Below are 57,671 nucleotides of genomic sequence, written 5' to 3'. Positions count from 1 at the left end.
CCATCAGTATCCCTATGCGGGCCAGGCGGGCGTCAAGATGTTCCGGTTGGGCCGCCAAGGTGGCGTCGTATTCCGTCAACGCCCCATTTAGGTCTCCTTGAGAATGCTTGATCGAGCCTATAACGAAGCGTACGCCGGGATCGTCGGGCTTCATCTGCAGTGCCTTGTCCGTGGCGGTCCGCGCGCCGTCGATATCGCCGCGACGTAATAAGGTATTGGCGCGCCCAATCAGCGAGTCGATTTGTCCCGGATTGATTTGGCTGGCCATATCGTATTCGTTAAGGGCGGCGCTGAGTTCTCCCAATTGCACATAAGCGTGGCCTCGAAACAAGTGAAGGGTGGGTTGCAGATCCCGGCTGAATCGGCTGGGATCGATTTCCTTAATCAATTGATCGTATTTGAGCTGATACAAGTACAACTGCGCCAGTGGCTTAATGAGCAGGGCTTGATCGGCGCCCAATTGCTTGGCCTGAGTCAGTTGCACCTCGGCTTCCGACAGCGACTGTTGTTTGAGGTAGATTTCGCCCAATAAAATATGCGCGGCGACATAGTTGGGGTTTTCTTGCAGCGCATTTTTTAGATCAATGATCGCTTCCGGTAAATTTTGATTCTGCTGTGCCTGAATCGCTTGCTCGTAAAATTGACCGGCTCGAATTTCGTCGGAAATAGCGGCTTGAAACGGCGACAAGGTCGAAGCAAGCAACAACGCGGCGGGAATCCGGCGTAACGGTGGGCGAATTTCGGGCGGATGCTTGTGCATGGCGTTATGACGGTGATTGGTTAGCTCCGATAGCATAGCCTGAAAGAGGTCCCGCCACCAGCCGTATCGCGCGATTGAATCGATACCCGTTCTGTCCAGCTTGCTAGACTGCGGAAGATCGGCGCCAAAATCTTGGCGTTATGATCTAAATATTTGAAAATATAATGAAATTATTCATGGTCCGGTTTTTGCTGATTGCCTGGCGTAACCACTAGGCGTCAAGATTATGGAGACTTTCAGCTATCACCAACAACGGCAAGCCGAACGTTTGACCGATGCGTTTCGGGCCTTCAATGCCTTGTCCGAAAATCTAGCCCAGTCCTATCACGGGTTGGAAGAGCAAGTGACCGCTCTGAATCGCGAACTGGCGGCGGCGCGCGACGAACGCGTGAACACCTTGATCGAAAAGGAAAGACTGGCCAGCCGTTTGCAACAAATTCTGGCGGCGCTGCCTGCCGCGGTGATCGTGCTGAACCGAGAAGGGGTGGTGATCGATTGCAACGGCTACGCAGTCGATTTCCTCGGCGAGCCCTTATTGGGCGAGAGTTGGTGGCAAGTCGTTGGTCGCAGTCTGCAGCCGGTGTTCGATTCCCCGCACGAGAGGCAACTGCGTGACGGCCGTACCGTCAACATCACCTACAGCGCCTTGGGTAACGGCGCGGAGCAGCTGATTTTATTGTCCGACGTTACCGAATTGCGTTCCCTGCAGAATTTATTGGCCCGTCAAAAGCAATTGAGCGCGATGGGTGAGATGGTGGCCGGATTGGCCCATCAGGTGCGCACGCCACTGTCGACCGCCATTCTTTACGCCTCGCAAATCAATACGCCGGGCTTGAGTGGCGAAAAGCGCCTGCAATTCTCCGCCAAGATACTCGAACGTCTGCATTACCTGGAACGGCAGGTTAACGATATGCTGATTTTCGCCAAGCAAGGCCGCATGGCCATGCAGGACTTCGAGTTGCAAACCTTGTGGCTATTGTTGGCGGATAGTGCCGATGCGCTGACTTGCGATTTTACGCTCGACGACCGATCCGGTATCGCACGTTTGACCGGGAACCAGGATGCATTGCTCGGCGCGTTGCTGAATTTGCTGACCAACGCCGTAGAGGCCGGAGCCCGGCGTGTCATTTTGACCGCGACGGCCGGCGAGGTGGGCGATTTGTTCATCGAAGTGGTCGACGATGGGCCGGGCGTGCCCGAACCGCGACGGGAGCGCTTGTTCGAACCGTTTTTCACAACTAAGGCTAACGGTACCGGTCTCGGACTGGCGGTTGTCGATAGCGTGGCCAAGGCGCATGGCGGCCGGGCGACTTATCGGCCCTTGCCCGAACGCGGCAGCCGTTTTACGTTAATTTTGCCATCAACCCGTTACGAACCCAGTTTATCGGCCGGTGTCGCCGGCCGCGGAGAATGCTATGAAACCGTGTGACGTATTGATCGTCGAAGACGACCCGGCTTTGGCCGAAGCCTTGTGCGACACGTTGGAACTGGCCGGCTATCAGGTCAAGTCAGCGAAAAACGGCGCCGACGCGTTGGGCTTGTTGTCCCGGCAAACGGCGCGGCTAATCGTCAGCGACGTGCAGATGCCGGTAATGGACGGCTATCAATTATTGCAAAACCTCCAGCAAAAGCCCGAGGCGCCGCCGGTATTGCTGATGACGGCTTACGGCACGATTCCGAAAGCGGTCGAAGCGATGCAGGCCGGCGCCGCCGATTATCTGATCAAACCCTTCGAAGCCGGGGTTCTGCTCGACAAGGTGGCGGGATTTATTCAAGGTCCGCAACCCCAGCAATGCGAAAGAGTCGTCGCCGACGCATCGATGAAAAAGCTGTACGCGTTAGCGGCCAAGGTCGCGAAGACCGATGTGACCATGTTGCTGGAAGGCGAGAGCGGCACCGGCAAGGAAGTGTTGGCGCGGTACATACACCGAAACTCTCATTTTCATCAAGGTCCGTTCGAAGCGATCAACTGCGCGGCAATCCCTGAAAACATGCTGGAGGCGATGTTGTTCGGATACGAAAAAGGCGCGTTTACCGGCGCGGTGCAGTCGATGCCCGGCAAATTCGAGCTCGCTCACGGCGGCACGTTATTGCTCGATGAAATTTCCGAGATGGATTTGGCCTTGCAGGCTAAATTGCTCAGAGTCTTACAGGAAAAAGAAGTTGAACGGCTGGGCAGTCACCGCAAGATTGCATTGAACGTCAGAATTTTGGCGACTACCAACCGGAAATTGAAGTCCTATGTTAACGAAGGCCGGTTTCGCGAGGATCTGTATTTCCGATTGAGCGTGTTTCCGTTACGCATTCCGCCCTTGCGCGAGCGGCCGGGTGACGTGCTGCCGCTGGCCTACGAATTGTTGGCGAAACACAGCCCGCATGGCCGGCCGGCCTGCACGATAGAGCCGGAAGCCGCCGTTCGCTTGCAACAATACCGCTGGCCGGGCAATGTGCGCGAACTGGAGAACGTGATACAGCGTGCGCTGATTCTGCAAAACAACGGTCGAATCGGTTGCGGCGAGTTGATATTCGAAGAGGGCTGCGAAATCTTGCCGGAATTGCCGGCCGAACTGCAAAGCCTTGCCTCGCCGAGCGATGGGGCTGCCGAGGTGGCGGGGGCTCTTTGCAGTGCCAGTCTCGATGAAGGCGTGCGTTCGGCCGAGGAAAAGATCATCCTGCAGATGCTGCATGAGGCCAGCGGCAGCCGCAAGGCTACGGCCGAGCGGTTGGGAATCAGCCCGCGCACCTTGCGTTATAAAATTGCCCGGATGAAGGAGGCCGGGGTGTTGGTTCCTTGTTAAAAATTGGCTTGAAATCTGCTTGTCCGATATAAAATCACCAGCGAGTCATTTTTATGTCAGATATGAATATCAACCAAGTCCTGGCTCAAATGCGGACCATGTCCATCGAAGCCGGCGGCAAACCGCCGGTTGGCGACAATTCCGGCGATTTCGCCGCGATGTTGAAGCAATCGATCGACTCGGTGAACCGCACTCAGCAAACCGCCAACGACATGGCGCAATCCTTCGAAATGGGCAAGCCGGACGTTAGTCTGGCCGAGGTGATGATCGCCTCGCAAAAAGCCAGCGTATCGTTCCAGGCCATGCTGCAAGTCCGCAACAAACTGGTCGATGCCTACAAGGACGTTATGGGCATGTCCATGTAAGCTGCTATGCTGTGAGCCATGAGCGAAATAGACCGAAACCTACCGATGGAAAGCGCGTTGCCGATGGTGACGACGGACAAGGGCAGAATGCAGACGGCGTTGAGAAGCCTGAGCAAACTGCCGCTGTCCAACCAATTGGGCTTGATGTTGGGCCTGGCCTTAAGCGTCGCTATTGGGGTTGCCGTCGTGCTCTGGTCGCAGGAGCAACATTACGACTTATTGTTTCCGGCAGTCGCCGAAAAAGATGCCACCGAAATCCTCGATGCGTTGACCAAGCTAGGCGTCGAGTATAAGGTCGAGACCGGTACCGGAACGATCATGGTGCCGGCCGAAAAAGTCCGCGAAGTCAAGCTCAAGCTGGCCGCGCAAGGTCTGCCGCGCAGCACCAGCCTCGGTTACGAGTTGCTCGACAAGGACAACGGTTTCGGCGCCAGCAAAAACGTCGAACAGATGCGCTTTCAGCGGGCCTTGGAAGGCGAGATTGCGTTGACCGTGCAAACCATCCAAAACGTCAAATCCGCCAAAGTGTTGTTGGCGATTCCGGTACAGTCGGTCTTCGTCCGCGAACGTAAAAAACCCAGCGCTTCGGTCGTGGTCGAGCTGTATCAGGGCCGCAGCTTGGAAAAGGAACAAATCGAAGCCATCGTCCACTTGGTATCGTCCAGCGTGCCTTTGATGGAGCCGGGCCAAGTCACCGTCGTCGATCAAAAAGGCCGTTTGCTGAACAGCAAGGAAACCTCGGAGGACATGTCTCTGTCTAGTAAACAGTTCGATTACAAGCGCAATCTCGAGGAGCATCTGCGCGGGCGGATCGAGAATATTCTGACGCCGCTGGTTGGCGGCGACGGCATGCGGGCGCAGATTTCCGCCGACGTCGATTTTACGGTGACCGAAAAAACCCAGGAAATGTTCAACCCCGATTTGCCGGCGCTACGCAGCGAGCAAACCCAGGAAGACAAAAACTCGCAATCCAAGGTGCAAGGCGTTCCGGGCGCGTTATCCAACCAGCCGCCGCCGACAGGCGTGGCGCCGGAAGTCGCCAGCGGCCAGGAGAAAACCGAAACCAGCGGAGAAACCGGTTCCACCAGCAAAAGCGCGACCCGCAACTACGAACTCGATAAAACCATTACCCACACGCGGCTCGCGACCGGCGCGTTGCGGCGACTGTCGGTGGCGGTCGTCGTCGATAACAAAAAGATCGCTCAGGCGGACGGACAATTCGGCCAACTGCCGTATTCCCAGGAAGAACTCAACCAATTACGCGATTTGGTCAAGCAGGCGGTGGGCTTCGACAACAGTCGCGGCGATCAGGTCACTGTGACCAACGTGGCTTTCAAAATGCCGGAAGCGCTGGAAGAAGTGCCCAGCGAACCGTTCTGGCAACAAGCTTGGTTTGGCGGTAGCATGCGGCAATTGGCGGCCGTGCTGGTGGTGCTGATGTTGATTTTGGGTGTGCTGAGGCCGGCGGTGCGGACCTTGATCGCCAAGGAAGCGCAGATCGAAGCGTTGGAAGAGGCCAAGGCCATTGCCGAGGCGTCCGGGGGTATCGTGCGCTTCGACGAAGAAGGCCGGCCGGTGCCGGTCGCCGTCAAGGTCGATGAAGAAACCGGCGAGGTGCGGACGATCACGACCGGCGCCGAGGATTTGTTGCTGCTGGAAGCCCCGCAAAGCTACGAAAAAAGGCTGGAATACGTGCAAAAACTGATAGACGAAGATCCCAAACTGGTCGCCCAAGTCATCAAAACCTGGTTGAAGGACAATGGCTGAGGATCCCAATGACCTATCCCATGCCCAGCGCGCCTCGCTGCTGCTGCTGGCCGTCGGTCAGGACCGGGCGGCGACGGTACTGCGCCACATGGGACCCAAGGAAGTGCAATTGATCGGCTCGACGATGGCGCAACTGGGACCCATCAGCTCGGGGATGGTGGATCAGGTCTTGGAAGAGTTCATTATTCAGATCAAGAACGAAACCGGCCTGGGTTTGGATTCCGACGAATACATCCGGGCGATGCTGACCAACGCATTGGGTGCCGACAAGGCCGGCAGTATCATCGACCGGATTTTGTTGGGCGCCAACAGCAAGGGTATCGAGCAGCTCAAATGGATGGATACCCGCTCGATCGCCGACTTGATCCGTCTCGAACATCCGCAAATCATCTCGATCATTTTGTCCTTGTTGGACGCCGATCAGGCGGCCGATGTGCTGACGATGCTGCCGGAAAACATGCGTTCCGACATTCTGATGCGCATCGCCACGCTGGAAGGCGTGCAGCCTGCGGCATTGCGCGAGCTGGACGACATCATGGAAAAACAATTGACCGGCAGCGAAGGCGTCAAGTCGTCGCAAATCGGCGGTATCGACGCTGCCGCCAATATTCTCAACTTCATCGAAAGCACTGTCAGCGATCCGATGATGCAAGACATCAACGAAGCCAATTCCGATCTGGCTCAACGCATTCAGGACAAAATGTTCGTATTCGGCGATTTGGTCAACGTCGACGACCGCGGCATTCAAACCCTGCTACGCGAAGTTTCCACCGACCAATTGCTGTTGGCTTTGCGCGGCGTGGACGGCGCCTTACGCGACAAGATTTTCGCCAACATGTCCCGCCGCGCGGCGGAAATGCTGCGCGACGACCTCGAAGCCGCGCCGCCGGCTCGCCTCAGCGAAGTCGAAGCCGCGCAAAAAGACATCCTGGCGATCGCCAAACGCTTGTCCGACGCCGGGGAAATTTCGTTAGGCGGCGGCGGCGGCGATGAATTCGTCTAAGGGCAATAAATTCTCCGACGCCGAGCTGCAAGCGCTGAATCGCTGGACCGATTTGCAGGATTTCAGCGCGCCGCGCTCCGAACCCGTCGATGTCAAGGAAGCCACGGAAACCTTGACGGTCGATCAAATCGAAGCGATCCAAAAACAGGCTTACGCGGAAGCCTACGCGCAAGGTCGGCAACAGGGCATGGAAGAAGGGCGCGAGATTGGCTTGGAAGAGGGACGGCGGCAGGGTTACGAAGAAAGCCTGCACTTGCTGCAAAAGCAGGCCGCCGAACTGAATGTGCTGCTCGAAGCCTTGAGCGAGCCGTTTCGAACGCTCGACGCCGCCGTCGAAGAAGAATTGGTCAAACTGGCCTGCGCGATAGCCGGCCAATTAGTCCGCCGCGAACTGAAAACCGAACCCGGCGAAGTCGTCGCGGTGGTGCGCGAAGCCGTCAAGGCCTTACCGCTGGCCTCGCAAAAAATTACCGTCAATCTGCATCCCGAAGACGCGGCGTTGGTCAGAACCGCGCTGAGTCTGGACGAAAGCATGCCGCCTTGGTGTTTGCGGGAAGACCCCTTGCTTAGCCGCGGCGGTTGTACCGTCGAAACCGAAGTGTCCAGCGTCGATGCCAGCGTCGAAACCCGCTTGGCCGCCGTGATCGCCACGGTCTTGGGCGGCGAACGCCGCCAAGACACTCAGCGATGATTCCCACGCCGGACCGTGGACGGTTGTGGTTGGCACGTTTGCAACCATATCGGCAACGTTTGCTCGAGCCGCCGCCGTTAATCGTCGAAGGCCGCTTGACCCGAATGGTGGGGCTGACTTTGGAAGCCGAGGGTTGCCGAGCCTCGATCGGCTCGCTGTGCCGGGTCGTCACCAAGTCCGGCAAAGTCATTTCCGCCGAAGTCGTCGGCTTTTCCGGAGCCCGCTTGTTTTTGATGCCAACCGGCGATACCCATGGCCTGGAGCCGGGTTGCCGGGTGATTCCGCTCGGGCAGGACAGCCTGGTCGGCGTCGGTTTCGGCTTACTTGGCCGGGTGCTGGACGGCGCTGGTCAGGCGCTGGACAACAAGGGACCTTTGATCACCGATGCCAAGGCCTCGCTATCCGGCGTGCCGATCAATCCGCTGACCCGCAAACCGATCCGCGAAGCCTTGGATGTCGGCGTCAGAGCCATCAACTCAATTCTCAGCGTCGGCCGCGGTCAGCGGATGGGCTTGTTTGCCGGCACCGGTGTCGGTAAGAGCATCCTGCTGGGCATGATGACTAAATTCACCAATGCCGACATCGTCGTCGTTGGCCTGATCGGCGAGCGCGGCCGGGAGGTGAACGAATTTGTGTTGAAGATCCTGGGCGAGGAAGGCTTGAGCCGCGCGGTGGTGGTGGCGTCGCCGGCCGACGATTCGCCGCTGATGCGCGTGCACGGCGCGCTATTGGCGACGGCGATCGCCGAATATTTTCGCGACCAGGGCTTGAACGTGCTGCTGTTGATGGATTCCTTGACCCGCTATGCCCAGGCTTACCGCGAAATCGCGCTGGCCATCGACGAGCCGCCGGCCACCAAGGGTTATCCGCCGTCGGTATTTGCTAAATTACCGCAATTGGTGGAGCGGGCCGGCAACGGCGACGAAGGCGGCGGCTCGATCACCGCGTTTTATACCGTGCTGGCCGAGGGCGACGACACCAACGACCCGATCGCCGACGCGGCTCGCGGCGTGTTGGACGGGCATATCGTTTTGTCGCGGGCGCTGGCGGACTCGGGCCATTATCCCGCCATCGACGTCGAAGCGTCGGTTAGCCGGGTGATGCCGGATATTGTGGATAACGAGCACATGCGCATGGCTCGCGATTTGCGGCGTTTGTATTCCACTTACCAGCAAAACCGCGACTTGATCAGCGTCGGTGCTTACCGGCCCGGCGCCGATCCGCGCATCGATCAGGCGATCGAGCGAAATCCGGCCATCATGGCGTTTCTGCGGCAGGACATGGACGAATCGGTCGATTTGAGTCGTAGCATCGACGAGCTGGCGCAATTGCTGGGCGGCCGATGAAAAAATCTCAGCGCCTGAATGTCATAGTCGATTTATACGTTCGCCAGGAACGCGAAGCGTTGGAGGCGATGGGCACCAGCCAGCAACGGCTCGCCGATCAGCAAAATCAGCTCGATCAACTGGTTCAATATCGGTTGGAGTATTTGCAGCGTTTCGAGGCACGTCAGCGGGCCGGGATTAACGTTGGTCAGTTGCTGGAGTTTCGAGCGTTCGCCGACAAGCTGGACGGGGCGATCGAAGGTCAGCGCCGCCAGGTGCTGCAATGCGAAAGGGATTTGCAAAAAGCCCGTGGACTTTGGGAACAATGCCATCAGCGCACTAAAAGTTTGAAGCGCGTCAAGGAATTGGCGGCCGTCGACGAAGCGAAAACCGAACAAAAACGCGAGCAAGCCGAGCAAGACGACCGGGCAGCTCGCTCGCGCCGCGACGATGGCACGGGACGTGCTTAGATCGATGATATAGTCCGAGGAGTGGCGCCATGAATATTCAAGGTTTCAATTTGGTTTCGTTGTTGGCCGGCACCGAAAATGCCGCCGGTTTGAACGGTTTGAACGGTTTGAACGGTTTGAACGGTTTATTTTCCGGCGAAGGCGGTGCGGCCGGGTTTTCCGATACGCTGATGCGGCAGTTGACGGCCTTGCAGCAGGCCATGGCATCCGATGGCGCAAGCACCGCTGGCGATTTGTCGTTGCCGAGCCAAGTTTCGGGCAGCGAAGGCCAGGTGATCGACGGGCAAACCCTGCAAAACTTTGCCGCGTTATTCGGCAAACGCTTGCCGGCTACCACGGTCGGTCAAGCCGGCGGAGCGGATTCGGCCAAATCCGAAATCGATCTGGACGACACCTTGCAGGCTTTGGCCGAGGTGCTGCAATCGTTGCAAAGCCTTGAGGCCGCTGCGCCGGAAGGCGCTCAAGCAACGCCGGTCGCCGAGATCGACACGTCTACCGAGCAAAGCCACGATTTCGAGATCCGTAACTTGACCGAGCAGTTACAAGCCGCGCTGGACGCCGCTGGCCTTACCAAGGTGCCGGCGGCTAAGGTGGCGGAGCTTGGTTCTCAAACCTCGGCGGAGGTTTCTATCCAGACCGCCGCGACGGTTTCCGCCCAGTCTGATGAGCAAGTGGCCAGCGCCTTGCAAACCGCTTCGGCGATAGGTCAGGAACGCCAGCCCGCCAAATTGCAAACCGCGGCCGGCCGGGATGCGTTGCTGGCAAACTTGACCGGTGACGACGCCAAGAATTTGACGGCCTCGGCGGCGACCAGCATCGGTTCCAGCGCGGGCACTGAAACCGCGACCGGTAACGCCGGCGGGCAGACCGGCAACAACGAGCAAGCGCCCCAGCAACCGTCGTCGGACAGCGGTCTGTCCGCCGTTAAAGTGTCCGCCGAAAGTGGCGATAGCGCTGACAGTCGCTGGTCGCGGGTCGCGGCGGATGTGGGCCAATTGAATAGAGTCGCGGCCAATGCAGGCCCGCAGCCTGAAGCCGCTGTGATCGGACGGCCGGTCAACCACCCGGAATGGAATGCCGAGCTCGGTCAGAAATTGTTGTGGATGCACAATCAGGCGGTACCGTCGGCGGAAATTCGCTTGAATCCCGAATATTTAGGACCGATTTCGATCAAAATCGATGTCAATCAAGATCAGGCCAACGTCACGTTTACCACCCAGCACGCGGTGGTCAAGGAGGCGATCGAGGCGGCGATTCCCAAGCTCAGGGAGATGCTGGGCGGTCAAAACTTGAATCTGGCCGATGTCAACGTGTCGCAGCAACAGTCCGAGCAACGCTCGGGCCGCGAGGGTTTTCAAATGGCCGGCGACCAACAGCGCGGGCGGCAGGGTCAAGCTTCCGGGCAGGAGGTGTCGGTTGCCGACCCGGTCATCGACGAAATCGAGACCGGGCGAGCGATCGCCAGCAATGGCTTGCTGAGCTTGTTTGCCTAAGCCAATACGGTAAACCGCTGGCAGAGGATGCGCCAGCCGAGCCGCGAGCAGGGATACCCCTTTACTAATTAACCAACGCTGGACCGCGAACTGGTCGTTCCTCGCGGATCTATTCCGATCGCCGCGCCGCCTGATTGCCTATCGAGTGGCCGAGAAAGAAACCGGCGCGCTGCTGGGGCCGGCCAAGCTCTGCTTGATTTTGCGGGCCAGCGCGGCAATCGCGTGTTCGGTGACGCTGGAGTGGTTGCCTTTCAGTTCGATGTCGTAGCGGGCCAAAATTTGCCGGTTGCGAGTATCGACCAGATATGCCCAAAGATAGGACACCAAAAAGCTGGGTTTGCTGTGTTGGGCGACGACGATCCAGTCCGCGCCTTGGGCTTTGCCCAGATCGGCGGCCAGATCCGGATGGTGGAATAAATAGCCGAAGCCGGCGTTCGCCGAGGTCAAGGCCGCGTCCGCGACGCGCTCGCCGAGGTAGGCGCCGTCGTGGGACAGCGCGGCGATCAACAGCGGCGCCATCGACGCGGTACGCTGTTTTTCTTGCGGCGTATTCGGCAGCGACGTAATGTCGTTTAGCTCGAAAGCGGGGATCGCGATGCGCGGCGCGGCTGGGGCTGGGCCGGCGATCAACCCGACTAGAACCAATACTGGTTTCAGCAATGTTTTAGTCATGATTATCTCCTAGTGATCAATTACTTCGGTTGACCCTCGGGCATGAAAATCGGCGATTCGGCAGCAGCTCTAGCCGCGATTGGCGGCATGCCGACATCGGCGGCAGCGCTACCGGCCTCGATTTCCACCCACCGGACGATTTGGCTACCGCCGCCAGCGAGGAGGCGATCGTCTTTCGCGAAGGTGGTGCCAGATTACGCCGCCCGGCCCAGCGGATCAGCCGAGATTTGCCCGGCCGATTCGGGCAATTTGCCCGCCGGGCGGTACTTGCTAGGCAGCTCGGGACGGGCTGCTTACAATGAGGCCATCCGTTTTTCCAGGCATGCTCGATGAATTTGAAGTGGCATTTGTTATCCCGCATCGCCGTCGCGGCGGTACTCTGCTTGTCCGCGATGTCGTATTACGCGTTGCAACGCAGTGCCAAGCAAGTCAATGCGTTAGTCGTCGCGAGCGCCGATTCGCTGGCTCGCCAACTGGATTACCAATTATTGATGGAGCGTTCAGGCTATCCGTCGGCAGCCGGGTTTCCGGATTTCGAGTTGTGGAAGCAAACCAGCCGCGTGCCGGGCTTGTGCGTCGGCTTTGAAGCACCGGACGGCCGCGTGATGCGCCATGTCTGCACCGGTGCCGCGTTGGCGGCGGCGCCTTGGCCGGTCTGGTTCGACGTGCTGTACCGGCACGGTTTCGGCGCGGAGCCGGTCGGCCGTCGCGATGTTGGTTTAAACAGCGCCTCGAAAGGCACGGTGGTTGTAGAAGCAGGCGCGGAGTTGACCGTGGCGCGTGCTTGGGCGACCTTGACCGATCTGGCCGAATTGTCGGCGCTGACGGTGCTGACGATTTCCGGACTGGTCTATCTGGCGGTTGGCCGGGCGTTGCGGCCGGCCGGTGACGTGGCGGCCGGTTTGGCGAGACTGGCGCGCGGCGAGCTGGACTATCGCTTGCCGGAATACGCCTTGCTGGAATGGCGTTTGATTGGCGCGGCGATCAACCGCTTGGCGGACAGTCAGCAACGTTTGCTGAGCGAGCGCCAGCGCTTGGCGGCGCGCTTGCTGCAAGTGCAGGAGGATGAGCGCCGTCATCTGGCCCGCGAACTGCACGACGATTTCGGCCAAGCCCTGGCCGCGATTAACGCGGTCAATGCGGCGATCGCCCAAACCGCTAAGCGCGACTGTCCGGAGCTGTTGGCCGAAACCGAACGCATTGCTCGCTACACACGGGGGTTACATGAAGGGTTGCGCGGCTTGACGACCCGGCTGCGGCCGGCGGAATTGGACGAGCTGGGTTTGGCGGCCGCGCTGGATGGTTTGGTGCAATCCTGGCAACGGCCGGCCGCCAACCACACCCGCTACGCGCTAAAAATAGACGGCGACTGCCGGCTTTTGTCGGCGGACGCCGCCACTGCGATTTACCGCTTGGTGCAGGAGGGGATCAACAATATCGCCAAGCATTCGGGCGCCGGTCTGGCCGAGATTTGCTTGACGATCGCCGAGCGCGCCGAATTGACGATTAGCGACGACGGATGTGCCGAAGGCCTACCGTTTGCGGACGGCCCAGGCATTGGCTTGGTAGGCATGCGCGAGCGGGTGACCGCGCTGGGCGGTCGGTTCGAGTTGGTCGTGCGCCAACCGCGCGGACTGCGGGTGCGGGTCAGTCTGCCCTTGCCGGAACAGGCGGTCGAATGAACGGCGCGGCGATTCGCATCCTGCTGGTCGATGATCACGCCATCGTTCGCGAGGGGTATCGCGCCTTGCTGGCCAAGCAGCCCGATATGTTGTTGGTGGCCGAAGCCGGCGATGCGGCGACGGCTTACGGCTTATTCCGGGATGTCGATCCCGACGTGGTCGTCACCGATTGGAGCTTGCCCGGCCAAAGCGGCTTGGAATTGATCGGCCGGATTCGCCAGCGCGATGCCCGCGCCAAAATCCTGGTATTCAGCATGCATCAGAATCCGGCGTTCGCTTGGCAGGCCTGTCGGGCCGGCGCGTTGGGCTATATCGGTAAAAACGAGGACCCGGAAACGCTGTTGCAAGCCATCCGCGATGTGCGGCGGGGCCGTCACGTATTGAGCGGCACCGTGGTCCAAGCGTTGGCGATGGAAAAACTCGGCGGCGAGGGCTGGGCCTTGGAAGCCTTGACACCGCGCGAATTCGAAATTTTGCGTTTATTGGTCGCGGCGCGAACGCCGGCACAGATCGCGAAACTGCTCAATATCAGCGTCAAGACCGTTTGCAATAGCCATTACCTGATCAAGCGTAAATTGGGCGTCGGCAGCGACATCGAGCTGACCCGGCTGGCGATCAAGCTCAATGTCGTCGATTTGCTGGAGTTGACCGATCCCAACGAACCGGAACGCGACACCTAGCGGATTTGGCCCGGTGCGATCAGTCTAGCGCTTGACCGGCTTCGTCGAAGCTCAGTACCGTGATCTCACCGTCCACGTCGGTGATTTCCGCTTGGCTCAACGTGCCGTTACCGTGATAGCTATATTGATGGCGCAGTTCTACGTCGCCGTAAACCAGTTTTTCCAGCAGCAATAGCCGTTCGTCGCCGTCGAAAAAGCCGCGAAAGTAGGTGTTGCGGTTTTCCAGATGGCTTGCGTCGGGCAGTTCGTTAACCAGTTTCAGCGGCAGCTTGACGCCGCTGTAGCTGATGAAATAGCGACAGGCGCAGTTTTCCAATTCCACGGTGGGTTTCCTCGTTATTTTTTGAAAGCCTAATTTCCGCAAGTTTTGTGCCGAAATTAATCCGGCGCATAGACGAGTCCACGCGCTAAGCCGGGTTGGCGGGTAAAACCGCGCTTACGCCAAGGGCTTGATCGTTGAGTTGTCGCTATTCCAACGGCTCTCGCCGGATTAAGCCCGTAAAGTCTGTGGTAAATCGTTCGCGCCGGCCATTGATTGTCGGTTTTGCGACAATCGGCGCCGGCCCAGCCGCGTTGCGTTCGCCGCTAACCAGCGATTTCGGCCGGCGGAGCAGGGTGGCTTCGTTTTTGCTTGATGCTGGTTTTCACTCGTTCAGCATTTATGAAGTTGTTATTGGACTGGTCGTCCTACCGCAATGCCGGCATGGGCGATGCCTACGCCGACATCCCCAAGCACGGTGCCGATTTTGCCAAGGCGATCGCGGTTTGCATCGGCAGCAAGCAATGCCAGCAGCAGGCCGACAAGGGCGTGATGTGCCCGAGCTTTCGGGTTAGCGGCAATCCGGATTTGTCGCCGGGCGGACGGGTCAAGTTGCTGAAAGCCGCGCTGAACGCCGACGACGCGGAAGCGCTGTTCGATCCTGCCTTGGTCGCCGCGATGGATCTGTGCGTGGCCTGCAAGGGTTGCAGGCGCGAATGCGAAAACGAAGTGGACATGGCGGCGATCAAGGCCGAATTCCTGGCTCAGCAAGCGGCCCGGCGCGGCCTGCCGTTGCGCCGCCAATTGTGGGGGCATCTGCCCAAATTACTGAAGTGGTCGGTGCTGCGTCGGTTGATCGCGTGGCGCAACCGTTCGCCGCTGCTGGCCAAACTGGCGCAATCGGTGTTGGGCATTAGCGCAAAGGCGGAATTGCCGCTGCCGGCTGAGCGCCCATTTCAAGTGCCGCGACAATCCAGTTTGGTTCTGCACCCGGAGTTGAGCGACCGGCAAGTTGTGCTGCTGGTCGATACTTTCAATTACTACTTCAACCCGGCCTCGGCCGAGGCGGCAAAAAATTTGCTAACGGCGGCCGGCTACCACGTCCATGTCGCGGCGGCGTCCCCCACCGACAAAGACCAGCGGCCGCTATGTTGCGGGCGCACCTATTTTTCCAACGGCATGCTCGACCAAGCTCGCGCCGAGGCTCGCCGGATGCTGGCCGCGTTGACCGAGCATATCGACGCCGGCCGCGCCATCGTCGGTCTGGAGCCGTCCTGTATTCTGAGTTTACGCGACGAGTACCTGAAACTGGGTTTGGGCGAATCGGCCCGTAACTTGGCCGAAAAAGTCGTGCTGCTGGAAGAGTTTATCGTCCGCGAACAAAGCGCCAAGCGCTGGAATCTGGTTTTTCAAGCGATCCCGAGTCAATCGCGGGTGCTGCTGCACGGTCATTGCCACCAGAAAGCGGTCGGCTCGATCAAGTCGGTCCGCAAAATTTTGAAGCAAATTCCCGGCTTGTCGTTCGAACTGATCGAGTCGTCCTGTTGCGGCATGGCCGGTAACTTCGGCGTCGAAGCCGAACATTACGACGATGCCCAGGCGATGGCCGAACTGGCCTTGTTCCCGGCGCTACGCGCAGAGCCCGATGCGCTATTGGTCGGCAGCGGATTTTCCTGCCGCGAACAAATTGTTGGCGGCGGCTTCGCCAAGCCGCTGCATTTGGCCGAATTGCTGTGTTTGGCGTTACCCCAACCGGACGGAGAGGCTAGCACCGGTTGAGTGGAGCAGAAGCCGGCTAATGTTTGTGAAAGAGCTTGCGTTCGGGAGATTGAAAAAGGTGGGTGTAAGCGCGGCTTTAACCGCGATCGAAGTCCGTCCGACACAGAGATGTCTCGCTCACCGGTGTTCAGAGTAACCAGCGTTGATTTTGCCTCGACCGCGAGTCCACGCTCGCTAACCCATTTTGTTTTTCGCCGCTTTGATAAGGAATCGTTCGATGAAACTGTCCATAGATAAACCGCATCTTCAGCAACTGTTGACCGCTCACCCGCGCCTGACCGGCTTGAACGAGCAACTGCGTTTCGGCAATAAAGCCCAGGTGTTTTACGATCAACTCAGCGGCGTCGAGATGGAAACGTTGGCCGGCATTTACGCCCAACAAGGCGAGAGTTATCAGCAACAGGCCGCGCTGCTGACGGCGTTGCGGCAAGCCTTAACCGACGATCACCGCCGCTACGGACCGGACGATCTGGAAAAACTGCTGCCGGACATCGCGAGCTACTTGTTGGACGGCGCGATTCACGGCTGGTTGTTTCACGTCGAGCATGGCGGCCGAACCCTGGCTTATTTAGTTACCCGCGTCGATTACACGCCGCCGGGCGAGGAAGAAGCCGGGCGCATCCTGATTGAATTAAAAGCCAACAGCAAGGGCAAGATCGCGATCGAAACTCTGGTAATCCGCGGCAAGGATCTGGACCACAAAACCATTCCCGAAATCTTTGCCGGCAAGGGTTATTTGAAGGAGACCGCCGAGTTGACGGCCAGTTACGATGACGCGGCTGCCCGCTATTTCGATTGGCGCGGCCGCTACGGCGAGCAATTCTCCGGTTGGGGTACCGGCATCTACGCCGAAGACCCGACCGCCAGCCACCGCAGCAACGACTGGACCCGCAAAAATACCGTGGTGCTGTCGTCCGGCGGCGGCGCGTGCCGGCTGGTCAACGACGAAAATATCCTCAGCGACCGGGTGCTGACGCTGGAAGCCTCCGGCGACATCTTCGGCACCTATTTGCGCAAGGCTGGCAAAAGCATGCGCTACGACAGCAAGACCGAGAGCCAGATGGAGCAAGCCAAGGCCGAGGTCGGCAAGGGCTTGTTCACCGAACTGCCGGTACACGGCTACATCCTGCTGTTTCATCTGGAGTTGCACCACCACGTCTGGGTCCATGTCGACGATATGCAGCCCTACGTCTACCAGCCGGAACTGAAACAAAAGCTGATCCTGCCACCCGAGCAAACCGATTTGATCGACATCTTGACCGCCGAAATGGACATGCTGATGGACGACATCGTCGAAGGCAAATCCGGCGGCACCACCGTGCTGTGCGCCGGGCCGGCCGGGGTCGGCAAGACCCTGACCGCCGAGGTGTATTCGGAAATCATCAAGCGGCCGTTGTACCGGGTGCATTCCGGCCAGCTCGGCTTGAACGTCGCCGAAATGGAGAAAACCCTGAAGGAAACCCTGATCCGCGCCCAGCGCTGGGGCGCGGTGATGCTGATCGACGAGGCCGACGTGTACATTAAGAAGCGCGCCGACAACCTGGCCTCCAATGCCGTGGTCGGCGTGTTCCTGCGGGTGCTGGAATACTTCAACGGCCTGTTGTTTCTGACCACCAACCGGGTCGACGACATCGACGAAGCCATCATCTCCCGCTGCATCGCGATGATCCGTTATCACTCGCCCAATAGCGCCGACCGCCGCAAAATCTGGAAGGTGATGACCGAACAGTTCTCGCTGCCGATCTCGGACGAACTGATCGAGCAACTGGTGGAGTTGTTCCCCGGCGCCTCCGGCCGCGATATCAAGGGTCTGACCAAACTGGTCGCCAAGTTCTGTATGCAAAAACAACTGGCGCCGACCTTGGATGTATTTATTCGCTGCTCGGTGTTTAGGGGCTTGGAGTTGGTGGGGGAGGCGGCTTGAAACGCTGAACAGGACACTGGCCCGAAACGCCATCGGCGAAACAGATCGGAGACTTAGCGGTCGCTGGTGGCGTGGTCCAAGTGCGCGTCGGCTTAGAAACTTAGGTTTGTATCTCGGCTGAGTCTTGAATGTATCGAGTTTTCTCGCGGCGGTAATCCTTTGATTTGAGCCGAATGCTTGGGTATGAGACCTTCGGCCGCCGTGGTTGCGTGTATCGAGCAGAATCTACTGATTTAACGACATTGTATGAAGAATAGTCCAGACATCTTGTTCTACGGATTCAAGAAGGGCCTCATTCCCGGCGTCCACGGCGCATTCGGCCGCTATAAAAAATTTCGGCGAATTGTTCTTGGCTTGGTTCGAACCGATTATCACGGTAATAGTTAATGCCGCCGATCTATCAGCCGTATCCTTGCCGAACCAATGTTTGTGCGTGGTTTGCCAGCCGTTGTATTGGCCATTCAGTTTAATAGCCTTGAAAGCAATTCGTATCGCCCGGTCGGAACGTTTGGAATCGCAGCAAGGAACCGATAGGCCGTATTCCAGATAGTGATTGATACCGTAACCCATCAGGACTCGATTTCTGACGTAAGCAATCTCAGACGCCAGTTTGGCAAAATCCCAAGCGTTACCAGTACGTGGTTTTTGGTAATTCTGGGTAACGCCCAAACCCATTTGATTCATGGCCCAAATTGTCTTGTGCTCGTTTGTCGCTGGATTCCGCCAGAGGGCTTGCTATTAAAATCCTTACAACCCGGATTTATCGGTGTCGGACAAGCTGTTAAGACGATTTGGAGCGCATTTGACTGTCGAATTGACAGTTTGCGTTTGGGCTGGAGTTAAAGCAACGACGTCGTAAATAAAATCAAGCTGTTATCTGCTGTTTTTTGCGTTGGATTTCGCAATGTTGATGTTTGCGTTTGAAATTCAAAGGTAAAGCAAAATCCCGGCCAGCATTAACGATGATTTACTTTTCAACGCACTAGAATGGTGGGCACGCGTGTTACAATCGCCGCCATTTATACATCTTGGTTGAGTGCGTGAAGAAAAATCCGCTATTTCAAATACTGTTGCTGAGTGCCTTGGCCGGCAAATTGGCCCACGCCGGCAGCTTCGTAGTTGATGACATCCAGGTCAAGGGATTGCAACGGATTTCGGCGGGTACGGTATACAACTATCTGCCGGTATCGGTTGGCGAAACCTTCACCGACGAAAAACAAGCCTCGGCGATCCGCTCCTTGTTCAATACCGGTTTTTTCAAGGACATCACGCTGGAGCGCGACGGCAATACCTTGATCGTGACCGTGGTCGAACGGCCGTCGGTCGCCAAAATTGTCATCGAAGGCAACAAGGACATCAAGAAGGAAGACTTGACCGAAGCCTTGAAGAAAATCGGTCTGGCGGAAGGCAAGGTTTACAACAAGCAAGTGTTGGACAAGGTCGAGCAGGAGATGCGCCGCCAATATTTCAGCCACGGTAAATACGGCTTGAAGATCAAGACCGAGGTCACCGATCTGACCCGCAACCGGGTCGGCATACGCATCGAGATTTCCGAGGGCCGGGTAGCCAAGATCAAGCAGATCAACATCGTCGGCAATAAAACCTTCGCCAGCGATGCCTTACGCAAGGAATTCGAACTCAGCACCACCAATTTTCTGTCCTTCTATTCCAAGGACGACCAGTACTCCAAGCAAAAGTTATCGGCCGATTTGGAAAAGCTGCGTTCGTATTATCTGGATCGCGGCTACATCAATTTTTCGATCGAATCGACCCAGGTCGATATCACCGCCGATAAGAAGGAAATCTACATTACGATCAACGTCAAGGAAGGCGAGGTGTATACGCTGGAAAAGGTCAAATTGTCCGGCGAGTTGATCGTGTCGCCCGAGGACTTGATCAAACTGGTTAAGGTCGGACCTGGGGAAATTTTCTCTCGTAAAAACGCCACCGAGACCTCGAAGGCGATTTCCGACCGGCTGGGCGACGAAGGTTATACCTTCGCCAACGTCAATATGGTCCCGGAAATCAACGAGCAATCCAAAACGGTGGCGATGACTTTTTCGTCGATCCGGGTAAACGGGTTTACGTCAGGCGGATTAACGTGAAGGGCAACACCAAGACCCGCGACGAAGTGATCCGCCGCGAGGCCCGGCAAATGGAGTCCAGTTGGGCGGCCAGCAGTAAGATCGAGCGCACCAAGACTCGTCTGGACCGCTTGGGCTATTTCGAGGAAGTCGGCGTGGAAACGCCGCCGGTGACCGGTGTGGCCGACCAGATCGACGTCAATTACACCGTCAAGGAAAAAGCCTCCGGTAACTTGCAGGCCGGTATCGGTTACTCGCAGGTGCAGGGCATCATCTTCAACGCCAACGTGTCGCAGGACAACATCTTCGGTACCGGTAAGCGGCTGGATTTCGCGTTCAACAACAGTAGCATCTTGACGCGTTACAACTTGGGTTTCACCGATCCTTACTACACGCTGGACGGTGTGTCGCTCGGTTACAATTTGGGCTATACTTCGCGTAACGCCTATGCCGCCAACTTGGCTGCGTATAACACGACGATCACCAATGCCGGCGTCAACTTCGGCATTCCGCTAAACGAATTCGACAGGGTGGGTTTCGACCTGGAATTGAAACGGACCGAAATCGAAAATACCGCGTATTCGTCCGATACCATTCTGAAGTTTCTCGGTTACACCAAATATACCAGCGGTCAAATTCGCTCGAAAAGCTTTACCAGTTTGTCGACCTCGGCCGGCTGGACCCACGATACGCTGGATCGGGCTACCTTCGCGCATAGCGGCGGCCAGCAGCGGATTTCGGCGTTGGCGACGATACCGGGTAGCGATCTCGAGTATTACAAGGTCGGCTATAAGCACCAACACTACTTTCCGCTATCCAACGATTTCACGTTCCGCTTATTGGGCGAGGTGGCTCACGGTGGCGGCTACGGCAGCACCGACGGCTTGCCGTTCTTCGAAAACTATTTCGCCGGCGGTACCGGCGACGTGCGCGGCTTCATGCAGAATACGCTGGGTGTGATCGACGCGACCACGCTCAACAAGAACGCCTACACCAATCGTCCGATCGGCGGCGCGACCAAGCTGATCGGTAAGGCCGAATTGTTTTTCCCGATTCCGTTTTTGAGCGACGTCAAGTCGGTGCGGATCGGCTCGTTCGTCGATGCCGGTACCTTGTCGCCGGGCTTGAGCACCGGCGATCTCCGCAAATATTTCCGCTACTCGGTGGGCTTGTCCGGGGAATGGCTGTCGCCGTTCGGCGCGTTGGCGGTCAGCGTGGCTCAACCGCTCAATTCCGAGTCTGGAGATAGAACTCAGGCCTTCCAGTTCACGTTCGGCTCGGGATTTTAGTTCAGTTCAAGGCAGTTTTACCCTATAATCGGGCTTGCGTTCTGTCTTAACACAATTTAACCGGAGATGGTTATTACCATGAAAAAAAGTATTGCTTTATTCTTAACGCTGATGGTGTTTGCTGGCGTTAGTCACGCGGAACTGAAGATCGGTTTCGTCAACGTGGCAAAAGTATTGGAGAAGGCCCCGCAGGCAGCGAAAGCAAAAACGCGTTTGGAAACCGAATTTTCGCCTCGGGATAAAGCTTTGGTTTCTCAGCAAAAAGAAATCAAAACCTTGGAAGACAAACTCGGCAGGGATTCCGCTGTGATGGGGGAAGAAGAACGCCACCGTTTGGAAAAAGACATTTTGGATAAAAAACGCGATGCGGCCAGAGCTCAGCAAGAGTTCAGCGAAGACTTCAATATGCGCCGCAACGAAGAACTGGGTAACCTGCAAAAACGTATCGTCGAAGCAGTAAGAGCGTTAGCTAAGGAGGAGTCGTTCGACCTGCTGCTGACCGACGGCGTCATTTACGCTAACGACCAAATCGACGTCACCGCGCGGGTACAACAAAAGCTGGAAACGCTGTCGCAATAATTCAAGAGCGTTTCCGTCGGAAACGCCGACTTCAAAGCGAGGGAGACGGCCCGCCGGCTGGCTCCCTTTTTCGTTTACCTCCACCGACTCCGGACCATCATGACAGGTACGCTAGACATATTGCAAATTCAGGCACTTCTCCCGCACCGTTATCCCTTTTTGTTGGTCGATAGAGTCGTCGAGTGCGAACCCGGCGCGAAATTGGTCGGTATTAAAAACGTCAGTTTCAACGAGCCGTTTTTCCAAGGTCATTTTCCGGCGCAACCCATCATGCCCGGCGTGCTGATCCTGGAAGCGCTGGCGCAAGCTACCGCGCTACTGACCGCGAAAAGCGACGACAAATTGGGGCAGGGCAATACCACTTTCTTCTTGGCCGGCATCGACAACGCCCGCTTCAAAAAGCAGGTCGTGCCCGGCGACCAGTTGCGCCTGGAAGTGACCTATCTGAAACACAAACGCCATCTATGGTCTTTCGACTGCCGCGCTGAAGTCGATGGCGAACTGGCGGCCGGCGCACAAATCATGTGCGCGGTCGCGACGAGCTAAGTCATGATAGATTCCAGAGCGGTAGTCCATCCCAAGGCCGAATTGGCCGAAGACGTTTCGGTCGGTCCGTTCAGCGTCATCGGTCCCGAAGTGCAAATCGACGCCGGCACCGAAATCGGGCCGCACGTGGTTATTCGAGGTCCAACCGCGATCGGCCGCGACAACAAGATTTACCAATTCTCGTCGATAGGCGAAGACCCGCAAGACAAAAAGTACGCCGACGAAGTGACTCGGTTGGAAATCGGCGACCGCAACGTGATCCGCGAATTCTGCACGATGCATCGCGGCACGCTGCAGGATAAAGGCTTGACGTTGATCGGCAGCGATAATCTGTTCATGGCCTATACCCATGTGGCTCACGATTGCGAGATTGGCGACCACGTGATCATGGCGAACGGCGCATCGATCGCCGGCCACGTACACATCGGCGATCATGCCATTTTGGGCGGTTTTACGCTGGTCCATCAATTCACCCAGATCGGCGAGTACAGCTTCTCGGCGATGGGTAGCGCGATTACTCAGGACATTCCTCCGTTCGTGATGGTTGGCGGCCGGCCGACCCGGCCGCACGGCATCAATTCGGTCGGCATGGAACGCAACGGTAAATCGCCGGAAGTGATACGCCAGATTCGTCAGGCCTACAAAATCTTGTACAAGAACAACTTGCGCCTGGAAGACGCCATCGAAGAGATGGAAGGCATGGCCGGCGAAAGCAACGAACTTTCCAATATGGTCAGTTTCTTGCGCAATGTCACCCGCGGCATCCTCCGTTAATCCTTCACGCCTGATCGCCGGCATCGACGAAGTGGGGCGAGGCTGTCTCGTCGGTCCGGTCGTCGCGGCGGCGGTGATCCTCGATCCGGCCAAGCCGATTGCCGGTTTGACCGACTCCAAAAAACTCAGCGAAAAACGCCGCGCCGCGCTGGCCGACGAAATCAAGGTCAAGGCACTGGCGTGGGCGGTCGGCCGCGCCGAAGCCAGCGAAATCGACCGCATCAACATCTTGCAAGCCACCTTCGTCGCGATGCGCAGAGCTTTCAGCCAATTGGCGATCAAACCCGATTACATCATGGTCGACGGCAACCGGTTGCCCGGCATAGCTTGCCCCGGCGAAGCGGTGGTCGGCGGCGACGCCTTGGTCGCCGAAATTTCCGCCGCGTCCATCCTGGCTAAGGTCGCGCGCGACACGGAAATGGACGTGCTGGATAGACTCTATCCCGGTTACCAATTTGCCGTTCACAAAGGTTATCCGACCAAAACCCATCTGAGCGCATTGGCGGAATTGGGCGTATCGCCGCAACATCGCCGCTCCTACGCGCCGGTCAAAAAATTCCTGGGTTGACCGCGATGAATCCCCGCTTCGTCCACCTCCGCATCCACACCGAATTCTCACTGGTTGACGGTATCGTCCGCATCAAGCCGCTGGTCAAAAAGCTCGGCGAATTCAATATGCCAGCGGCGGCGATTACCGAGCAGAGCAATCTGTTCTCGTTGGTCAAATTCTACAAAGCCGCGCAAGGCGCCGGCATCAAGCCGATCGCCGGCGCCGATGTGCTGATTTACAACGACGACGAACCGGCCGCGCCGCACCGCCTGACTTTGTTGGCTCGCAATCAACGGGGTTATGTGACCTTGACCGAACTGGTGTCGAGGGGTTACCAGGAAGGCCAGCATCAAGGCATTCCGATGCTGCAAAAAGCCTGGATAGCCGAAAACCACGAAGGTCTGATCGCCTTGTCCGGCGCAATGCAGGGCGATGTTGGCGCGGCCCTGTTGTCGGAAAATTTTGCCCTGGCTAAGGCTTGCGCCGAATTCTGGGCCGGTTTGTTCCCGGACAGTTTTTACCTAGAAGTCCAGCGCGTCGGCAAACCGGACGAGGAGCGTTACATCAAGCTGGCGGCGGATTTGGCCGCCGAATTGGACTTGCCGGTCGTCGCGACCAACGATGTGCGCTTTTTGAATCGGAGCGATTTCGACGCTCACGAAGTGCGGGTCTGCATCCATCAAGGTCGGGTTTTGGACGACAGCCGCCGGCCGAAGGATTACACCGAGCAGCAATATTTGCGCAGCGCCGAGGAAATGCTGGCGCTGTTCGCCGACTTGCCGGAAGCCTTGCAAAACAGCGTCGAAATCGCCAAGCGTTGCAATGTCGAGTTGCGCTTGGGCGAAAATTTCCTGCCCGATTTCGAAGTCCCCGAGGGGATGACGCTGGCCGACTATTTCAAGCAGGCCTCGCGCGAGGGATTGGAAGAACGCTTGCAGCAGCACGCGCCGGTCGGCAATGGCTCGTTCGAGGACAATCGCAAGGTCTACGACGAGCGGCTGGAAACCGAATTGAGCGTGATCGTGCAGATGGGTTTTCCCGGCTACTTTATGATCGTCGCCGACTTCATCCAGTGGGCCAAGAATAACGACATTCCGGTCGGGCCGGGCCGGGGTTCGGGCGCCGGCTCGCTGGTGGCTTATGCGCTAAAAATTACCGACCTCGATCCTATCGAATTCGACCTGCTGTTCGAGCGCTTCCTGAATCCGGAGCGGGTGTCGATGCCCGACTTCGATATCGACTTTTGCATGGAACGCCGCGACGAAGTGATCGACTACGTGGCGCGTCATTACGGCCGCGATCACGTGTCGCAGATCATCACCTACGGTTCGATGGCGGCCAAGGCGGTGATTCGCGACGTCGGCCGGGTGATGGGCCATGCCTACGGTTTCGTCGATAGGCTAGCCAAGCTGATTCCGTTCGAAATCGGCATGACCTTGGACAAGGCCTTGAAGGAAAGCCCGGAACTCAAGGACTTGTACGAGGCCGAGGAAGAGGTCAAGCAGTTGATTGACATGGCCCGCGCGCTGGAAGGCATCTCGCGTAACGCCGGCAAGCATGCGGGCGGCGTGGTGATCTCGCCGACCAAACTGACCGACTTTTCGCCACTGTATTGCGAGCAGGGCGGCGGCAACTTGGTGACCCAGTTCGACAAGGACGACGTCGAGGCGGTCGGCCTGGTCAAGTTCGACTTTTTGGGGCTGCGGACCCTGACCATCATAGCCTGGGCGCTGGAAACGATTAACCGCCAGCGCGCCGCGAAGGGCGAGCCGCCGGTGGACATTGCTCAAATCCCGCGCGACGACCTGCCCAGTTACGAGCTGTTGAAGAAGGCCCAGACCACGGCGGTGTTCCAGCTGGAGTCCAGCGGCATGAAGGCGCTGATCAAAAAGCTTAAACCCGACTGCTTCGACGACATCATTGCGTTGGTGGCGCTGTTCCGGCCCGGTCCGTTGGAATCGGGCATGGTCGACGACTACATCAACGTCAAGCACGGCGCCAAGGCCGAATACGCCCATCCGCTGCTGGAACCTATCCTGAAGCCGACCAACGGCGTCATTCTCTATCAGGAACAGGTGATGCAGATCGCCCGCGAACTGGCAAGCTACACGCTGGGCGGCGCCGACATGCTGCGGCGGGCGATGGGTAAGAAGAAGCCCGAGGAAATGGCCAAGGAACGGGAGAAGTTCATGTCTGGTGCGGTCGCCAACCAGATCGACGCGGGCATCGCCACCTACGTGTTCGACTTGATGGAGAAATTCGCCGGCTACGGTTTCAACAAGTCGCACTCGGCGGCTTATGCATTGGTTGCTTACCAGACAGCTTGGCTGAAGGCGCATTATCCGGCGGCCTTCATGGCGGCGGTGATGTCCTCCGATATGGACAACACCGACAAGGTGGTGGTGTTGATCGAGGAATGCCGGGAGATGAAATTGCAAATCCGGCCACCCGACGTCAATCTGTCCGATTTTCGCTTCACGGTCAACGACCAGGGCCAGATCGTCTACGGCATCGGCGCGATCAAGGGTGTCGGTGAAAACGCGATCGAGGATTTACTGAAGGAGCGCAACGCCAACGGGCCGTATTCGGGTTTGTACGATTTATGCAAGCGCGTCGATCTGCGCAAGGTCAACCGACGAGTGCTGGAAGCGCTGATCAAGGCCGGCGCCTTGGATACCATCGACCCGAACCGTGCCGCTCACATGGCCGAACTGACCACCGCGCTCAGAGTGGCCGAGCAACATGGCAAAATGGCGCTGGCCGGCCAAAACGACTTGTTCGGCTTGGGCGTCGAAGTCGAGGAAAGCGATAACGAGGCCGACGCCTACTCCACCGCCGTCGAACCGTGGACCGAAAAAGAAAAACTGGAAGCCGAGAAGCAAACCCTGGGTTTGTTCCTGTCCGGCCATCCGATCGCCGAATATCTGCCGGAGCTCAAACACATCACCCACGGTACGCTGGGCAGCTTGGAAGTCGATGCCGGCCGGGCGCGCGGCAAGATGGAGGCGCGGGTCGCCGGGCTGATTGTGGAAATGCGTACCCGTCAGACCAAGCAGGGCAAGATGATGGGCTTCGCGACGCTGGACGACCGCACCGGCCGTTTGGAAGTCGCCGCGTTCAGCGGCATCTTCGACAAATACCGCAACCTGCTGAGCAAGGACACGATCCTGGTCGCCGAAGGCTCGTTGGCGATGGACGACTTTACCAACGGCCTACGAATGACCGCCGAAAAGTTGTACGGCATCGAGGAAGCCCGCGAGCTATTCGCGCGCGGTATTCAGCTGACGATAGACACCGCCAATCTCGAAGCGAACGGCGACTGGCTGGCGCGTCTGCAAGAGATACTGGCGCCGTTTCGCGGCGGCAATTGCCCGGTCCAGATCGACTATCGCACCGCCCGTGACAAGGCAGCGTTGCAACTTGGCGAAGAGTGGCGGGTCCGGCCGACCGATGAGCTGTTGATTCGCTTGCGCCGTTTGTTGTCCAACGAGAACGTGTTGGTTAGGTATTGAGCCGTTAGGCGGTCTTGCTTGGCACGCCGGGCGCTTCGGCGCGAATTCGGCGGCGGCCGGTCGCTCCGGGCTATAATGAGCCGACTTCATCAACTTAACGGATTGAACATGGATTGGCTGCATTTCTTGCTCGACGTATTGCTGCATATCGATAAACACTTGGCCGATTTGATCGGCGAGTACGGCACTTTGACTTACGCGATTTTGTTTGCGGTGATCTTTATCGAAACCGGTTTTGTCGTGATGCCGTTCCTGCCCGGCGATTCCTTGTTGTTCGCGGCCGGCGCGTTCGCGGCGCTGGAGTCTTTCGAGATGCCGACTTTATTGAGCCTGTTGGCGCTGGCGGCGGTGCTGGGCGATACCGTTAATTATTGGATAGGACGGAGCATCGGTCACAAAGCCTTTACGCTGAGTTGGGTCAACCACCAGCATTTGTTGAAGGCCCAAGCTTTTTACGATACCTACGGCGGTAAAACGATTGTGTTGGCGCGCTTTGTACCCATCGTTCGCACCTTCGCGCCGTTTGTGGCCGGTATCGGTCGAATGCGCTATCGGGACTTCTTGCTGTTTAATCTGATCGGCGGCTTGGCGTGGGTACTGATTTGCGTCTTCGCCGGCTATTTTTTCGGCAATATTCCGGTCGTCAAGAAAAACTTCGAACTGGCGATCCTGGCCATCATCGTGATTTCAATTCTACCTATCGTCATCGAAGTCTGGAAAGCCCGGCGGCAACCCGCCGAATAGGAGAGGACGATGGGAGATCTCAGCGATTCGCAAAAATGGTTAGTGCTGGCTTTTCTGATTGGTGCTTCCGCATTGATTTACTTGCTGTCGCCGGTGCTGATGCCGTTCGCGGTGGCGGCAGTGCTGGCTTATCTTGGCGACCCGCTGGTTGACAGATTGGAAGCGCTGGACTTTAAAGGACGAAGCTTGAGTCGCACGGTCGCGGTGGTTCTGGTGTTTTCCGGCATTTCGCTGGCGATCGCCGCACTGCTGATCGTGGTTATCCCGGCCTTGGAATACCAAATCGGCGAGTTCATCGACAAACTGCCGGCCTATTTGAATTGGCTGAATCGTACCGTGATTCCGGTGCTGCAAAAATATTTGGGCCGCGGCGTCCGGCCCTTGCACATCGAGCAGCTGAGCACCTTGATCAAAAACCAGTGGCAGGACGGCGGCGGGGTATTCGAAAACTTCATGCAGTCGGTATCGCACTCCGGTGCGGTGATCATCGGCTGGTTGATGAATCTGGTGCTGATACCGGTCATCACCTTTTATTTGTTGCGCGACTGGGATGTGTTGGTCGAGCGCGTTCACGATCTGTTTCCGCGACGTTACGCCGCTACGGTCGGCGCGCTGGCCGCCGAGGCCGACGATGTCCTCGGCGCCTTCTTGCGCGGCCAGTTTTACGTGATGTTGGCCCTGGGCGGCATTTACAGCATCGGTTTATGGCTGGTCGATTTGGAATTGGCGCTGGTGATCGGTATGACGGCCGGTTTGATCAGTTTCATTCCTTACATGGGGGCTTTGGTCGGCATTGTGTTTTCCTGCATTGCCGCGCTGCTGCAATTTCAAGACGCGGTACATTTATTACCGGTGCTGATGGTATTCGCGGTGGGGCAGAGCTTGGAGGGCATGGTGTTGACGCCCTGGCTGGTCGGCAACAAGATCGGCTTGCACCCGGTCGCGGTGATGTTCGCGGTGATGGCCGGTGGCCGTTTGTTTGGCTTTCTGGGCGTGTTGCTGGCCTTGCCGGTGGCTTCTGTGATTATGGTCTTGCTGCGGCATTTGCACGAGCGTTACACCTTCAGCGGTTTTTACAGCAAGGGTTGAGCGATGCGTCTGGCGATCGCGTTTTGCGGTGTTTGCTTGGCGTTTTCGGCATTGGCGGGCGATCCGGCCCGCGAGCAGGCCTATGCCGATGCGATTCAGCAGCAACCGGCCATCGGCGAAGCGATTTGGCTGCAAACCGGAGAGGGGGGCGTTTCCTGGCGCTGTTCGTCGATGCCGAAAAATCCGCTAACGAGCAGGTGGTCATCGTTCTGCACGACGCGGATAGTCATCCCGATCAGCAACCGCTGATCCGCGAACTACGCACGGTGTTGCCGCGGCACCGCTGGGCGAGCTTGGCGATACAGTTGCCGTTGCGCGAAGCCGGCGCGGCGCTGGAAGATTATTACCCGTTGGTTGGCGAGGCCGACGCCCGGATTCAAGCGGCCATCGATCATGCGATCAAAATCGGCGCCAAGCAAATTGCGATGGTCGGTTACGGCATCGGCGCGGCGATGGCGGCCGCCCGCCTCAGCCGGAACCCGGTCAATGTCGTCGCGTTTGCCGCGATCAGTTTGCCGGTGCCGGATAGCAGTCAGGCCGGCGTGCAAACCCTAAGCTTCGTGAAGAATATCAATCTGCCGTTGCTCGACGTTTACGCCGAAGCCGACTGGCCGGACGTGACGGAAACCGCCGCCAAGCGCCGCGTCGCCGGTAAGGAGAATCCGGTTTACCGGCAGATCCGCATCGACGGCGACGATCACGCTTATCGGCAAAATTACCCGTTGCTGGTCAAACGCGTCTATAGTTGGCTGGCAACGACCATCATGGAAAATCAACAATAACAGAGGGGAGACTTTATGCCATTGAACGAAGACTTATATGCCGAGATTCGGCTGCTGGCGCTGTACAACCTGGAGTCGATTCAGGAGGGGGTCAAGGTGCACGGTAACGCCGAGCCGGCCTTGATCGCGGCCGCGCGACGTTTGCACGACAAAGGCTTGGTCAGCCAGGCCGACGGCGGTTACTTGACCGACTTGGGCGTCGAAGCCGCCGAGCACGCCCAAAAACTGCTAACCATCCTGAAAACGCGTTAAGCCGTTTTCAGTGTCGCCGGTCCGACGCGGAAAGCGCCGGTCCGGCGGCGCTTCACAGTCCCAAATCGAACAACCATTTCACCGAGGCGTAGCCGACCGCGGCGATCAATGCGCTGTAACTGAGAAAATGTAAGGGTTGGCCGAGGTTATGCCGCCAAAAACCGGTGTGTTGGCCTTGCAGTTTGCGTAGCCGATACAGCTCGCGCTGGGTTTCGGCGCGTTCGGCTTGGTAGGCGTCGCACAGCGCGCGGGCCTGCTCCAGGTCGTCGGCATCGTAAAGCCAGATGGCTGCGGTTGAAATGCCCCAATTGCCGGCCGAGGTTTCGTAAAAGCCGATCTCGTGTTCGGTCAGCAGTTGGCGGATGTCGTCGGCTTCGTCGAACGGAACGTCTCTTAAATTGAAAAATAACACGGCCATGGAAGATCTATTGCTGGCAAGTGGGACAGAAATAGCTGGCGCGCTGGCCGATTTTCAGGTGTTGGACCGGTTCCCGGCAGCTTAAACAGGGTTCGCCGCCCCGGCCGTAAACCCGCAACGATTGTTTGAAGTAGCCGGGTTTGCCTTGCGCGTCGGTAAAGTCGCGCAACGTGGTGCCGCCTTGGGCGATGGCTTGCTCCAGCACGGTTTTGATCGAGGCGCTCAGCCGGGCGCAATCGTCGGCGTCGAGGCCTCCGGCCGGCCGGGTTGGTAGTATGCTGGCCAGAAACAAGGATTCGTTGGCGTAGATATTGCCGACCCCGACGACGATGTGGCTGTCCATGATCAGCTGTTTGATCGGCACTTGCCGGCCGGCGAGACGTCCGGCAAGATAGGCGGGATCGAAGTCGGCGGATAATGGTTCCGGACCGAGTTTGGCCAACAGCGGATGCGCATGGGGGACTTCCGCCGTCCACAACACCGCGCCGAACTTGCGTTGATCGTTATAGCGCAGCAAAGTGTTGTCGTCGAACACGAAATCGAGATGGTCGTGCTTGCCGTGGGCCAGCCCGGCCTGACCGATGCGCAAATTGCCGGACATGCCGAGATGAATTAGCAGCGTACCGTTTTCGAGGTCGAACAGAAGATACTTGCCTCGCCGGTCGATGCGGCGCAGCCGGCGGCCGGTCAGCAGAGCGGCCAGATCGGCGGGAACCGGCCAGCGCAAGCGGGATTCGCGAACAACCACCGAGGCAAAGGTTTTGCCTTCGATGTGCGGCGAAATACCGCGTCGGCTGGTTTCGACTTCGGGAAGCTCTGGCATCGCGGACCTTAAATTTGCGTCAGCAGAAATCGGGCTTCGTCCTGAATTTTTCGGCGCGACCATAACAAGGTCCAGCGCGTGCCTCCGCACTGCCGCCACAACAAGGTCGAGCGGATGCCTGCCAGCAACAAGGCCCGTATTTTATTGACGATGGCTTGGTTGCCCAGATATTGGGGGTCGCCCGCCACCATGATGCGCGGTTGCAGGGTACTGATGGAGCTGTGATAGATGTCGGCTAAATTGGCCAGGACGTTTTCGTGCAGGATGCCGAAATGCTCGGACTGGGCTTGCGCTCTGGCGATGCCTGCCCGGATGTTATCCTGCATCTCGGTTTTGCCGGACAGTTTTTTTGAAGATAGACCAGTTGGGCGGCGTAGCGGGTCTGTTCCGCGCTGGCCTGTTCTCGATTTGCCAATTGTCGCTGCAACTGCTCGAGTCCGTGAGTGACGCCAGCAATGCCGCCGTAAACCTCGGCAACGCTGTCCGAGTCGATTTTCAGAAGGCTGCCGATGCTGCTCTGCATCGCCGGGGACGGGCAAGCGCCGGCGGTGGCCAATTGGTGTACGAGCGAGCAGGCCTGGGCGATACCGGCCAGCGCGATCGTCTGGTTGCTCAGCGTCTGTATCGTCATTTCAGTTGCAAGCGACCGTCGCGCAACTGGGTTTGACCGGTTTGCCGGATTTGATCCAGCCTTGAATGCCGCTGGACAGGTGGTAGATGTGGTTCATGCCTTTTTGCTCAGCCAACCATTTGCCGAGTTTGGCGCTGCGGTTGCCGGACCGGCATACCAGAATCACCGGCTGATCCGGTGACGTTTTCAATTTCTCGACTTGGCTGCTCCAGGCCTCCTGGTCGATTTGGCCGTTTGCGTCGAACGATTGCAACAAGCGGCTTTGCGGGATCACGCCGGACGCCTGCCATTCCTGTTCGGTACGCACATCAATCACCAGTGCGTTTTGGTTTTTTTGCATGTCCAGCAATTGCTCGGCGCCGACTTCCGCCAATTCTCCGGCCGTTAACCGAAAGCTGACCACCAGGGTCGACAGAGCCAAGAATATCGATTTTTTCATAAACCACCGGTAACGGGACATTTAAGTACTTAACAGCGGAAACACGCATTTGGCCCACCAATCGATGCTTTCCAAATACAGTTGGCCGATTCGAGTATGCGAAACGCCCCGATACGACCCCAAGGACGGTTCCCAACGCTCGTGAGCGACGCAAAACTTGAGCGCTTCGCCGGGGCCGCCCGCGTATTCCAGCACGGCTTGCATTATATCGTCGGACAGCGGCAGCTGTTCGATAACTTTCGGTAACGGCATGTCCAGCAAGGCATCCAGGCCGGACAGCATGCCGACGAAGAAAAACAGCTCCCTGTCCTGGCCGGTTTCCTGCGCCAGCAGTTCGCAGAGCTTGGCGCGGACTAATACGTTTTGTAGAACCGACGAGGGCTTGTCGCTGAGCGACGACAGCGTCAGGATGTTGACCCAGCGTTTGACCTCGATCAGCCCCAGGCAGACGATGGCGTGCTGAATCGATTCGATCTTGCGCGGCAACGCGAAAAACGCCGAATTGATGTAATGCAGCAGCTTAAAACTCAGACCGACATCTTGAGAGACGATGCGGCCGATCTCCGAAAACTCGACATCGGGCTGGTTGATGGCCGACATTAGCCGGATAGCGGAGGCCTGGCTGACGCCGAGGCGCTTGCCTTCGACCAAATTGGGTTTGCTGAAGAAAAACCCCTGGAACAGTTCGCAGCCCCATTCCTTCAAGGCTTGAAATTCCTCGTGGGTTTCGACTTTCTCGGCCAGTAGGCTCAGCCCGTAACCTTTGAGCTCGGTGATCAAGGCGTGGGATTTCTCGAGGCCGTCGGCCATGACGTCCAGTTTGACGATGTCCGCGATTTCCAGCAACGGCCGCCATTCCGGCGTCAACACGAAGTCGTCCAGCGCGATGGTGTAGCCTAATTCGGACAGGGCCTTCAAATTGGCGACGATGGCGTCGTCGACCGCGACCGATTCCAGGACTTCGATGACGATGCGGTCCTTGGGCAAGTGTAGCGGTATGTTGTCCAGCAAGTTCCGGCCGGTAAAGTTGATGAAGGCCTTATGCGGACCGACCAATTCGTTCAGGCCGATTTCCAGGATGGTGTCGGTAATGACTTGGCGGGTCGCGTTGGCTGCCCCATCCTGTTGACTCAAATCGAAGTCCTTGCCCCGAAACAGAATTTCGTAAGCGAAGGTGCTTAAATCCCGGTCCAATATCGGCTGTCGGCCGATTAGAAAATCTGTCATGCGTTGCGGCTCCCCCCGTGCATCCTCTATCATGAAGCTTGGTGGGGTTTTATACACGAGCGTGCCGCGCTCGTCGAGTGACCCGCCGATTCGGATTTCAACAACTTTGGGAGAACTCTATGTCGGAAACAGCGTCTTTAGCGGTAACGGGTATGAAATGCGGCGGTTGCGAGAATAACATCGTCGGAAAACTGTCGGCGGTGCCGGGCGTGATAGCCGTAAAAGCCTCGCATACTGAAAAACGGGTGGACGTCGAGTACGATCCGACCCAGACCGACCTCGATGAAATCGAGGACACCATCGTCGAAGCCGGTTTCAAAGTCGAATAAATCGCGATGCGCGCGTACCTGGCCAAGGTGCCGACCGCCGGTGCCAACGATCAAGTCGCAACAACGGCAAATGCCGGGGATATTCAATGACCACTGACCAAGTTCAAACCGCCGAAACCCGCCTGTCGATTCTGGGCATGCGTTGCGCGGGCTGTATTGCCGCCGTCGAAACCGCGTTGCAACAAGTGCAGGGCGTCGAATCGGTCGCCGTTAATTTCGCCGACCATTCCGCGACCGTCACCGGTGCCGCCGACCATGAAGCGATGAAGCGTTCGCTACGGGAAGCCGGCTACGACGCGGCGGTGATGGAAGGTCTGGAAGACCCGCGCGAGGAGGAAGAGCAGGAAGAACGGCGCTATCGCGATTTGATGAACAAGGCCAAGGTCGCCGGCGCGCTGGGCGTGCCGCTGATGTTGGGTGCCCATATGGACTGGTTTCCGGCGATGGGTACCGCCGCCGGCGCCGACTTTTGGTCCATCGTCGCCTTGCTGACGCTGGCGGTGATGTTTTATTCCGGCGGACATTTTTTCGTCAGCGCGGTGAAGCTGCTGCAAGTTCGGCAAAGCAATATGGACACGCTGATCGCGCTGGGCACCGGCTCGGCCTGGTTGTATTCTTGCGTCGTCATCGATTTTTCCGGGCAATTGCCGTCGTTGTCGGCGCACGCCTACTTCGAAGCCTCGGCGGTGATTTTGGCCTTCATCAATTTGGGCAGTGCCTTGGAAACCCGCGCGCGCGGTAAAACCTCCGCGGCGATACGTGCCCTGATCGGTCTGCAACCGCGAACCGCCCGCGTGGTTCGCGACGGCGCCGAAATCGACGTGCCGATCGAGCAGGTCGGTTTGGGCGAAACCTTGCGGGTCAGGCCCGGCGAAAAAATTCCGGTGGACGGCGTGGTGCTGGAAGGCCATTCCAGCGTCGACGAAGCGATGTTGACCGGCGAGTCGATTCCGGTCGAAAAGCAGGTCGGTTCCAATGTGGCTTCCGGCACGATGAACTTGCACGGCAGCTTTTTGTTCAGCGCCACCCGAATCGGCCGCGATACCGCACTGGCACAGATCATCCAAAGCGTGCGTCAGGCGCAGAACAGCAAGCCGGCCATCGCCAAGCTGGCCGACCGTATTTCGGCGGTATTCGTGCCGACCGTGGTCGGCATTTCCGCGTTCACCTTTTTGGTTTGGCTGATATTCGGACCGGCGCCGTCGCTGGGTTACGCCTTCGTCACGGCGATGACGGTGCTGGTCATCGCCTGCCCGTGCGCGCTGGGTTTGGCCACCCCGATTTCGGTGATGGTCGCGGTCGGCCGCGCCGCGCAAACCGGCATATTGATCCGGCGCGGCGAAGCCTTACAGAGCGCCGGCAACATCAGTTGTTTGGTGCTGGATAAGACCGGTACCGTGACCACCGGCAAGCCGAGTCTGGCCGACGTGGTGGCGTTCGGCGAATACTCGGTCGAGCAAGTGTTGCAGCGTGCGGCCAGCCTGGAATCCGGCTCCGAGCATCCGTTGGCGGCGGCCATTTTGGCCGGCGCGGCCGATCGCGGCTTGACGCTGGATAAAGTCAGACGCTTTCAGGCGGTGGCCGGCCACGGCATCAGCGGCCGGATCGCGGATCGCCTCTGGCTGTTCGGCAACGCCGCGTTGATGGCGGAAAACGGCATTGACGACACGCCCTATCGGGAAAAAATGGCCGAACTGTCGGCCAAGGGACAGACGGCGATGCTGTTGGCCGAAGAGCGGACCGTCGCCGGCATCGTTGCCGTCGCCGACCCGATCAAGGCCGATTCGGCCGAGGCGGTGCGTCGGCTGCAAGCCGCCGGCGTTAGGGTGCTGATGGTGACCGGCGACAACGAAATCACCGCCAAGGCCATCGCCGCGCAAGCCGGTATCGGCGAAGTTCGCGCTCAGGTTTTGCCGCAAGACAAGGCGGCCGTGGTGCAAGCCCTGCAACAGCAAGGGGAAGTGGTCGGCATGGTCGGCGACGGTATCAACGATGCGCCGGCGCTGGCTCAGGCGGATGTCGGTCTGGCGATAGGCACCGGCACCGATGTCGCGATCGAAAGTGCCGACATCGTGTTGTTGCAAGGCTCGCTGCTGAAAGTGCCGGAAGCGATGGCGCTGTCGCGGCTGACCGTCACCAATATCCAGCAAAATCTGTTCGGCGCCTTTATCTACAACACGATAGGCATTCCGGTCGCGGCCGGGTTGTTGTACCCGCTGTTCGGCGTGTTGCTGAACCCGATGATCGCCGGCGCGGCGATGGCAATGTCGTCGGTCACCGTGGTCAGCAACGCCAACCGGCTGCGCTGGATGAAGTTGGAGTAAACCAGGCCGCCGGCCGGCAAGCCGTTACAGCTTGAACTGCGAAATCGTGGTGCGCAGGTTGCCGGAAATCCGCTGCAGGGTACTGGCCTCGCCGGCGGTTTGCTTGGCGTCGTCGGCGGTATTGGCGGTGACTTCGTTGATCGCGATGACGTTTTGATTAATGTGGTCGACGACCAGGGTTTGTTCGCGGACCGCGTTGGAGATGTGGGCGTTCATTTCCGAGATTTGTTCAGCCATCCCGGAAATATTGTCCAGCAATACGCCGGTGTTTTCGATGACGGTGACGGTTTGCTTGGCTTGGTTTTGACTGTCGAACATGGCTTTGACCGCTTCCCTGGAGCCGCCTTGCAAGCGTTCTATCATCGCCTGAATTTCGTGGGTCGAAGCCTGAGTGCGGCTGGCCAGGGTGCGGACTTCATCGGCGACCACCGCGAAGCCGCGTCCTTGCTCGCCGGCCCTGGCGGCTTCGATCGCCGCGTTCAGCGCCAGTAGATTGGTCTGGTCGGCGATGCCCTGAATCACATCCAACACCGAACTGACGTTGACGCAGTCTTGCTCGACGTTGCCGATCACATGGCTGGCACTATCGATGTAGGCCGACAGTGCATGGATGGCTTGCACGGTCTCGGTAACCACGCGCTTGCCGTTGTTGGCGTCGGCGCTGCTTCTTTGCGCGGCTTGGGCGGCGCTGCCGGTGTTGCGGGACACTTCGGCGGCGGTCGATGACAGTTCGATCACCGTGGTAGCCACCTGATCGGTACCCTGTTGCTGTTTGACCATGTCGAGTTGTACCCGTTCGGCCAATTGGCTCAGTCGGCTCGACGAGCCGGTGAGTTGTTCGGATTCCATCGCGACCTGCCGCATCAGCGCGTGCAGCGTCGTTAAAAATTCGTTGAATAATTTGACGATGGTCCCGATCTCGTCCTCTCCGTCGTAGGGAATCCGCCGGGTCAGGTCGCCGCCGCCTTGTTTCAGCGCTTGCAACGACTGCCGCAATGCGGTCAGCGGCGGCTCGATTTTAAAATAGAGCATCAACAAGCAGATCACGACGAACATCAGCAAGGCGATCGAAAACGCGATGCGGGTAGTTCCGTAGTCGGTCAGCGTTTGGCCGAGCAACTGTTTGGAGCGGGCCACTTCGTCGTCTATCTGGGTGCTCAGGGTTTGCAGTTTTTCGGTCAGGCGGGCGGCCGAGTCGTCCAGCCCCGTGCCTGCGGCCTTCATCGTGGCGGTGCCGGCTTCGTTGCCGAACTTGATGTAGTCCCAACCCATTTTGACGCCGGTATCGTGCATGGCCTGGACATGGGTTTTCAATACGTCGATTTGCGGCGATAGATTGGGTTCGATTTGACGGGCTTTTTCCAGATTCTCCAGGGCCGAAGCCAGGTTTTGCTTGGCCTCGGCGAAGCCGTCGTCGGAATGGGTCGCGCCGACGTCCGTCAGAAATTGCTGGATTTGCACGACATGAAAGCGAACGTGCGACAACGCGTCGGACACGTCTTGCTTGCGGGTGGCTTCCGCCAGCGTGCGATCGATCGACTGAAATGCCTGCCACAGCGAAATCACGAAGAGTAGATTGGCTAAAGCCAGTATCGAGGCGATGGCGATCAGATAGGTTTTAATGGATGTCGATTTAAACATTAAGTGGGTAAGTGATTTTGAGTGGGTTAAACGGGTTGTTTCGGCGCACGGCGAGTTCTAAGGTAGCCGATTGCTGAAGGCCGGCCGCATACGACTTATAATTTTTCCAGTTCGTCGGCCAACTTTGCCAGCGAGGCGAGGGCGTCTTGCTGGCTTTTCGACAACGTTTCGGGGTTTTCCGCGACGCAGCGCTCGATTTGCCGGCGTTGCTCGGCAATCAGATGCAGGCGCCGTTCACGGCTGCCGCGCAGTTTACCGACCATGTCGCTGAACGCGCCGGCCAGTTCCTGCAATTGATCGTTTTCCCTCAGCTGAGTGACGGTGTCCAGATTGCCGTCGCCGACTTCCCGGCACAAGGTCTCGAACCGGTACAACGGCCCCGCGATCTTGTGCGACGCGTACAGCACGCCACCGACCGCAATCCCGCCGGCCAGCAAAATAGCCACCACGTTGCCGATCAAAATCGATACGCCCAGGCGCTCGGCAGCGTTGACGATACTGACGTGCGCCGATTGCGCTTGTGCCTGCAAATCGCCGCCGGTCATCCAGTAAATCAGCAGCGCCGAGCATAGGCCGGCCAACAATATCAGCGCGAACACGCCGAGGATGAATCGACCCTGGAACGCTTTTTTAATGAAAACGCGGCTGCGTTTGGATTCGGTGTTGTTCATTTTCGGAAACCTTAGTTGACGTTGTGACAGGTTAGGCAAAGCTCGCCGTCGCTATTGTTGCGGCGTAATAAAAAGCTTTTTTTCAAGCGTTCGGCGTTCATCAGCTTGTCCATGAAACTGTGGCTGGCTTGCGGCCGATCGCTGTCCAACCTGCCGTGGGTGTAATGGCAGGTCAGGCAAGTCATATCGTGTTCTTCGTTCAGAGGCAGGTCGGCCGGTACCGGGAAATCGATATTCAAACCGACTTTATGGCCTTGATTAGGGTTGTGGCATGAGGAACACATCGCCACCCCGTCCTTGGCGAAAGCCGCCAGATCCACCGTGTGATTCTTGGTGGTGAGTATCCCGTCATCCTTGACGTCGGCGGCGGTGTTATGACATTCGCCGCAACCGGATTGCGGCGTTTGCCGGGAGATTTCGTGCGGATTTTCGGCGGCGGTACGGGCGCCGCCGACGAACAGCAGCATCGCTAGGCTGCCGCCAACTACCAAACTTTGTATAAGACGCTTTTTCATGGCTAGAAAGACATCACGATTTGGGCGATACCCAGGCGGCGGTCGAAGTAACGCTCGTAGGTGCGAGTGCCCAACGAATCGTCGTACTCGAACTTGATCCGCAAGTGATCGCTGAATTTGTAATTGAAGCCCAGCGTCAGCATCGACAAATCGTTGACGGCGACGGTACTGCCGTCGAAATCCAAAGCCAGGTCTTGCGACGGCTGCCAGCGGCTATAGCGGGCAAACAGCGTGACCGGCTGCTTGACTAGGCTTTCCAGGTCGGCGGTTAATGTGGAGTGGTAACCCAGTTGGTGGCCCTTGCCGAAAGGGTTTCGATCCGGATTGGGCACGATGTTGCCGCCGCTATCCAAAAATACCTGTTGATGAGCATTCAGCAGCATGAATTCGTTTTGCAAGCGCCACGGACCGTAGCCTACGCTCAAATCCGCACCGTAAACGGTGTTGCGGATGCGATTTTCGCCGTCGAGTTCGCTAAGGTGGGATACGCCGAGTTCGATGCCTTCCGGGTTGGCGCTGTGGATTTTGTAGGTATTTTGCCCCAAGGCCAGACCCAAGCGCCCACCGATCGCGTGACCGTCGTTGGCGTACAGCGCATCGGTCCAGAACACCGAATAATTGAACCCGTCCCAGGCGCCGTAGGACCGAACGCCGTCTGAGTTGTAACCGCCCAACTGCATGCGCGAGGTAGTCAGCGGCGCGGTCACGGTGATCCGGTCCTTGTTGGCGAAGTTTTGGTAATCGTTACCGAAGGGCAAGTCGAAACGGCCGGCTTGAATATGCAGACCCTTGTTGTTGAAGATACGGCCGCGCGGAGGGATGCGGTCGTTAAATAAATGGTAGTCGACCAATGCGACGGCGATGCCGGCCATCGTACTGCCGCCGCTCAATGCACCTGGGCCGCTGTTACCGCAAAAAATCGCGCCCGGCGCGCCGTAATCGGCATTCGACGAATTGCCGCACAGCACCAAGGCCGAGCTGGCACCGAAATGGTCGTCGTGCACATAATCCAAATCCAGTTCCACCGAGCCGACGCTAAAGGTCTGGTCGGTGGAATTGCCGGTCTTGGCGTTGATGTCGAAAAATCCGCTGATTTCCAGGCCGCTGGCCGATGCGGCTTGGCGGAGTTCGCTGACTTTTTTATCCAGAGCCTGCAACTTGCGGGCAACCGAGCCATCGTCGCCGGCGGGCGCCGGCTTAGCGGCCGCAACCGGGGGGGCGGCACTGGTTGCCCTGGTGCGGTGGCGACCGGCGGCGCGCGTTCTTGCTCGAGTTGCTTAATGCGAGCCTCGAGTTGTTCGATCTTTTGATCTTTTTCCTTGAGCATGGTCTGCACAATTCGGCGGATGTGCTCGTCATCGGCTGGAGCCGCGATGGCCGATGTGGGCGCGGCGCTGAGTACTACCACCGATAATAACGATAAACTTCGACGCATATACAGGTTTGAATATCTGAGTTTGGAAATTAACCGGACTGTCATGTCGAAAATCAGCCTAGTCGGTTTTTTTGTGAATACAACCAAGTGATTTGCAGGGAAAATGTGCGCAAAAATTCGCGTGACTTGAGCCGCACGCATGCTTAGTCTCGGTGAATTTAGGAAATCCTCCTAGTTGCGGATATTTTTAGGTGTTAGTCGTTTTCCGCCGGTTTTGACAAGCCAAGCGCGTTGGCAAGACACTCGCGCATATCCGGCGATTGGGAACACTAGTGTCGACGAGGCTCGCCGGCCAATCGGCGCCACCTTTCTGGCTGTAATGCGCTGGCGTGATGCTGGCTTGGAGATTGGGCCGTGCGGGCCGGGTTTGTTTGAAGCCGCTAAGCGTTTAGCTGAAAGCGAAGAGGACAGGCCGGATTCAGCCCCCAGGCATCGCCATCCGGCACCCAGCAGCGCCGCCGCGACAATAACCGGGATGACGCCCAGGCGGTATCGACCGAGCGCCAGTAGTGAAGCCGCACTCAGTGATACCGCAAAGCCGTCGATAGGGCCGTCCCAGCCGTTCGGCCAGCCGACGTGGTAGGCGAAAAATACCGCCAAGTCTACGATGACGCCGACCACGGCGGCAGTGACCGCCGTTAGCGGCGCCGTGAATCCGACATTGCCGTGGCTGGTTTCGATCAGTGGCCCGCCGGCCAGGATGAACAAAAAACTGGGTAGAAAGGTAAAGTAGGTAACGACGGTCGCCGCCAGCGCGCCAGCCGCGAACAAGCGTTCCGGTCCGAATAGCGCCTGGCCCCAACCAGCCACGAAGCCGACAAAGGTATTGACCATGATCAGCGGTCCCGGCGTGGTTTCGCCGAGTGCCAGCGCGTCCATCATTTGTTGAGCGCTCAGCCAGCGAAATTCCTCGACCGCGCCCTGATACACATAGGGTAGAACCGCATAGGCGCCCCCGAACGTCAGCAACGCGGCTTTGGTAAAGAACCAGCCCATTTGCGTCAGCGCGCCGTTCCAGCCGAATAGCAACCACAGCAGCCCCAACGCGCCGGCCCACAGTAAACCGCCGACCGCCGACAGTTTAACCAGGCGCGGCCAACTGAAAAGCGCGTGCGTCGGTATCGGTGTCGCGTCGTCGATCAGCGCCGGACCGAAATCGGCGCGGGGTTTGCCGCGACCGCCGCCGACCGCGAAAACCTGCGGAGCGAGTTTGCTGCCTACCGCGCCAATCAGCGCGGCGCCGATTAGGATCAATGGAAACGGTGCCCGCAGCAAAAAGATCGCGCCGAAGGCGGCGGCGGCCAGTGCCGCTAGCCAGCGGTTTTGCAAAATCCGCGAACCGATCCGGTAAGCAGCAAACCAGACGATCGCGGTGACCGCAGGCTTGACGCCGTAAAGCAAAGCAGTCACCGCCGACAGATCGCCGAAACTCAAATACAACCAGCCCAGAACGATCAGCATCAGCATGGCCGGCAGAAAGAACAAGCTACCGGCGACCAAGGCCCCAGGCGTTTTATGCAGCAGCCAACCCAGATAGGTTGCCAGTTGCTGGGCCTCCGGCCCCGGCAATACCATGCAAAAGTTCAGCGCGTGCAGAAAGCGACGCTCGCTGATCCAGCGGCGCCGCTCGACCAGTTCCCGGTGCATGATCGCGATCTGTCCGGCCGGGCCGCCGAAGCTGATCAAGCCCAGCTTTAGCCAGAATCGGCAGGCTTCGCTAAAACTGGGGTGCGGCGGGGGCAGGGTTGGTGGCATATTCAATTTCCCGAAATAGTTGTTGGCCGAACATCGTTGACGCGCTATCAGCACTAAAGATCGCGGCTGGGGCGAGTTCGTGGCATCCGGTTCGGTGCGGAGCGGAAGCGAACGAGGCCAAGCGGGGTACTCGCTAAAACCATGAAAGAATAGCCGCCTGTCCAATAATTCCCCCCGGCGCGCCGACGAGACACTGGAGCGGCTTCAGCAGCGATGGACGACGGTCACGGATTCGTCGATCGGTAAACCGCACTCCAGCCACTCTCTCGCTACGCGCGTCCGCCATCCTACCTCGAATCGGCGCCCGTTCGACAAGCCGATCCCAGTCCGCTTTGCGGATACGGCAACACCGTGACGACCGGCTGTTGCTGATTAGGCAGCGAGTCAGCAGTTCCTGGCTCGCAGTCAGCAGGCGATCGCCGTGCCCCGCTTTCCGGCAGTGTCTTTACTCGCGGAGTTTGACGGGATTTTCTGTCTTTAACCAATAGAAATCAATTGTTTATCGAGGATGGTGCGGTTGGCGTCGGTCGCTAACCGCATTCATGGCATATCGGTTGCACTACAGGGCTTAGGCCGGTTTGCGCGCCGACGCTGTCGGCCGGGCAAACCGGTTCGAATTTTCGAAATTGACATTCGACTGGGTGAGACAGTGAAACAGTACTTAGATAGCGCCGATGCGCCAGGTGTCGGCCTTCGGGCCGGCGTTCCCAAAACTTTAGGTCGCAACACCTTGTCGGCTTGCGTGAGCTTGGCATTAGCGGGGGCGCCACTGATGGTCGTCTCGGACGCCGACGCCGCGCCGCCGAAAAAGTCGGTCAAAAAAGTCGCCGCGCCCGACAAATCGGTGTCCGATTTGGAAGAGAAAGTAGCCAGACTGACTGCGGAATTGGAAGCGTCCAAACGCCGCGAGCAGGATTTGCTCCGGAAAAATGCCGCGAGCGCCTCGGCGGCGGCCGGTGCGGCCGTCGCGACCGGCGCTGCCGCCGAAGTTGGCGCGGCCGGCGAAGCGGCCGCTCTGGCGGCGGCCGAGCCCGAACCCGAACCCGAACCCGAACCGGTTGTCGACGAAGAAAAACCGAAAAATCTGTCCGAAGTGTCGGTCACCGCTCGACGCAAGGAAGAGAAATTGCAGGAAGTGCCGATTCCGATCGCGGTCATCAACCGGGAAACCCTGGAGCGCGACAACGTGGTGTCGGTGCAGGACTTCTCCCGTCGCGCGCCCAACCTGGGCGTCACGTCCGCCAATGCCAGGCAAACCAGTATTGCCCTGCGCGGTTTGGGGAAAAACAGCGGCAACGAATCGATGGAGTCCAGCGTCGGCGTGATGGTGGACAACGTCTGGCGGGCTTGGGTCGGTTCGGCATGGGCCAACTTCGCCGACCTGGATCAGGTCGAGGTGTTGCGCGGCCCCCAAGGCACCCTGCAAGGCAAGAACAGCAACCTGGGTTTGCTTAACATCACCACCAAGGCGCCGTCGTTCAAGGACAGTTACTACGTCGACGGCTTTGCCGGCGACCGCGATACCTTGCAAGGCAAGTTCGGCGCCACCGGTACGATACTGCCTGGGCTGTTGGCGTACCGGGCAAGCGGTTTTATCGACAAGCGCGACGGTTACATCAAAAATTACGACATTCACCGTAGCGAGGGCGATCTGGGTGAAACCAATGCGTTGGGCGGGCGCTTGCAATTTTTATTGACGCCCAGCGACGTGTTGAGTGCGAAGGTCATCGTCGATAAAACCGCGTCTACCCAAACCATGAGCGTACAGCCGCTAATCGCCGATCCGTCAACTTTCGCAAACGGCGCTTCTAGGGGGACGACGTTTAGCACCCGCTTGGCTCGAAACTGGTTTGACCCGGTGCGCAGCAATGGTCAACCTTTAGCGATCATCGGAGATCCGCGAGCGATGGCGAACAATGAGCGCCGTCAATCGCGCGGTGACGGTTCGGGCGTGTCCGCGGAAATCAACTACGACGCCCTGGGGCATCGCTTTACATCGATTACCGCTTGGCGCGACGCCTTGTTTGAACCGAATCACGACGGAGAGAGCAGTACCGCCGACATTGAGCGTATTAGCGGTTGGACCGTAAAAAACGAACAATGGTCTCAGGAACTGCGCATAAGCTCGAAGGAGAAAGGGCCGATCGATTATCAGGCCGGCGTGTTTGCGATGCGCACCATTGCGGACACGTTTAACCAGCGTTTGTTTGGGAGTGACGCCGGGGCTTTTTATGCTAGCAACTCGCAATACTCAACCTTGAACAGCAATGCGATCGGGCGGCAAATGATGCTGGCGTCCCTTAACAACGTCATGTACCGGCAAAGCGTTGTGCCCGCGACCGACAGTTACGCGGCGTATGGGCAGGTCAACTGGCATGTGACGGACGACGCGACATTGACCGTGGGTTTGCGGGATACCTTTGAACGGCGGGAAAACACCGGTTGGAGCCATCCGATTGGCGGAGTCGACTTAGACGTGCTCGGCGCCCAAATCGGCGCTTCGGCAAATCAGATTGCCGCCGCCAAGGCGGTTCGGAGTGGCCGTTTGGGAACCGAGTGGGATGCGCCGCGCCAAGGATTCGACCAAAACTCGCAAAACTGGCTGGTCAATCCCAGCTACAAAATCAACAAGGATCTGATGGTTTATGGCTCGGTATCGGGAGGCAACAAATCCGGCGCGGCACAATTTAACTTGAACACGGGTAAGGTAGAAAACGTCAATCCGGAGAACGTGATGGATTACGAATTCGGCATCAAGAGCACTTGGCTGGATCGCAAGCTGGTGGCCAACGTCAACTTCTACCAAACCGACATCGAAGGTTTCCAATCGCAATTGGTTATTCCCTGCACGATTGGCGTGGACGGATGCACCACCGGTAACCGAACGACCTTGGGTAACATCAAGGGCATCCAATTGCGCGGTATCGAATTGGAGACCAACTACGATATTACACCGGGCTTGAGCGTGTTCCTGAACGGATCATTCAATAGGGCGATTTATACCGACTTTGCCAACGCCCCGTGTCCGCCGGAAGCAAATTCGGTGATTTGCGACCAAACCGGACGGACCTTGCCGAATGCGCCGACCTTCACCGCCAACTACGGTGTGGACTACCGCGCGCCGTTGACTTTCGGCTTGGGTAACGACTACGGCTTGCAATGGCATGCCTATTTGATCGACAGCTATAAATCGGCGGCTAATTACAACGCCAGTCTGTCGGTGTACGGCAAACAGGCGGCCTACCACGTCACCGACGGCGGTATCGGTATCGGCACCAAGAACGGCAAATATAACTTGGACTTGGTCGGTCGCAACCTCTTCGACACGATTTATTTTACGAACGCCGGAAACTATTCGAGTACCAGCGCCGCAAGTGCCTCTTTTGGGGACGCGCGGTATTACGGCGTGCATTTCCGGGCCAAATTTTAATGCGAGCCGGCCGGGCGGCTTAACGGTCGCCCGGCCGGATGTTTCACTCATATCGATAGAGGAATGTTATGTCAGTCAAGTATTCGACCTTGTTGTTGAGTATCAGCGCTTTGTTGGCGGCCGGCGGCGCGCACGCCGACGACCCGGTGACGCCGGCGATTTCCGGCGTCGCGGCCGGCGGCCTCGTGCTGGAACTAATCAAGGATGGTTTTAACGGTACCGAAGGACCGATAGGGTACAGCGACGGAAGCTTGCTGTTCACCGAGACCAATGCCAATAAAATCGTGCGGATCGGGCCGGACGATAAAGTGTCCACGTTTTTGGAAAACTCCAACGGCGCCAATGGCTTGGCCCTGACCCCGGACGGCAAGATCATCGCCGTGCAAACCAAGGATACCCAGGTCGGCGCGGTTTATCCGGTCAAGGAAAAAACCGTGCTGGCCAAGGATTACCAGGGCGTCAAATTTCAACGGCCCAACGACTTGGTACGCGCCAGCAACGGCGGTATTTATTTCACCGACAGCGGCACCCGGCCGACCAAGGAAAATCCCAATCCGGAACCGTCGCATCCCGGCGTGTTTTATATCAGCCCGGCCGGTGAACTCAAGCAACTGGCCAACGACATCGAGCGGCCCAACGGCATCCAGCTCAGCAAGGACGAAAAGACCTTGTACGTCGCCAATACCCAAGGCGAACACATTCTGGCTTACGACATCGCCGCCGACGGCTCGATTGCCAACCGCCGCAATTTCGCCAAGCTGGAAGGCTGGCAAAAAGGCGAGGACGGCACGTGGTCCAGCGGCGCGGACGGTTTGGCGCTGGATGACGAAGGCCGGCTGTTCGTGGCTTCGAATGCCGGCATTGAGGTGTTAAGTGCCAAGGGCGAAGCGCTGGGTACGATTCCGGTGCCGAAAAAGCCGCAGAATTTGGCCTTCGCCGGCATCAACAAAAATACCTTGTATGTCGTCGGTCGCGGCGCCGCGTACAAGGTGCCGTTATTGACCAAGGGCATTTCCAGCCGGCCCAAATAATAGCGAGCGGAATACGAAATGCCAGGCGGCTGGGGCGGGAGCCGCACGTTACAACGGTTTGGACTTGATCGCCCGGAATAGCCATCCGGTTTTTACGCGCGGCTTTAGCCGCGATCGACAGCGCCTTCAATTTCCGCAAACGCGTGCTCGGAACACATGGGGTTTGGTTTATCGATTTAGGCATCGTGGTGGCCTCTTAACGGGACGAGGAATTTCCTCGGCCCGTTTTTTTGCCTGTCGCTCGCTGCCGACAGCAGCGCCAGCATCGATGCTAGCCGAGCAGCACTGCCTGTTGCCAGGGTGCTGCAAATTCATCAGTCGCTAGCGGAATCTCGTGCAAGATTCGATTTTTCAAAAGAGTTTTACTTTAAAAGTCTTTTATAAACAGTATCTTGAATTGTTTTTGATTCGATATTTCCGATTGGCATACTACTTGCTCTATCACTAGAGAATTAACCCTTGATGCGTCGAACGACGCTTGTTGAAAAATGAAACGAGAAAACACAATCATGAAACGACCCCTCTCATTCGTGCTGTTGGCGATGTTGCTGGCTGCACCGGCTATCGCATCGGCGGCCGAGAAAGACGCGCACGTCCACGCCGATGCCAAACCTGCGGCGCAGGCGCCCAGGCCTTACGAGTATAAAACCCCCAAGCTGAATCGCGCCCAAGTCGATGCCTTACTGGCTAAACCGAGCGAATTGCTGTTCATCGATACCCGCCGCCCGGACGAAATCAGCAAGATCGGTTCGTTTCCGGTTTATCTGAACGTACAGGTCGATGGTATCGAGGCGGCGCTGCCCTTCATTCCCAAGGACAGGTCTATCGTCACGGTATCCAATCACGCCGGCCGCGCCGGCAAGATTGCCGATTTGCTGGCCGCGAAAGGTTTCAAAGTGGTCGGCGCGGTCGGTTCGCAGAATTACGAAGAAGAAGGCGGCAAGATCGTTAGGATCGTGCCGCCGGAACCTAAAACTAACTGATCGTAACCGTGGATTGCCGGAGTGGCGGCGATCCGCGTTATTCCGCACGGGGCGTTCCGGTGCTTGAGTTTTTGGAGTGGTGAAATGAATAAGAAAAAATTAACGATCGCAATCGCCTGGGCCTTGTCCGTGGCGATGGTGGGCGAGGCCGGTGGGGCCGATGAAAAATCCGCCGGCGATGCCGCGCCGGCGGCGCAAGGCAAGGCGAAATTATGGTCGTATCAACCGGTCAAGTCACCGGCAATCCCGGCGGTCCGGCATCAGGATTGGGTCAGGACGCCTATCGATGCCTTCATCCTCGCCAAACAGGAAGAAAAAGGCCTGACCCCGTCGCCGGACACCGATAGAGCCGCCTTTATTCGCCGAGCCACGCTGGACGTGTGGGGCATCATTCCCAGCCCGGAAGACGTGGACGCCTTCGTCAACGACGAATCCGAAAACGCTTACGAAAAGCTGGCCGACCGCTTGCTGGCCTCACCCAAATACGGCGAACGCCAGGGCCGCAAATGGTTGGACTTGGCGCGCTACGCCGATAGTACCGGGTTCCAGAACGATAACGACCGGTTGAACAACTGGCGCTATCGCGATTACGTAATCAATTCATTCAATCAGGACAAGCCTTACAGCCGCTTCATTCAGGAACAGTTGGCCGGCGACGAATTGTGGCCCGGCGACGAACAAGCTCTGATCGCGACCGGCTTCATGGCGCAATTCCCGGACAACTCCAACTCGCGCGACTTGGTGCAACGTAAATACCAAATCACCACCGATATTACCGATACGGTCGGGAAAGTGGTGTTGGGCCAAACCTTGGAATGCGCCCGTTGCCACAACCACAAGTTCGACAAGATCAGTCAGAAAGACTATTTCTCGTTCCAGTCCTTCTTCGCCAACGTGGCCCCGGTGGACAACATTCCGGCCAAGAAAGGCCCGATCGAAGTGGCCTACGACCAGCAATACGCCAAGTGGCAGGAAGCCACCAAGGACATCCGCGCCAAGCAAAAAGCCATTATCGATACCCATCGGGAAGAGGCGCTCAAGTATCACAAGGAACGTTATCTGACCGACTCGCGCGAGGCGATTTTCAAACCCAAGGAAAAATGGACCGCCCAGGACCGCTGGGTCAATCATCGCTTGGCTAACGTCACCAACGAAGCCAGCATGCAATCCTACTTCCAGGAAAAAGGCGAAAGTACCGACGCTAAAACCCGCGATCCGAAGATTGCCGAGCAATGGGCCGAATTGGAGAAGCTGAACAAGGAATTGCGTAAATTCGACGATTTGAAACCGGCGACGTTCTCGAATGAAATTTCGGCGATGACCGAGCTGGGCCATCCGGATGCGCCGCCTAGCTTCGTATTTGCGGTCGGCGACCATGAGAAACCATTGGAAGAGGTGCAGCCGGCGTTCCCGGCGGCGATTACCGACGAAAAACCGGACATCAAACCGTTGCCGTTCTCGTCCGGCCGTCGTTCGGCCTTGGTCAAGTGGATCACCAGCGCCAGCAATCCGCTGACGGCTCGCGTTTACGTGAACCGGATTTGGGATCAGTATTTCGGCAAGGGTATCGTCGCCACCGTCAGCGATTTCGGCAAGGCCGGCGAAAAGCCGATCAACCCTGAACTGCTGGATTATCTGGCCGACAAATTCGTCAAGGACGGTTGGAGCGTCAAGAAACTGCACCGCGAGATTCTGTTGTCCAGCGTCTACCGGCAGTCGTCCGATTACCGCGAAGACGTGCATCAGGCCGATGCCGAAAACCAGTTGCTGGCGGTATTCCCCAGACAGCGTCTGGAAGCCGAACAAGTCCGGGATTCGCTATTGGTCGCTTCCGGCAAGCTGGAGGACAAGGTCGGCGGTCCCAGCGTATATCCGCCGTTGCCGTCGGCGATCAACACCAACTACGGGGTCAACAACGCCAATTTCAACGACAAAATGTGGCGGACTTCGAAGGACGAGAAGGACCATAACCGCCGCAGCTTGTACGTGTTCACCCGCCGCAGCATTCCGTATCCGATTCTGGATTCGTTCAACATGGCGTCGCCGCAGGAAGCCCACAGCAAGCGCGAGGTGACCACCACGCCGTTGCAAGCCTTGACGCTGTACAACAGCGAATTGATCTTCGACTGGTCCAAATCGCTGGCCGGCCGGGTCATCAACGAGGCCGGCGAGAGCGAGGAAGAACGGATTGCCCGACTCTACCAAATCCTGTTTGCCCGCCAGCCGAACGACCAGGAGAAAGAGGAGTTGCAGGCCTTCTTGAACGAACAGGAGGGCGTGATTCGCGCCAAGGCCGCCAACGGTAAATTCGAAGTCAACGTGCCGGCCGGCGTCAAGGATAAACCGATCGGCGACCCGGTGCGGGCTGCCGCCTTCGTGGATTTGGTACACGTGGTCGCCAATTCCAACGAATTCATCTACCGGTTCTAACGATCAGTGCAAGCCTGGGGGCGCCTGTGGTGCCCCGATCAAGCAATTGCCGACAACTAAATTTAAGAGGTTTACCCATGAATAACAAATCGCGACGTGATTTTTTAGTAAAAACCGGTTACGGCCTTGGCGGCTTGGCCGTTAGCGCCTTTTTGCCGGGCGGCGGCGTTATTGCCAGCGCCTTGGCCGAAGACGCCGCTTTGAACGCGCTGACCGGCGGCAACCCGCTGGCGCCGAAAGCGCCGCATTTCCCGGCGAAAGCCAAAACCGTGATCTGGCTGCACATGGCCGGCGCACCCAGTACGCTGGATTTGTACGACTACAAACCGGAGTTGGTGAAACTGGCCGGCACCGGCATACCGGCTTCGTACTTGAAAGGCATCAAGACCAGCACCCAGGGCGGTATTACCAAACTGATCGCGACCAAGCGCACCTGGAAGCAACACGGCCAAAGCGGCGCCTGGTTCTCCGACTGGTTGCCCCATCTGGCCGAGCAAGCCGACGATCTGGCTTTCATCAAATCCAGCGTGACCATCGGCGCGACCCACGATATTTCTATCATGAAAATGAATACCGGCGGTCTGAATCCGGGCCGGCCGACCTTGGGCGCCTGGATTCAATATGCGTTGGGTTCCAACAACCCCAACCTGCCGGCTTACGTGGTGTTGTACAACGACAAGCGCGAGCCGCGCGGCGGCGTTACCAACTGGGAGTCCGGCTTCCTGCCGGCGGTTTACCAAGGCACGCCGTTCCGGCCGGGCAACTCGCCGATTCTGCATTTGAACAATCCGCAATACGTCGTGGATACCGAAAAACGCAAGGCCCTGGATTTGTTGAAACGTTTGAACGAAGCCCATGCCGGCCGCTACCCGACCGATACCGAGCTGCAAGCCCGCACCGAATCTTACGATTTGGCCTACCGGATGCAGGAAACCGCGCCGGAAGCCGTCGATTTCAGCAAGGAATCCGAAGCCACCAAAAAGCTGTACGGCCTGGACGAGGACATCACCAAACCTTACGGCGAATTGCTGCTGCGCGCCAGACGTTTGGCCGAGCGCGGGGTGCGCTTCATTCAAGTGGTGTCCGGTCCGACCGACATCAAAGGCGACAGCCGCGACTGGGACGCGCATCAAAACATCGAAGACAACCATGGCAAGCACAGCAAAATCATCGACAAACCGATCGCCGGTCTGTTGAAGGATTTGAAAGCCAAGGGCATGTTGGACGAAACCCTGGTGGTGTGGACCTCCGAATTCGGCCGCACGCCGTGGAGCGAATCCGGCGACGGCCGCGACCACAATCCCTGGGGTTATACCCAATGGATGGCGGGCGGCGGCGTTAAAGCCGGTTACACCCACGGCGGCACCGACGATCTGGGCGTGCAAGCGATCAAGGGCACCGAAGTCGATACCTACGACCTGCACGCCACGGTACTTAACCAGCTCGGTTTGGACCACTTGAAGCTGATTTACAAATATCAAGGTCGATCCGAAAGGCCGACCGTGGTTTACGGCAAGGTGATTAAGGAGCTGATCGCCTAGGGACGCCGCCGTAGTTCGCTGCCACGCCAGCCGATCGATGCCGCGGGTCCGGTGTGGGACATGCGGCGGCTGGTTCGGGCGGCAGGGATTTTTTAAAGGGGGAATTTTTAGCATGATACGCAAGACCTTGCGGTTACTGGCCTGGACCTGGATCTTGGCGCCGGGAGCCGCGCTCGCCGAAGCCGAATTCGACTTCGAAGAATTGATGAAGGACGTCGAAACCAAGATCCAGAACGTGCAGAACAACATTTCAGCGCAGGATACCGCCACCGCCAGCGCCGAAACCAAACAATTGCAAGAGGCTTTTAAACTGGTGGAAGGCTATTTCGCCAAGCGCGGCGATGCCGCCGATGCGGTGGCCGACGCCCAGGATTACCAAAACAAGGCGGTATCGATCCAACACGCGTTGGGCGTCGGCGATTTGAACAGCGCCGCTAGCGCCGCCAACGACTTTTCCAAACAATGCCGTGGCGCCTGCCACGACAAGTACAAACCACTTTGACCGGAAATCCACTATGAAACCCGTTTTTTGACCGGCCTGGCCTTGGCTTGGCTGTCCGCGCCGGCCCAGGCCGCCCTGCCGGAAGGCCATCCGGCTCCGGCGATCGAGACCCAGGCATCGCAAGCCGGCAAGGCGTTCGCCTACTCGCTGGGCGACGCTTTAAAGAAAGGTCCGGTCGTCGTTTATTTTTATCCATCCGCCTATACCGGCGGCTGCAATATCCAGGCGCACAGCTTCGCGGTGAACCACGACAAATTCGCCGCCGCCGGCGCGACCATTGTTGGCGTGTCGCTGGACAGCATCGAGCGTCTCAACGAATTTTCCGCCGACCCCAATTTCTGCGCCGGCAAGTTTCCGGTGGCGTCAGATGCCGGCGGCGCGATTTCGAAGGCCTACGATTTGGCGGTGCGCGATCCGCAACCCGGCAAGACCGACAGTCGCGGTCAGGCTATCGATCACGGTTTCGCCGAGCGCACCACTTTCGTCGTGACGCCGGACGGCAAGATTGCCGCGACCCTGGGTGGTTTGAAACCCGAAGAAAACGTCGCGCAAGCGCTGGCCACCGTCGAGCGCTTGGCCGGCCAGCGCCACGCCGCCCAGTGAGCGCGGCGCGAAGGCCACGGGAATTTACCGCGAAAACCGCGATTCGTCGGCGCCGCCGTTTGGGCCGACGTTGGCTGGCGCTCGGCGCGATGGCTCTGTTGACCGCCGTGCCGCAGGTTTCGGCCGAGCGGGCCGGCGACGCTGCTGTCGGCCGGCTGACTTCCGAGACCGAGCGCTGTCAGGAATGCCACGGCAGCGAGGGTATCAGCGTCGCCGACAAGATTCCCAACCACGCCGGCCAACCGGCGGATTACCTGGTCAAACAGCTGCGGGATTTTCAATCCGGCGCCAGGCAACACGAGACGATGACGGTGATGGCGGCCGATTTGGCGCCGGCCGACATCGTAGATATCGCTGCGTATTTTTCCGGGCGCCCGGCGCCGGCCGGCACTCTGAACGGCGAGCGATCGGCGGTTAAGATACTGGTCGAACAAGGCGACGACAGTCGCAAGGTTCCGGCCTGCTTCAGTTGCCACGGTCCGGCCGGGAAGGGCCGAGTCGCCGACGGCATCGCCTATCCGCTGCTCGGCGGCCAACGCTTGATTTATCTGCGTTCGCAATTGCGCAATTGGAAGTCCGGCGACCGCCGCAATAGCCCGGACGGGGTGATGAACCGGATTGCCGGCGCATTGAGCGACGACGAAATCGACGGGCTGGCGGCCTATTTGGCGACTTTGTAAAGATTGAGTACTGCCGCGATTATTCGCTAAGACAAGGAGATGGAAATGAAGAAATCGTTGAACTGGTTGCTATACGAAACCCACCGCTGGCTGGGCGTGGTCCTGGCGTTGTTCATGTTCGTCTGGTTTGCGACCGGACTAGTGATTATGTATTCGACGCCGACCGCGCAAAGCCGCGCTCAACAGTTGGCGCACGCCGAAGTGCTTCAGCCCGAAACCGGCTGGCTTAGTCTAGGAGAAGTCTGGCAACACAGTGCGGAGCAACGCAAGGCCGCCGCCGAACAGCGCAAAGCCAAGCCGGCCGGCGGCGAGGCCGCGCCCGGCAAACCCGCCGGCGAGCCGGCGCTGGCCGATGCCCGGTTGCTGCGTAGCGTTGGCGAGCCGGTATGGCTGGTCGAGGATACTCAGGGTTTGCGTTACGCCTTGTCGGCCGTTGACGGCGGATTGCGGGAAACCGATCGAACCCAAGCGTTGCGAATCGCGCAAAACTGGTTTGTGGCCGAGGGCCGCAATCCGGCCGAGCTGATTTATCTGGAAAGCGTCGAGGCACCGGCGATCTTGCGTAACCGCGACACTTTGCGGCCGTTTCACCGCATCGCCAGCAACGAGGGCGACGAGTTGTTGATTTCGGCGCGGACCGGCGAGGTGCTGCACGCCTCCAGCCGCTGGCAGCGCGGCCTGTTTTGGGCCGGCAACTGGATACATTTATTCAAACCGCTGGATTTGCTGGGGCTGGGCGATATTCGTCATGATGTACAGCTGTGGTCTGGTGCCGGCGCCACGATCGCCTGCATCACCGGTTTGATTATCGGCTGGTTGCGCTGGCGGCCAGGTTTTGGCGGCAAGCCGACCTATTCGCAAGGCCGAACCCAGCCTTACCGCGAATTCTGGTTCAAATGGCACTTTTGGACCGGTTTGATCGGCGGAACCGTGGCCCTGAGCTGGGCGCTGAGCGGATTTGTCGATACCAATCCCGGCAAAATCTTTTCCAACGGTGAATACAGCAAGGCGGAGTTAAAGCGCTACCTGGGCGCCGAAGTGCCGGCGACAATGTTGGACTGGCGACCGGCGCCGTTGCGGCTGGCCGGTAACGGTATTGAGGTGGTCGAGCTGAACTGGCGGCGTCTGGGCGGCGAAACGGTCTTGTTGGCGCAAGGCCGCGACGGCTTGCGTTTGCCGCTGACGCCCAGCGGGGCCGGCCCGCGTTTCAGCGAAAACGCGATCGGCGATGCGGTCCAGCGCTTGGCGGGTGACACCAAGGTCGCGGCAGTCAAAATATTGGACGACTACGACAGTTATTACTACCCGCGCCACCATCAAGGCTTGGTCGAAAAACCGCTGCCGGTGGTGCTGGCCGAACTGGACGATGCAGCCGGCAGCCGGGTTTATCTCGATCCGCAGGACGGCCAATTGCTGGCCAAGCTGGACCAAAGTCGCCGGGTGTTCCGCTGGCTGTATTCCGGTTTGCATCATTGGGATTTCGGCTGGCTGTATTACCGGCCGTTGTGGGACATCTGGATGCTGACCTGGGTCGGATTCGGCTTAATGCTGGGGGCCAGCTCGCTGGTGATCGGTTGGAAGCGTTTGGTGAAAACCTTTGCGCCGAAGAAGCGCCGGGCCAACGCGGCAGCGCCGAGCGGCAATACGGCGCCGAGTCGCGGCGCGACCCTGGCAACCGAAGCGGCCGATTGAGCCGGCTGATGACGTAACCGCGCGAGCGGGGTTTTGTGATTGGGGTTCAGCCGTTTGGCCCAGACCCGGCTATCGAATTTTATTAATTGAGGTGAAACATGGGTTTGAGCGTACCGCATTTATTGGTGGTGTTGGCCATCGTGGTCTTGGTGTTCGGCACCAAGCATTTGAAAACCGTCGGCGCCGATTTGGGCGATGCGATCAAAGGCTTCCGCAGGGCGGTCAAGGACGCCGAAACCGACCAAGCCGAGCCGGCCGGTGGCTTGTTGAGCTCGGCGGGGGCCGAAGAGCGCGAGTCGGTTCGGTAAGTGAGCGGTAACGGCGGCGGATTTGGCGTATCAGGCGTCGCGCGATCCCCTCGGAACGTCGAAATAGGCGAAATACCGCCGTTTGCTCTATCCGACTCGATACGAATCGTTCCGTACGCCTACCGGGCCGCGTTGCACTGGGCTTACGGAATCCGGCGCACGGAACTGTCGGCGTGATGGGGTCTTACTACAATGGCTGACGCGGATTGCCACCACCCCCGCGGCCGCCACCGGTGCCGGTACAGGTCGATACCGATAATTTTACCGCCGTACCCGGCGCTACGACCGCACCGCTGGATGGGCTTGTACTTTGAACCGTACCGGGATCGAGACAGGTGTTTACGTAGGTGATTTCGCCGGAAGCGAGGCCGGCGGCATTGATGGCATCCATGGCCGAGGAAGCATCCCACGAACGTACATTGGGTACGGTGACGGCACCTAGGGACACGGTGATGTCGATCGGCGTTCTTGTTGCCACCGTGCTTCCGCTTGCCAGACTTTGGGCTATCACCGAACCCACTGATGTGAAGTTGACCTCGCGCGACACATTGCCCACGCGTAAACCGGAATCCGATATTGTCCTACGCGCGGCATCTTCGGATAAGCCCGTGACGTTGGGAACATTGGAGCCGACGGTCCAGGTGAAGGTGATGGTGTCGGATTGATGGTTGGCTGAGGTGACCATCGCGGTGATCTTCGAAGACGTTATCGAGTAGTCGGACGGCGTACCCAATATCCGCCCGTCGGATGTTGCGTAGAGGCCGCCGGGGAGGCCCGACACCACCCAGGAATAGGGCGCAGTCCCGCCGTCCGCCGTCAACGTTTGGTTTACCGGCGTCCCTGCGATAGTCGTGACATCGCCTGGTGATTGTATGAGGGGGCGGCTGCCATCGCCACCGGCACTGTGCACCGCTCCGCTCGTCAGTACATCGCAGCGACCGTCGCCGTCGGCGTCCTCTAGCGTGACATCGGCTAAGCGGCTTGGCGACTGTTCCAAAAACACCCAGCGACCGCCAAGCCGCGTCGAGCGATACCACCAAGCCACGCCGGTGGCTATGAAGTCGTCGTCCTGGCCGTCGGCGTCGAAATCGCAACGTTTACGTGCGTCGAACGTGTTGAGCCCGTATAGGTTGTCCGCCGCCTGCAGTCCCGTTTCCTCCTGGCTCATCGCACCCGGCGATACGCCTCCATTGATCCACTCCCATTGGTCTTGATGCGCGAACACGTTATGTTTCACGTCCATTCCAACCGAGAAGGAGCTTGGCGACTCGGATGCAAGAGCTGGCGTACCGCGCAGCTTGATACCGGTGCCGGCCGTGTAAAGGATGGTGTTGAACTGGATGTCCATCCATTCGCCCGCCAAGCTGCCGAAGCCGTTGTCGCCCCTGCCGTGCATATCGATCTGGTGTGTATGGTAAATATGGTCGTCGTCCACCACACCGAGTTCGTTAAGCGGGAAGGTTAGCACGCCAAAAACAATGTCCCAGACATTCACGCAATGGAAGTGGACGCCGCCGTGCTGAAGGACTAGATTGCGATAAGCCTTATAGCCCGAACCGTCACGGCCGTCGCCGGCGATGGCGTGGCGGTTCCAATCGAATACGTTAGAGTCGATCAGCGCGTAGGCGCCGTAAGACACTTCCACGCCATAGCCGGCCGCATGACTGCCTCCGTCGATCAGACACATATTGCCGTTGGGGTGCTGATTATGATGAATGTAATTGTCGTTTACCCGCACCGTGTCGGCATTGTCCTGGGCGATGCGGTTGTCGGGGTCGCGGATGCTGATACCTTTGCCCCGCCAGTGGTCGATTTCGTTGTGATCGATCTCGACGTTTCGGCTGGAACGGACAACTATCGCGGTAGCCTCGGGCTTGCCTACGGCTGTGAACGGGTCGTCGCTCATTCCGCCATCGAGACGGATGCCGGTGATGCGCACACCGTCACTTGGACCGTGGGCCTCGTCGCCGACGTGCAGCAGTTCGGAAGGAAACGTCCTGGTGTACAGACGGGGGCCCGCATCCCGGACGCTACGATCGCCGATTATCTGTACGCCTGGGGCGACATAAACGCCATCCAGACCGCTCAGGTCCATGTCGCCCTTGATAATCACGGTTTCGTTCGGTGTCCGTAGGGCCCGCACAAACAGGCGCCGTGAAACCGGATCGTTGCCGAGCAAGGTAATGGTTGGGCGCAATTCGCTGTCGTCGGGTAATGGCTCGGGGTTCCATGGTTCGACCGCTAACGGAAGCGAAGCCAAGGTACGCGAGCCGGCGCCGTTTACGGCAACCAACGCGACCGTGGTAGTCGCAGCCGGAGTCACACTGACGTGGCCTTGAGTACTCGTGTACGATGCAGTGTTAGCCTGCAGTTGGCCGTCGGCTTGAATCTGGA

At 58.3% G+C, this 57,671-nt stretch carries 48 protein-coding genes and 2 pseudogenes (2 of these 50 only partly in view); 35 read left to right on the top strand and 15 right to left on the bottom strand.

All coding sequences use genetic code 11. The annotated features are described in order from the left end of the window. Positions 1 to 760 carry the 5' end (the start) of an XrtA/PEP-CTERM system TPR-repeat protein PrsT gene (gene prsT / locus ACP4CD_RS09345; protein WP_426994350.1) on the bottom strand. 2,069 nt of this gene lie to the left of the window's left edge, so 760 of the gene's 2,829 nt are visible here — the first part of the coding sequence; the start codon lies at positions 758 to 760; the stop codon falls past the left edge of the window. A gap of 226 nt (positions 761 to 986) precedes the next feature. On the opposite strand from prsT, the gene ACP4CD_RS09340 reads away from it, so the two are divergent. From ACP4CD_RS09340 to ACP4CD_RS09300, 9 genes are read left to right on the top strand one after another with little or no spacing between them, the layout of a single operon-like run. After that, entirely contained in the window at positions 987 to 2,189 is a 1,203-nt protein-coding gene (locus ACP4CD_RS09340) for a sensor histidine kinase (RefSeq protein ID WP_426994349.1), read from the top strand. Continuing rightward, a complete protein-coding gene (locus ACP4CD_RS09335) occupies positions 2,176 to 3,558 on the top strand; it encodes a sigma-54-dependent transcriptional regulator (RefSeq protein WP_426994348.1) in 1,383 nt (460 codons plus the stop codon). The genes ACP4CD_RS09340 and ACP4CD_RS09335 overlap by 14 nt, the downstream gene beginning before the upstream one ends. Positions 3,559 to 3,611: 53 nt before the next feature. Further along, complete coding sequence (fliE, locus tag ACP4CD_RS09330; protein ID WP_064030358.1) at positions 3,612 to 3,923, top strand: flagellar hook-basal body complex protein FliE; 312 nt, start codon at positions 3,612 to 3,614, stop codon at positions 3,921 to 3,923. An 18-nt stretch (positions 3,924 to 3,941) separates the two neighbouring features. Next, on the top strand, positions 3,942 to 5,690 hold the full coding sequence (gene fliF, locus ACP4CD_RS09325) for a flagellar basal-body MS-ring/collar protein FliF (protein ID WP_426994347.1): 1,749 nt from the start codon (positions 3,942 to 3,944) through the stop codon (positions 5,688 to 5,690). Then, the gene (fliG, locus tag ACP4CD_RS09320) at positions 5,683 to 6,693 is read left to right on the top strand and encodes a flagellar motor switch protein FliG (RefSeq protein WP_064030356.1); all 1,011 of its coding nucleotides are present in this window, start codon (positions 5,683 to 5,685) and stop codon (positions 6,691 to 6,693) included. Before fliF ends, fliG begins: the two co-directional genes overlap by 8 nt. Then, on the top strand, positions 6,680 to 7,384 hold the full coding sequence (locus tag ACP4CD_RS09315; RefSeq protein WP_168032993.1) for a flagellar assembly protein FliH: 705 nt from the start codon (positions 6,680 to 6,682) through the stop codon (positions 7,382 to 7,384). The genes fliG and ACP4CD_RS09315 overlap by 14 nt, the downstream gene beginning before the upstream one ends. Then, the gene (fliI, locus tag ACP4CD_RS09310) at positions 7,381 to 8,730 is read left to right on the top strand and encodes a flagellar protein export ATPase FliI (RefSeq protein ID WP_426994346.1); all 1,350 of its coding nucleotides are present in this window, start codon (positions 7,381 to 7,383) and stop codon (positions 8,728 to 8,730) included. The genes ACP4CD_RS09315 and fliI overlap by 4 nt, the downstream gene beginning before the upstream one ends. Continuing rightward, the gene (fliJ, locus tag ACP4CD_RS09305; RefSeq protein ID WP_064030350.1) at positions 8,727 to 9,179 is read left to right on the top strand and encodes a flagellar export protein FliJ; all 453 of its coding nucleotides are present in this window, start codon (positions 8,727 to 8,729) and stop codon (positions 9,177 to 9,179) included. The genes fliI and fliJ overlap by 4 nt, the downstream gene beginning before the upstream one ends. Before the next feature lie 29 nt (positions 9,180 to 9,208). After that, the gene (locus ACP4CD_RS09300) at positions 9,209 to 10,672 is read left to right on the top strand and encodes a flagellar hook-length control protein FliK (protein ID WP_426994345.1); all 1,464 of its coding nucleotides are present in this window, start codon (positions 9,209 to 9,211) and stop codon (positions 10,670 to 10,672) included. Between the two features lie 138 nt (positions 10,673 to 10,810). Here ACP4CD_RS09300 and ACP4CD_RS09295 read toward each other — a convergent pair whose 3' ends face one another. Continuing rightward, on the bottom strand, positions 10,811 to 11,344 hold the full coding sequence (locus ACP4CD_RS09295; protein WP_426994344.1) for a DUF2380 domain-containing protein: 534 nt from the start codon (positions 11,342 to 11,344) through the stop codon (positions 10,811 to 10,813). A gap of 329 nt (positions 11,345 to 11,673) precedes the next feature. On the opposite strand from ACP4CD_RS09295, the gene ACP4CD_RS09290 reads away from it, so the two are divergent. After that, positions 11,674 to 13,026 (top strand): histidine kinase, encoded by a 1,353-nt coding sequence (locus ACP4CD_RS09290; RefSeq protein WP_426994343.1) that lies wholly within the window; start codon positions 11,674 to 11,676, stop codon positions 13,024 to 13,026. Continuing rightward, positions 13,023 to 13,706, top strand: a complete 684-nt coding sequence (locus ACP4CD_RS09285) for a response regulator (RefSeq protein WP_426994342.1) — start codon at positions 13,023 to 13,025, stop codon at positions 13,704 to 13,706. Before ACP4CD_RS09290 ends, ACP4CD_RS09285 begins: the two co-directional genes overlap by 4 nt. Positions 13,707 to 13,725: 19 nt before the next feature. Here the strand turns inward: ACP4CD_RS09285 and ACP4CD_RS09280 are convergent, their stop codons facing one another. Further along, positions 13,726 to 14,028, bottom strand: a complete 303-nt coding sequence (locus tag ACP4CD_RS09280) for a DUF6156 family protein (RefSeq protein WP_071157137.1) — start codon at positions 14,026 to 14,028, stop codon at positions 13,726 to 13,728. A 339-nt stretch (positions 14,029 to 14,367) separates the two neighbouring features. Here ACP4CD_RS09280 and ACP4CD_RS09275 point away from each other — a divergent pair, with 339 nt between their 5' ends. Next, positions 14,368 to 15,744, top strand: a complete 1,377-nt coding sequence (locus ACP4CD_RS09275; RefSeq protein WP_426994341.1) for a (Fe-S)-binding protein — start codon at positions 14,368 to 14,370, stop codon at positions 15,742 to 15,744. A gap of 217 nt (positions 15,745 to 15,961) precedes the next feature. Beyond that, positions 15,962 to 17,668 (top strand): AAA family ATPase, encoded by a 1,707-nt coding sequence (locus tag ACP4CD_RS09270; protein WP_064030338.1) that lies wholly within the window; start codon positions 15,962 to 15,964, stop codon positions 17,666 to 17,668. Positions 17,669 to 17,893: 225 nt separating this feature from the next. On the opposite strand, the gene ACP4CD_RS09265 is transcribed toward ACP4CD_RS09270, so the two are convergent. After that, positions 17,894 to 18,352 (bottom strand): hypothetical protein, encoded by a 459-nt coding sequence (locus ACP4CD_RS09265; protein WP_426994340.1) that lies wholly within the window; start codon positions 18,350 to 18,352, stop codon positions 17,894 to 17,896. 356 nt (positions 18,353 to 18,708) lie between these two features. Between ACP4CD_RS09265 and bamA the strand changes: the two are divergent. The 10 genes and pseudogenes from bamA to ACP4CD_RS09215 all read left to right on the top strand — a co-directional run bounded on the left by bamA (position 18,709) and on the right by ACP4CD_RS09215 (position 29,869). Further along, positions 18,709 to 21,041 (top strand): annotated as a pseudogene (gene bamA / locus ACP4CD_RS09260) (outer membrane protein assembly factor BamA). Between the two features lie 78 nt (positions 21,042 to 21,119). After that, on the top strand, positions 21,120 to 21,620 hold the full coding sequence (locus ACP4CD_RS09255; RefSeq protein WP_426994339.1) for an OmpH family outer membrane protein: 501 nt from the start codon (positions 21,120 to 21,122) through the stop codon (positions 21,618 to 21,620). A gap of 99 nt (positions 21,621 to 21,719) precedes the next feature. Next, positions 21,720 to 22,166 carry a 3-hydroxyacyl-ACP dehydratase FabZ gene (fabZ, locus tag ACP4CD_RS09250; protein WP_064030328.1) on the top strand — a complete coding sequence of 149 codons (447 nt, stop codon included), beginning with the start codon at positions 21,720 to 21,722 and terminating at the stop codon, positions 22,164 to 22,166. Between the two features lie 3 nt (positions 22,167 to 22,169). Continuing rightward, positions 22,170 to 22,940, top strand: coding sequence for an acyl-ACP--UDP-N-acetylglucosamine O-acyltransferase (gene lpxA, locus ACP4CD_RS09245; protein ID WP_064030326.1), 771 nt, complete (start codon positions 22,170 to 22,172; stop codon positions 22,938 to 22,940). Beyond that, complete coding sequence (rnhB, locus tag ACP4CD_RS09240; RefSeq protein WP_064030324.1) at positions 22,915 to 23,508, top strand: ribonuclease HII; 594 nt, start codon at positions 22,915 to 22,917, stop codon at positions 23,506 to 23,508. The genes lpxA and rnhB overlap by 26 nt, the downstream gene beginning before the upstream one ends. A 5-nt stretch (positions 23,509 to 23,513) precedes the next feature. Then, on the top strand, positions 23,514 to 27,002 hold the full coding sequence (dnaE, locus tag ACP4CD_RS09235) for a DNA polymerase III subunit alpha (protein WP_426994338.1): 3,489 nt from the start codon (positions 23,514 to 23,516) through the stop codon (positions 27,000 to 27,002). A gap of 108 nt (positions 27,003 to 27,110) precedes the next feature. Then, positions 27,111 to 27,746 (top strand): DedA family protein, encoded by a 636-nt coding sequence (locus tag ACP4CD_RS09230; RefSeq protein ID WP_426994337.1) that lies wholly within the window; start codon positions 27,111 to 27,113, stop codon positions 27,744 to 27,746. A 9-nt stretch (positions 27,747 to 27,755) separates the two neighbouring features. Continuing rightward, positions 27,756 to 28,835, top strand: a complete 1,080-nt coding sequence (locus ACP4CD_RS09225; protein ID WP_064030318.1) for an AI-2E family transporter — start codon at positions 27,756 to 27,758, stop codon at positions 28,833 to 28,835. A 125-nt stretch (positions 28,836 to 28,960) separates the two neighbouring features. After that, on the top strand, positions 28,961 to 29,617 hold the full coding sequence (locus ACP4CD_RS09220) for a DUF3530 family protein (RefSeq protein WP_426994336.1): 657 nt from the start codon (positions 28,961 to 28,963) through the stop codon (positions 29,615 to 29,617). A gap of 15 nt (positions 29,618 to 29,632) precedes the next feature. Next, on the top strand, positions 29,633 to 29,869 hold the full coding sequence (locus ACP4CD_RS09215; protein ID WP_064030313.1) for a TIGR02647 family protein: 237 nt from the start codon (positions 29,633 to 29,635) through the stop codon (positions 29,867 to 29,869). A 52-nt stretch (positions 29,870 to 29,921) separates the two neighbouring features. On the opposite strand, the gene ACP4CD_RS09210 is transcribed toward ACP4CD_RS09215, so the two are convergent. The 5 genes and pseudogenes from ACP4CD_RS09210 to ACP4CD_RS09190 form a co-directional block, all read right to left on the bottom strand. Further along, positions 29,922 to 30,287: a DUF6164 family protein gene (locus ACP4CD_RS09210; protein ID WP_071157153.1), complete on the bottom strand. Its 366-nt coding sequence runs from the start codon at positions 30,285 to 30,287 to the stop codon at positions 29,922 to 29,924. A 7-nt stretch (positions 30,288 to 30,294) separates the two neighbouring features. Further along, positions 30,295 to 31,110 (bottom strand): bifunctional DNA-formamidopyrimidine glycosylase/DNA-(apurinic or apyrimidinic site) lyase, encoded by an 816-nt coding sequence (mutM, locus tag ACP4CD_RS09205; RefSeq protein WP_426994335.1) that lies wholly within the window; start codon positions 31,108 to 31,110, stop codon positions 30,295 to 30,297. An 8-nt stretch (positions 31,111 to 31,118) separates the two neighbouring features. Beyond that, a pseudogene (gene hflD, locus ACP4CD_RS09200) lies at positions 31,119 to 31,741 on the bottom strand (high frequency lysogenization protein HflD). 1 nt (position 31,742) lies between these two features. Continuing rightward, a complete protein-coding gene (locus tag ACP4CD_RS09195) occupies positions 31,743 to 32,180 on the bottom strand; it encodes a rhodanese-like domain-containing protein (RefSeq protein WP_426994334.1) in 438 nt (145 codons plus the stop codon). Between the two features lie 21 nt (positions 32,181 to 32,201). Next, the gene (locus ACP4CD_RS09190; protein WP_281022750.1) at positions 32,202 to 33,407 is read right to left on the bottom strand and encodes an EAL and HDOD domain-containing protein; all 1,206 of its coding nucleotides are present in this window, start codon (positions 33,405 to 33,407) and stop codon (positions 32,202 to 32,204) included. A gap of 119 nt (positions 33,408 to 33,526) precedes the next feature. Here ACP4CD_RS09190 and ACP4CD_RS09185 point away from each other — a divergent pair, with 119 nt between their 5' ends. After that, positions 33,527 to 33,736, top strand: a complete 210-nt coding sequence (locus tag ACP4CD_RS09185; protein ID WP_064026296.1) for a heavy-metal-associated domain-containing protein — start codon at positions 33,527 to 33,529, stop codon at positions 33,734 to 33,736. 86 nt (positions 33,737 to 33,822) lie between these two features. Continuing rightward, positions 33,823 to 36,060 (top strand): heavy metal translocating P-type ATPase, encoded by a 2,238-nt coding sequence (locus ACP4CD_RS09180; RefSeq protein ID WP_313728518.1) that lies wholly within the window; start codon positions 33,823 to 33,825, stop codon positions 36,058 to 36,060. Between the two features lie 24 nt (positions 36,061 to 36,084). Here ACP4CD_RS09180 and ACP4CD_RS09175 read toward each other — a convergent pair whose 3' ends face one another. The 5 genes from ACP4CD_RS09175 to chrA all read right to left on the bottom strand — a co-directional run bounded on the left by ACP4CD_RS09175 (position 36,085) and on the right by chrA (position 42,077). Further along, on the bottom strand, positions 36,085 to 37,701 hold the full coding sequence (locus ACP4CD_RS09175) for a methyl-accepting chemotaxis protein (RefSeq protein WP_426994333.1): 1,617 nt from the start codon (positions 37,699 to 37,701) through the stop codon (positions 36,085 to 36,087). 95 nt (positions 37,702 to 37,796) lie between these two features. Beyond that, positions 37,797 to 38,372 (bottom strand): hypothetical protein, encoded by a 576-nt coding sequence (locus tag ACP4CD_RS09170; RefSeq protein WP_281022754.1) that lies wholly within the window; start codon positions 38,370 to 38,372, stop codon positions 37,797 to 37,799. An 11-nt stretch (positions 38,373 to 38,383) separates the two neighbouring features. Further along, positions 38,384 to 38,887: a cytochrome c3 family protein gene (locus tag ACP4CD_RS09165; protein WP_313728516.1), complete on the bottom strand. Its 504-nt coding sequence runs from the start codon at positions 38,885 to 38,887 to the stop codon at positions 38,384 to 38,386. A gap of 2 nt (positions 38,888 to 38,889) precedes the next feature. Next, complete coding sequence (locus ACP4CD_RS09160) at positions 38,890 to 40,044, bottom strand: hypothetical protein (protein WP_426994332.1); 1,155 nt, start codon at positions 40,042 to 40,044, stop codon at positions 38,890 to 38,892. Positions 40,045 to 40,493: 449 nt separating this feature from the next. Continuing rightward, on the bottom strand, positions 40,494 to 42,077 hold the full coding sequence (gene chrA / locus ACP4CD_RS09155) for a chromate efflux transporter (protein ID WP_426994331.1): 1,584 nt from the start codon (positions 42,075 to 42,077) through the stop codon (positions 40,494 to 40,496). 649 nt (positions 42,078 to 42,726) lie between these two features. Here chrA and ACP4CD_RS09150 point away from each other — a divergent pair. From ACP4CD_RS09150 to tatA, 10 genes are all read left to right on the top strand, one after another. Continuing rightward, positions 42,727 to 45,507: a TonB-dependent receptor gene (locus tag ACP4CD_RS09150; protein ID WP_426994330.1), complete on the top strand. Its 2,781-nt coding sequence runs from the start codon at positions 42,727 to 42,729 to the stop codon at positions 45,505 to 45,507. A 68-nt stretch (positions 45,508 to 45,575) separates the two neighbouring features. Next, complete coding sequence (locus ACP4CD_RS09145) at positions 45,576 to 46,538, top strand: SMP-30/gluconolactonase/LRE family protein (protein ID WP_426994329.1); 963 nt, start codon at positions 45,576 to 45,578, stop codon at positions 46,536 to 46,538. 509 nt (positions 46,539 to 47,047) lie between these two features. Next, the gene (locus ACP4CD_RS09140; protein WP_426994328.1) at positions 47,048 to 47,521 is read left to right on the top strand and encodes a rhodanese-like domain-containing protein; all 474 of its coding nucleotides are present in this window, start codon (positions 47,048 to 47,050) and stop codon (positions 47,519 to 47,521) included. 84 nt (positions 47,522 to 47,605) lie between these two features. After that, positions 47,606 to 49,951 (top strand): DUF1549 and DUF1553 domain-containing protein, encoded by a 2,346-nt coding sequence (locus tag ACP4CD_RS09135; protein ID WP_426994327.1) that lies wholly within the window; start codon positions 47,606 to 47,608, stop codon positions 49,949 to 49,951. 77 nt (positions 49,952 to 50,028) lie between these two features. Beyond that, entirely contained in the window at positions 50,029 to 51,492 is a 1,464-nt protein-coding gene (locus tag ACP4CD_RS09130) for a DUF1501 domain-containing protein (protein ID WP_426994326.1), read from the top strand. Positions 51,493 to 51,604: 112 nt separating this feature from the next. Then, positions 51,605 to 51,994, top strand: coding sequence for a hypothetical protein (locus tag ACP4CD_RS09125; RefSeq protein ID WP_426994325.1), 390 nt, complete (start codon positions 51,605 to 51,607; stop codon positions 51,992 to 51,994). Positions 51,995 to 52,021: 27 nt separating this feature from the next. Next, entirely contained in the window at positions 52,022 to 52,597 is a 576-nt protein-coding gene (locus ACP4CD_RS09120) for a peroxiredoxin (protein ID WP_426994324.1), read from the top strand. Between the two features lie 59 nt (positions 52,598 to 52,656). Next, the gene (locus ACP4CD_RS09115; protein ID WP_426994323.1) at positions 52,657 to 53,277 is read left to right on the top strand and encodes a c-type cytochrome; all 621 of its coding nucleotides are present in this window, start codon (positions 52,657 to 52,659) and stop codon (positions 53,275 to 53,277) included. 45 nt (positions 53,278 to 53,322) lie between these two features. Beyond that, the gene (locus ACP4CD_RS09110; protein WP_426994322.1) at positions 53,323 to 54,969 is read left to right on the top strand and encodes a PepSY domain-containing protein; all 1,647 of its coding nucleotides are present in this window, start codon (positions 53,323 to 53,325) and stop codon (positions 54,967 to 54,969) included. 98 nt (positions 54,970 to 55,067) lie between these two features. Beyond that, on the top strand, positions 55,068 to 55,277 hold the full coding sequence (gene tatA / locus ACP4CD_RS09105) for a twin-arginine translocase TatA/TatE family subunit (RefSeq protein ID WP_426994321.1): 210 nt from the start codon (positions 55,068 to 55,070) through the stop codon (positions 55,275 to 55,277). A 187-nt stretch (positions 55,278 to 55,464) separates the two neighbouring features. Here tatA and ACP4CD_RS09100 read toward each other — a convergent pair whose 3' ends face one another. Continuing rightward, positions 55,465 to 57,671 carry the 3' portion of a PASTA domain-containing protein gene (locus tag ACP4CD_RS09100; protein WP_426994320.1) on the bottom strand. The gene runs 43 nt beyond the window's last position, so only the last 2,207 of its 2,250 coding nucleotides appear in the window; its start codon lies beyond the right edge, outside the window; it ends in the stop codon at positions 55,465 to 55,467.

It is taken from the genome of Methylomonas stagni (assembly GCF_050154735.1).
In the GTDB taxonomy this organism is placed as follows: Bacteria; Pseudomonadota; Gammaproteobacteria; order Methylococcales; family Methylomonadaceae; genus Methylomonas; species Methylomonas koyamae_A.
Note: the sequence above shows the minus strand (reverse complement) of the source record. Positions and strands in the feature narration are given on the sequence as shown.

What these genes read in the sequence shown, in the direction of transcription:
- ACP4CD_RS09175 (WP_426994333.1), bottom strand. Translation starts at nt 37,701, where the DNA reads ATGTTTAAATCGACATCCATTAAAACCTATCTGATCGCCATCGCCTCG.
- ACP4CD_RS09230 (WP_426994337.1), top strand. Translation starts at nt 27,111, where the DNA reads ATGGATTGGCTGCATTTCTTGCTCGACGTATTGCTGCATATCGATAAA.
- chrA (WP_426994331.1), bottom strand. Translation starts at nt 42,077, where the DNA reads ATGCCACCAACCCTGCCCCCGCCGCACCCCAGTTTTAGCGAAGCCTGC.
- ACP4CD_RS09210 (WP_071157153.1), bottom strand. Translation starts at nt 30,287, where the DNA reads ATGGCCGTGTTATTTTTCAATTTAAGAGACGTTCCGTTCGACGAAGCC.
- ACP4CD_RS09285 (WP_426994342.1), top strand. Translation starts at nt 13,023, where the DNA reads ATGAACGGCGCGGCGATTCGCATCCTGCTGGTCGATGATCACGCCATC.
- ACP4CD_RS09340 (WP_426994349.1), top strand. Translation starts at nt 987, where the DNA reads ATGGAGACTTTCAGCTATCACCAACAACGGCAAGCCGAACGTTTGACC.
- rnhB (WP_064030324.1), top strand. Translation starts at nt 22,915, where the DNA reads ATGTCACCCGCGGCATCCTCCGTTAATCCTTCACGCCTGATCGCCGGC.
- ACP4CD_RS09300 (WP_426994345.1), top strand. Translation starts at nt 9,209, where the DNA reads ATGAATATTCAAGGTTTCAATTTGGTTTCGTTGTTGGCCGGCACCGAA.
- ACP4CD_RS09290 (WP_426994343.1), top strand. Translation starts at nt 11,674, where the DNA reads ATGAATTTGAAGTGGCATTTGTTATCCCGCATCGCCGTCGCGGCGGTA.
- ACP4CD_RS09135 (WP_426994327.1), top strand. Translation starts at nt 47,606, where the DNA reads ATGAATAAGAAAAAATTAACGATCGCAATCGCCTGGGCCTTGTCCGTG.
- ACP4CD_RS09225 (WP_064030318.1), top strand. Translation starts at nt 27,756, where the DNA reads ATGGGAGATCTCAGCGATTCGCAAAAATGGTTAGTGCTGGCTTTTCTG.
- ACP4CD_RS09190 (WP_281022750.1), bottom strand. Translation starts at nt 33,407, where the DNA reads ATGACAGATTTTCTAATCGGCCGACAGCCGATATTGGACCGGGATTTA.
- tatA (WP_426994321.1), top strand. Translation starts at nt 55,068, where the DNA reads ATGGGTTTGAGCGTACCGCATTTATTGGTGGTGTTGGCCATCGTGGTC.
- ACP4CD_RS09180 (WP_313728518.1), top strand. Translation starts at nt 33,823, where the DNA reads ATGACCACTGACCAAGTTCAAACCGCCGAAACCCGCCTGTCGATTCTG.
- lpxA (WP_064030326.1), top strand. Translation starts at nt 22,170, where the DNA reads ATGATAGATTCCAGAGCGGTAGTCCATCCCAAGGCCGAATTGGCCGAA.
- ACP4CD_RS09195 (WP_426994334.1), bottom strand. Translation starts at nt 32,180, where the DNA reads ATGAAAAAATCGATATTCTTGGCTCTGTCGACCCTGGTGGTCAGCTTT.
- fabZ (WP_064030328.1), top strand. Translation starts at nt 21,720, where the DNA reads ATGACAGGTACGCTAGACATATTGCAAATTCAGGCACTTCTCCCGCAC.
- fliI (WP_426994346.1), top strand. Translation starts at nt 7,381, where the DNA reads ATGATTCCCACGCCGGACCGTGGACGGTTGTGGTTGGCACGTTTGCAA.
- ACP4CD_RS09275 (WP_426994341.1), top strand. Translation starts at nt 14,368, where the DNA reads ATGAAGTTGTTATTGGACTGGTCGTCCTACCGCAATGCCGGCATGGGC.
- ACP4CD_RS09315 (WP_168032993.1), top strand. Translation starts at nt 6,680, where the DNA reads ATGAATTCGTCTAAGGGCAATAAATTCTCCGACGCCGAGCTGCAAGCG.
- ACP4CD_RS09140 (WP_426994328.1), top strand. Translation starts at nt 47,048, where the DNA reads ATGAAACGACCCCTCTCATTCGTGCTGTTGGCGATGTTGCTGGCTGCA.
- fliF (WP_426994347.1), top strand. Translation starts at nt 3,942, where the DNA reads ATGAGCGAAATAGACCGAAACCTACCGATGGAAAGCGCGTTGCCGATG.
- ACP4CD_RS09295 (WP_426994344.1), bottom strand. Translation starts at nt 11,344, where the DNA reads ATGACTAAAACATTGCTGAAACCAGTATTGGTTCTAGTCGGGTTGATC.
- ACP4CD_RS09270 (WP_064030338.1), top strand. Translation starts at nt 15,962, where the DNA reads ATGAAACTGTCCATAGATAAACCGCATCTTCAGCAACTGTTGACCGCT.
- ACP4CD_RS09255 (WP_426994339.1), top strand. Translation starts at nt 21,120, where the DNA reads ATGAAAAAAAGTATTGCTTTATTCTTAACGCTGATGGTGTTTGCTGGC.
- ACP4CD_RS09265 (WP_426994340.1), bottom strand. Translation starts at nt 18,352, where the DNA reads ATGAATCAAATGGGTTTGGGCGTTACCCAGAATTACCAAAAACCACGT.
- ACP4CD_RS09110 (WP_426994322.1), top strand. Translation starts at nt 53,323, where the DNA reads ATGAAGAAATCGTTGAACTGGTTGCTATACGAAACCCACCGCTGGCTG.
- ACP4CD_RS09145 (WP_426994329.1), top strand. Translation starts at nt 45,576, where the DNA reads ATGTCAGTCAAGTATTCGACCTTGTTGTTGAGTATCAGCGCTTTGTTG.
- ACP4CD_RS09125 (WP_426994325.1), top strand. Translation starts at nt 51,605, where the DNA reads ATGATACGCAAGACCTTGCGGTTACTGGCCTGGACCTGGATCTTGGCG.
- ACP4CD_RS09130 (WP_426994326.1), top strand. Translation starts at nt 50,029, where the DNA reads ATGAATAACAAATCGCGACGTGATTTTTTAGTAAAAACCGGTTACGGC.
- ACP4CD_RS09335 (WP_426994348.1), top strand. Translation starts at nt 2,176, where the DNA reads ATGAAACCGTGTGACGTATTGATCGTCGAAGACGACCCGGCTTTGGCC.
- ACP4CD_RS09185 (WP_064026296.1), top strand. Translation starts at nt 33,527, where the DNA reads ATGTCGGAAACAGCGTCTTTAGCGGTAACGGGTATGAAATGCGGCGGT.
- dnaE (WP_426994338.1), top strand. Translation starts at nt 23,514, where the DNA reads ATGAATCCCCGCTTCGTCCACCTCCGCATCCACACCGAATTCTCACTG.
- fliJ (WP_064030350.1), top strand. Translation starts at nt 8,727, where the DNA reads ATGAAAAAATCTCAGCGCCTGAATGTCATAGTCGATTTATACGTTCGC.
- mutM (WP_426994335.1), bottom strand. Translation starts at nt 31,110, where the DNA reads ATGCCAGAGCTTCCCGAAGTCGAAACCAGCCGACGCGGTATTTCGCCG.
- fliG (WP_064030356.1), top strand. Translation starts at nt 5,683, where the DNA reads ATGGCTGAGGATCCCAATGACCTATCCCATGCCCAGCGCGCCTCGCTG.
- ACP4CD_RS09170 (WP_281022754.1), bottom strand. Translation starts at nt 38,372, where the DNA reads ATGAACAACACCGAATCCAAACGCAGCCGCGTTTTCATTAAAAAAGCG.
- fliE (WP_064030358.1), top strand. Translation starts at nt 3,612, where the DNA reads ATGTCAGATATGAATATCAACCAAGTCCTGGCTCAAATGCGGACCATG.
- ACP4CD_RS09165 (WP_313728516.1), bottom strand. Translation starts at nt 38,887, where the DNA reads ATGAAAAAGCGTCTTATACAAAGTTTGGTAGTTGGCGGCAGCCTAGCG.
- ACP4CD_RS09215 (WP_064030313.1), top strand. Translation starts at nt 29,633, where the DNA reads ATGCCATTGAACGAAGACTTATATGCCGAGATTCGGCTGCTGGCGCTG.